Consider the following 47,551-nt stretch of genomic DNA (forward strand, 5'->3'; position numbering starts at 1 on the left):
ACCCATTGTATTTTACACCCAATGGAGATGGATTTAATGAAACTTGGAACATCGCAGGTATTGGAAGTAATGCAAAAATTTATATATTTGACAGATACGGAAAGTTGTTAAAACAATTAAGTCCAGAAGGAAGTGGTTGGGATGGCACGTTTAATGGTAATAAAATGCCAACGAGCGACTACTGGTTTACAGTAGAGTATGACGAGCCAGGCACTGATATCCGTAAAGAATTTAAAGCCCATTTTACCTTGAAACGATAAGGTGAAATCTAAATCATAAGCACCAAAAAAAAGCCTGAGTATTAATTTACTCAGGCTTTTTATTGATATATGGTTGCAGTATGTAATCGTATAAATTACAGCTTAATGGCGATTTATTAAGGTATCTGTCTGATTAATTAATATCAATAAGATGTCATATCTAATTGCAACTTATATTTAATCTTAGGAAATAAAAAACCAGAGTATTCATTATACTCTGGTTTAGTGTATTTAGTACGTCTATTCTTAGATATCAAAACCTAAGGTTAAAATGAAATCTGAGTATTTAGTCTGTAAAGCAGCAGCATCTGTAAGTCCTACATTGTATAATTGCTGATTATAATCTCTTTCAGATTGACTATAAGCAAAATCTAAATTGAAATTACCAAAGTTATAGCCTAAACCTAATGAGTACCCATTTAAATCACCATAAAAATTAGTGTCTTTGTATGGGCTCTCTTCAATATGGTACCCAGCTCTAAAGCTAATCTGTTTGTAGCGGTATTCTCCACCAATTTTATATGATGCAGAAGTAGTTAATTCGTTACTTATTTCATTGTTTAAACTTGAGAAAAGTATATCATTTGTAGGTTTAAATTTTGAGTTTGAGTAATCTTTTACGGCGTAATCAAAACTAATTAAACCAGTTTTTCCAAAAACATATGCTAAACTACCTGTTAGTTTAGCAGGACTTTGTAATTTATATTCTTCATATATATTGATAACATTACCTATATAATTAATTTCAGAATCGGCATTGTCAGAGTCTATTCGTTGTGTTAGTTCATCACTAATTCTATACCAAGTTGGAGAATTATAGGCTAAACCTACTCGTAAGTCCTTTGTGATTTTGGCTATGGTACCCAATTGAAATGAAAAACCACTACCAGTTGTATGTAATAAATTTTCAAAAGCAATGTTGTTAACTAAAGATCCACTATTCGAATTTGTTTCTCTAAGACGTGTTAATTTTTCATAGTTAATAAAATGACTATTTAAATTTAAACCGAAATATATTTTTTCGTCATAATCAGTGGCAAAATTAAACGCAAGTTTGCCATTGTATCCAGTAGATGCATACAAGTAATTTTGATTAAATGAACCTGGTGCAACGTTTGATATGTAATTAGTTTCATCATCGTTAGTGTCATCATCTAAATTTTCAGGATCTAATATTCCTGACCAATACCCTAAAAACGCTTGTTGAATTGAATAGCCATTTTGCAATGTTCCAATATCGGCATAGGCGTCTTCAATAAATTCACCAGGTAAAAGTTTTAAGATGCCAAAAGGAATGCTATTGTTATTAGTATATGATAAAAAATAACTATCAATAGAATTTGAATTTGTGCCACTAGCAATCCATTCGTCATCGAAATCTGATGAACGATCGTATGCAATACTTAAGCTGAATTTTTTCCAGTTAGAATTTGTATTTGCATTTTTAAAAACAAATACAGCTCCCAATTGATTTAAATCAACAGTAGCATTTGAAACTGCATTTGCATTATTGAAGTAATTGATGTCATTAGATGTATTGAAAAGTCCTAAGGACAAAGAAACTTCACTATTGTTAAAAATAGCAGAACCAGCAGGATTAATATTTACGCTAGAAAGATCTCCTCCTAATGCGCCAAATGCACCACTCATAGCTCTAAACCTTGCAGTCCCTTGAATCTCGTCTTGAGAAAATCGAACTGCATCTGAAATATCTTGCGCTAAAATATAGGACGAGCTTAACAAGCCTATGCCTAACATAAGTAACTTTTTCATAATATATTTTTAAAATTTGGAATTAACTTTAGTCTATCCTCTTCTGCTACTAGATGAACTACTACCTCTACTGCTGCCACTAGATCTAGAACTAGAAGATGATGATCTTACGCTTCCTGAAGAGGAACTTCTAGATGATCGAGTTGATCTCGTTGTAGTTGATCTTGAGTTACTTCTAGACGGAGTCGTTGATCTAATTGTTCTGCTAGACGTAGATGATCTTGAAGATCTCGTACTTGGTCTAGTCCTTCTTATTGTAGTACTAGATCTCGACGATGGATTAGAAACCCTTATACCTGTTCTTCTAGTACCGCTACTTCTAGTTGTTGTTGCATTAGAATTTGACAATCTCCTAGAAGTGGAGTATCTATTTGACAGTGCATAATTACTTCTTCTCGATAATGCTGCATTACTACTACGACTTAAATTTCTGTTATATAACAATCCTCTTCTAGAATTAATGTAAGTATATCTGTTTCTATACAAGTCTCTAAGATATCCGCCATACCAATAGTTGTAACCAAAAGCAGGTATTCCCCAACTGTTGTAACCCCAGCCAAATCCGCCGTTCCAAACCCAAAAGTTATTATAGCCAGACCAACTATAGTCTATATAATTCACAACCACAGTATTGCTGTTCTGTCCCCAACCACCGTAAGGTGTTTCTTGTTCTAAAGTATTATCAGTCGTTTCAATATAATTACCTTCATAAGAATCTATATCTGTGAAAATTTCACTTTCTTCACTAATAGCATCTAGTTCAGCTACATTTTCAGCAAAGTAATTTTTATAATAATTAGAATTGTTAGTTGACGTTGTGACAACTGGTTCTTCAGTTTCATTTGCCTCAGTAGAATAAATACCGTCATTATCGTATCCTGCGTATTGAAATGAGCCACATGATGTCATAAAGGAAGCTAATCCAAGTACAACAACTAATGGTAATTTTTTGAATGTCGTAGTTTTAGTTTGCATATCTTTTTTATTTAATTGTTGAACAGTGTAAAAATAGTTAGTTTTGCTGAACTATTTTATTATTTAACATAAGCACAATTTTTGTGCCAAAACATAAAAAATGAGTAAAAATCTTACTAGTAGAGCCGAAGATTATTCAAAATGGTATAATGAATTGGTCGTAAAAGCTGATTTAGCAGAAAATTCTGCCGTTAGAGGGTGTATGGTAATTAAACCATATGGATACGCTATATGGGAAAAAATGCAGGCGGAATTAGATCGCATGTTCAAGGAGACAGGGCATCAAAATGCTTATTTTCCATTATTTGTGCCAAAAAGTTTATTTGAAGCAGAAGAGAAGAATGCAGAGGGTTTTGCTAAAGAATGTGCGGTTGTTACGCATTATAGATTACAAAATGATCCAGATAATGAAGGGAAATTAAGAGTTGATCCTGAAGCAAAATTAGAGGAAGAGCTTGTGGTAAGACCTACTAGTGAAGCCATAATTTGGAATACCTATAAGGGCTGGATTCAAAGTTATAGAGATTTACCTATTTTAATAAATCAATGGGCAAATGTGGTACGTTGGGAAATGCGTACACGTTTATTTTTACGTACAGCAGAATTTTTATGGCAAGAAGGTCATACGGCTCATGCTACAAAAGCAGAGGCTCTTATCGAGGCAGAACAAATGAATGATGTCTATGCAAAATTTGCAGAAGGGTTTATGGCCATACCTGTAATTAAAGGTGTAAAAACAGAAAGCGAACGTTTTGCAGGTGCAGTAGAAACCTATTGTATTGAAGCTTTAATGCAAGACGGTAAAGCACTTCAGGCTGGAACTTCTCACTTTTTAGGTCAAAATTTTGCGAAAGCGTTCGATGTTAAGTTTACTAATAATGAAGGAAAATTAGATCATGTTTGGGCAACATCTTGGGGTGTTTCAACACGATTGATGGGAGCATTAATAATGACGCATAGTGATGATAAAGGTTTGGTTTTACCACCAAATTTGGCACCATCTCAAGTTGTTATTGTACCAATATATAAGAATGACGAGCAATTGAGTCTGATCACTGAGAAGGCAGAAAGTATAATTAATGACCTTAGAGCATTAGGTGTGAGTTGTAAATTTGATAAAAGAACAACGCATAGACCAGGTGCTAAATTTGCACAACATGAATTACAAGGTGTACCATTGAGAATTGCAATCGGTCCTAAAGATTTAGAAAATAATACGATTGAGTTGGCAAGACGTGATACATTAACAAAGGAGATTGTTCCAATGGATGGTTTAGCGACTACGATAAAGGATCTTCTTGAAATAATTCAAAATGAATTATTTAATAAGGCATTGACTTATAGAGATGAACATATAACAGAGGTAGATGATTTTGAGACCTTTAAAAAGGTCTTAGAAACGAAAACTGGATTTATATCAGCGCATTGGGATGGCACGGCTGAGTCTGAGCAGAAGATAAAGGAGATAACAAAAGCAACTATACGTTGTATACCAATGAATAATAAAAAGGAGGAAGGAGCCTGTATTTACAGTGGAAAACCATCAATACAGCGTGTACTTTTTGCAAAGGCTTATTAATTTTTTTAAAAAAATTTGATAAGGTGTTGCAGAATTTAAAAATAGTTGTATTTTTGCATCCGCAATGGAAACGTTGTAGGTTCATTTAAATAATAAAATAACCAAAATGGCCCGTTCGTCTATCGGCTAGGACGCATGGTTTTCATCCATGTAAGAGGGGTTCGATTCCCCTACGGGCTACAATTTTAATAAGAAGAAATACAATGGCAAATCATAAGTCAGCATTAAAAAGAATCAGAAGTAACGAAAAAAAACGTGTGCTTAATAAGTATCATCATAAAACAACTCGTAATGCTATAAAGAAGTTACGTGAGGTTACTGATGCTGCTGAAGCTCAGAAAATGTTACCTTCTGTAATTAGTATGATTGATAAGTTAGCTAAAAAGAATATTATTCATTCTAATAAAGCTGGTAACTTAAAGTCTAAATTGACTAAACACGTTGCTGCGATATAATTGTAGTTTCTACTAGAAAAATAAAAAAAGTCTTTCCTTATAGGAAAGACTTTTTTGTTTTATAACAGTTAGATAATATCTAACGTATATGGTGTTTAATTTTATGGTTTTGAATTTTTAGTAGCGATTATCTGATTATTAGGTTTTAGTGAGCCTGAAATTGGTTATTAATCTAATGAAGTACATTTTATTGTTGAACAGGAGAAAGAGCTTTTAGACCACCACGGTGTTACAGTCCATTTTGTTGATGCAGGCATAGATACAGGTAATATTTTATATCAAGATACTATTGTGGATGTTATCACTAAAAAAGATAATTTTATGACATATACGTATCTTCAGTTAGCAAAAGCATTGCCTTTACTAAACAAAGCCATAAAGGATATAGAATTAAATAGGGTTAAGTCTATTGCAAATTCAGAAGAACAAATTAATAATGCGCTATACTACCACCCAACGCTATGGTTTTATCTATATAATAGATGGTTTAGAGGAGTAAAGTAGTATATTGTTTCGGCTTCAAAGAAAACGGATTATATAGAAAATATCTAAATAGGTATATTACTTTAAAGATTGTAACTTTGTTGCAAATTTTTAAAGATGCACAAAGCTGGTTTTGTAAATATTATAGGTAATCCAAATGTTGGGAAGTCTACATTAATGAATGCATTTATTGGTGAGAAATTGTCAATAATTACATCAAAAGCTCAAACAACAAGACATCGAATTTTAGGGATTGTGAATGGCGAAGACTTTCAAGTAGTATTAAGTGATACACCTGGAATTATAAAACCTGCATATGAGTTACAAACTTCAATGATGGATTTTGTAAAATCTGCTTTTGATGACGCAGATGTGCTTATTTACATGGTAGAAATTGGTGAGAAAGCATTAAAAGATGAAGCTTTTTTTAAGAAAATTACAAATTCAAAAATTCCTGTTTTATTATTACTCAACAAGATAGATACATCTAACCAAGAACAGTTAGAAGAACAATCAGAGTTATGGCAGAGTAAGGTGCCTAATGCTGAGTTTTTTCCTATTTCTGCTACAGAGGGTTTTAATGTTCAGAATGTATTTAATAGAATTATAGAGTTATTACCAGAGTCGCCAGCCTTTTACCCTAAAGATCAATTAACAGATAAACCAGAACGTTTTTTTGTGAATGAAGCCATTAGAGAAAAAATACTAATGCATTACAAAAAAGAGATTCCGTACGCTGTAGAAGTAGATACGGAAGAGTTTTTTGAAGAGGAAAATATTATAAGAATGCGCTCTGTAATCATGGTTGAGAGAGAAACGCAAAAAGGTATTATTATAGGCCATAAAGGATCAGCTCTAAAAAGAGTAGGTGTAGAGGCGCGTAAAGATTTAGAAAAGTTCTTTGGTAAGCAAGTACATTTAGAACTCTATGTAAAAGTGAATAAAAACTGGAGAAGCAACCAGAACCAGTTGAGGCGTTTTGGCTATAATCAAAAGTAAGATTATTTAAGCTTCATTTTATGAAAACTTATCGATAAGGGTTAATGATGTTATTCATAAAATTATGCAGTTGCTGCATTTCTGACTTGCCTTTAGCTCTTCCTAGTCTTCCAAATAGGTATAATACAAACCATAAGACCACCATTAATAGTGTAAAGGCTAATTGAATTGAATAGGTGTTGTTTAATGAGATATTTGTATATGTCCAAATACCGAATGCTAAAAATAGGCATGCTACAATAAAATGGAAAAACATAAATAGAGTCCAAACCGTTGGATTTGGACCAAAAAGTCCTAGAATAATGGATTTGTCTTTTTCTTCTTGTGTAATTTCAAGATGCAGTTGAGGCGACCAAAAATGCTGTTTAATTTTTGGATATTTTATAAATACGTGATCATCTATTCTACTGACGATAAATTCTGATTGTGTGGTCTTTGTGTATTCAAATGCCTTCAAGACGACTTCATTATCTGTTGAGAGTTCAATTTTAAATCGTGGTCTTAAAACAATATCATTTGATAATGTCATAGCATAGAGACTAAAGTTTTATTTTAAGATTAGGAATTCTACACGTCTATTTATAGAATGCTCTGTTTCTGTACAATTATCACCACAAGGTACTAATGGCTTAGTTTCACCGTATCCTACAGAGGTAAGTCGGTCTCGCGATATGCCATTTTGCACTAAATATTCTAATGCAGATTTTGCACGTTTATCAGATAATTCTAAATTAAATTGAAATCCTGCTCTAGAATCCGTATGTGCACCGAGTTGAATTTCCATTCTAGGATACTTAACTAAAAGCGCAACTAAGACATCTAGTGTACTTGCAGCTTGAGGTTTTATATCCCATTTTGCAAAGTCGAAATAAATGTTTTCTAACTGAATAAAAGTGTTCCCGAAATCATCATCTGTTACAATTTCTTCGGCATCTTTGTAAGATTCAATTTCAAGTTCAATATTAAATTCTATATTGCCCTTATCATTAGTATCAAAATATTCTAACTGTGGTATATATTTTGGTTGAAATCCTTCAACTGAGTATTGCTGATTTGGTAAGGTTGATAATTTGTATTTTCCATCTTCTCCTACAATTTGTTCTGCTACGACATTACCATCTTTATCAAATAATGTTACGGTAGTGTTTGGTAATATGTCTCCAGTAACTTTATCAGTCACTAAACCTTCTATAAAATAGGTTCGCTCTGTATCAATTCTCTTAAAGGTGTAGATATTATCTAATCCAGATCTATTAGAGGATAAATAACCTGTATTTAATGAATCAACTACAACGAAGGCAAAATCATCTTTTTCACTATTAATAGTTTCACCTAAATTAAGTGCGTCTAAGAATTTGTTGTTTCTAACAGAACTAGAAAACAAATCTAAGCCACCAAAACCATGTTTACCATTAGAAGCAAAATACAACGTACTATCTTTGGCAACAAAAGGATATTGTTCTCGTCTTATCGTGTTTATGTTATTTCCTAAATTAACTGGCTCTCCAAATGTATTATCGCCTAAAATGTCTACATAATATATGTCAAACGAACCAATTGAACCTGGCATATCACTAGAGAAATATAATTTAGTCTCGTCTTTATTTAATGCAGGATGCATTGTTGAGAATTGATTGCTAGAAAATGAAACAGGTTCTATGTTTTTCCATTCATCATCTACTAATTCTGCTTTAAAAATACTAACAACAGCTATTTTAGTAGAATCTAAATCAATTCTGTTTTTAAGATTTCTTGAGAAATACATGGTTTTACCATCTTTAGTAAATACGGCATTGCTCTCATGTTGTTTTATTGTATTTATTTTCTTGCTTAGTGGTACAATACTATCTAATGTAATCGTGTCTCCTGTTGTAACTTTAGCTTCATAGAGATCTAAATATGGTTTTCCATTCCATTGGTAGTTAGGATTCTTAATATTTTTTGTTGAAGCAAATACAATTTTATCACCATTTAATCCCACACCAAAACTTGATCCGCCAACATCTGCAGTAAGATTCACTAATTCGTATTCATAAGGAATAATACGCTTTAATAATGATTTAAAACTTTTAGTATTAAAAGGGTTATTTAAATGGTTAGTGGTAATCTCATCGGCTTCATCATATTTTTTAATGCCTTTTAGAACATCAAAATATTTAAAATAGAAATCCTCGGATAACTCTGCACTATCTTTTAAGTCATATACTTGTTTATAGGCTTTGTATGCGTTTTCAAATTCAGAATTATAATAGTAACAGTCTCCGAGCTTCTCTAAGTTAGATGCTGTTTTTGGTAAACTTGTATAGATTTCAGCAGCGTCAACATAGGCTCTGTTTTCGTATAAAATATCTGCCTTACTCTTTGATTGGGAGAAAGAAAGTGCACTAGTTGCTAGTAGCGCTAATAGAATATAGTGTTTAATCGTTTTCATTTGCTTTCAATTAGAAAAATCTTGGGGATTTATCGTAACCTTTTCCGAGCTTACCAATATTAAATAATAGAAATATTTCGTGAGATCCGGAATTAAAACGACCTAAGTTAGATAACGTATGGTCATAGGCATATCCTATTCTAACAGCATCAGTCATGGTAAAATTCATCATGCCACTAACCGAGTCCTCAAAGCGGTAACCTACTCCAAATTCTACTTTATTATGAATTAAAACATTAGCTGTTAAATCAACCGATAGACGTGCGCCATCGACGTGTTTTGCCATAAAAGCATGCTTAAATTTATAATTTTCCCCAAAATCAATTACATAGCCACCTGTAAAAAAAACGTGAACTTTATCGACGCCTTGAGTTACGATACCACTGTCTTCCTGCAGATATTTAGTTTCTAATAAATTCGGTGCAGAAAGGCCTAAATAATAATGTTCTGTGAACAAAAATAGACCTGCTCCTATATTAGGAAATATATGATTTATATTTTCAGCATAAGCCGGATCAGGCAATGGATCTGAGTATACAAAACCGTCAAAATTGGTACTAAAAAAAGTGGCACCAGCCTTTATTCCAAACGATAGTTTTGTCATCTGACCAATTGGAAGCACATAAGCAAGATCTGCATAGGCATTGGTTTGTTTTACAGCATCTCCAATTTCATCATGTACAAAGGAAATTCCTCCTTCCATTCGATCCGTAATGGTTGAATGTGCAAAAAGTGTACCTGTGGTAGGACCTCCAATGGATTGTGCCCATTGCGATCTATAAAGTAAACCCAAATTCATTTTAGAATTATCATCTGTAGCGTAAGCAGGATTTATTACACTCATATTATACATGTATTGTGTATACTGAGCATCTTGCTGAGCATGAGAATATAATCCTATCACTAAAATTATAATTACACTGCTATATGTTTTTATTTTATTAATCATTTTAATATTTCATAATTATCTATTTAAATAGACTCTTCCTTGAATAGCTTCTGTTAGGCCATCATTAAATTCAAGTATATAAAAATAAACACCTACAGGTAAAACAGTATTGTTGTTTTTCCAAGTCCCGTCCCATTTTGGTGAATTAATATCGCCTTCATAAAGTATGTTACCATATCTATTATAAATACTTAGTTTAAAATTTGGATATAAATCATCTAAATATAGAATTTCAAATACATCGTTAATGTTATCGCCATTTGGAGAAAAACCGTCTGGGATTAATAAATCACCAATACATTCTATAAAATTAATACTGACCTCTAATCGTATGTTACTTTCGCAACCGTTAGTGGATCTTAAAGCAGCATAATATATAACGCCTTCTTGCAATAATGTACTTGTAGAGTATAAGGTTCCGTTGATAGGTTCATCGTACCATACTATATTTCCACCTTGGATAATTCTATCTGATAAATCTGCTATAGTGGATTCTTCTTCTGAACAAAATTCGGTTCCATTTTCAATAAGTTCTGGAGTTTCAACGTCTTCAACAAATAATTTAATAGGTTCAACAAGACTTGTATCCGCATTACAAGATTGACCTAGTAAAAATAATTGTAATAATGCCACTTCCGTTTCTCCAGGATTTGGCAGTAAGGATTGAGGAATTGTAAAAGTAGCATTTCCATTAGATACGGAAATAAGAACAGTATTTGTAGATGAATTTGCTAAACTTAATTGATAAACGATGGCATAATTTCCATCTGCTAATAGCGAAGCTCCTGTAATATTAATAACAGCATCTTCTTCTCCAAAGCAAACCACATTACCACCATCTGCTTCCATGGTAAGACCTGTCACATCTGGAAAATCAACAATGTTTACTTCTACAGTTGCGATACTTGTAATGCTACATTCTACGGTTGTAATTGAATAGGTATAAACACCAGTAGGGTCTACAAGCGGATCAAAGACACCAGTGCCACTTGCTAATGTCGGTGACCATGTACCTCCAAGGTCTGGTGCACCGCCCAAATTATCAAATAAGTCTATCTGGTTAGTATTATCAATACAAATATTAAGAATGGCATCAGTCCCTGCATTAGGTATAGTAATAATTGAAACTACAACTTCTGCACTAGCCGCAGGACAAGATGAAGTGCTGTCGGAAACGGTGTATGTGTAAGTTCCTGGAGTATCAATTGCTGGGTCAAAAACGCCAGTGCCACTTGCCAACGTAGGTGACCATGTTCCTCCAGCAGTAGGAGTTCCGCCCAAACTGTTGAATAAATCACTAGCTACATCATTTGCACAAAGGGCTATAGATCCATCAGCTCCGGCATCATTTACTGAAGAAAAAGCAATATCAACTGTAGCCGAACTTGTACCACACGATGTGGTAATTGTATAAGTATATGTCCCTTCTAGGTCTGTATTTGGATCAAATATTCCGGTTCCACTTGTAAGTGTTGGCGACCATGTTCCACCTGTTTCCGGTGTTCCTAAAAGGCTATCAAACAAATCAACAGAACTGACATATAAACATAAATTAAGTGTGCCATTACTACCTGCATCCGGACCTTCAGTAAAAGTCACAACCACAGTAGCTGAAGCTGGAGGACAACTAGATGAATTACCTGTAATAGTATAGGTATATGTGCCAGCAGGATCTATTGAAGGATCAAATTCACCTGTGCCACTCGCTAGGGCAGGAGACCATGTTCCTCCTACTTGTGGCGTGCCGCCTAAACTATCAAATAAATCCGTTAAAGGATCTGTGTTACAAAATTCAATCGCACCATTTGTACCTGCATCATTTAAGGCAGAGAAATTTACCGTTACTGTTGCAGAACTGCTGCCACATGAATTTGATATTTCGTAAGTATAGGTACCTTCTAAATCCGAGTTAGGATCAAAAATTCCTGTACCACTGACTAGAGCAGGTGACCATGTTCCTCCTAAGTCTGGGTTCCCTGCAAGACTATCAAATAAATCTACGGTTGCGGTACTGTTACATAAATTAAGAGTGCCGTTATTTCCTGCATTTGCGATTTGATCTATTGTTACAGTTACTTCTGCCGAAACTGTTGGACAATTAGAAGCACTGTTAGTGATTGAATAGGTATACGTACCGGCCATATCAACTAAGGGGTGAAAAACGCCTGTACCACTATTAAGTGCAGGAGTCCATGTACCACCAACATCTGGTGTGCCTCCTAAACTATTGAATAAATCAACTGGTGCATCTGTGTTACAAAGTTGAATACTTCCATTTGTTCCTGCGTCATTTAATTCTGAAAAAGTAACTGTTACTGTAGCAGAATTTGTACCACAAGAATTACTCAAGGTATATGTATAGGTGCCTTCAGCATCTAGATTAGGATCAAAAACTCCTGTACCACTGGTTAGTGTTGGCGACCATGTTCCACCTGTTTCTGGCGTTCCAGATAGGCTATCAAATAAATCAACGATGGCTGTACTATTGCAAAGGTTTAAAGTGCCATTATTTCCAGCATTTGGACTTTCAGTTATCATTACTTCAACTGTTGCGGATACACTAGGACAGTTTGAAGCATTATTCGATATTGTATAAGTATAAATACCTGGATTGTCAAATGCAGGATCAAATATTCCGGTTCCACTAGCAAGTGCAGGCGACCATGTTCCTCCCAAGTCAGGTGTTCCACCTAAACTATTGAATAAATCTATTGGTGCATCTAGGTCACATAATGCAACAGAACCATTTGTTCCTGCATCGTTTAAATTAGAAAATGAAACTGTAACTGTAGCAGAATTAGTACCACAAGAATTACTTAAAGTATATGTGTAGGTGCCTTCAGGATCTATATTAGGATTAAATATTCCGGTACCACTTGTTAATGAAGGCGACCATGTTCCACCTGTTTCTGGTGTTCCAGATAGGCTATCAAATAAATCTGATGTTGCTGTGCTATTACATAAGTTTAATGTGCCATTATTACCTGCATCTGGGTTTTGTAAAACACTAACGGTAACATTTGCAGAAGTACTTGGACATAATGAATCTGTACTTGAAACGGTGTATGTATACACACCTGCAGTATCAATACTTGGGTCAAAAATACCAGAGCCACTATTTAAGGATGGTGTCCAAACACCACCTGGATCTGGAGTACCACCTAAACTATTATATAAATTAATACTCGCATCTCCTGCACATAATTCTACGGTTCCATTAGTACCAGCATCATTTAAATTTGTAAATGATACAGTGACCTCTGCTGAACTCGTGCCACACGAATTTGATATTGTATATGTATAAACACCTTCTGGATCTATATTTGGGTTAAATATACCTGTTCCACTAGCCAATGTTGGAGACCAAACACCATTAGTTTGCGTTACGTTTGTTAAACTATCAAACAAATCTACTGTTGCAGTATTGTTACATAAATTTAATGTTCCATCATTACTGTTGTCAAGTTCTTCAGGGAAAATTACGGTAACGTTTGCACTGTCATCAGGACAAATTGAAGCACTATTAGAAACGGTATATGTATAGACTCCGGCTAGGTCAAAAGCGGGATCAAAAACACCTGAGCCACTATTAAGAGAAGGCGACCAAGAACCGCCAGAATCTGGTGTTCCTCCTAAACTATCAAATAGATTTATTGCACTATCATCAGCGCATACTTCTACGATGCCATTGGTTCCGGCTTGATTAGCATCATCTACATTAACGGTAACGGACGCTGTACTATTTCCACAATTGGCTGTAGTTATGGTGTAGGTATATATTCCTGCGGCATCAATATTTGGATTAAAAACGCCTGTTCCACTATCTAATGTTGGCGACCATGTTCCACCTAATTGTGGTGTGCCATCTAAACTATCAAATAGGTCAACCGTAAAATCTAAACTACATAGTAATATACTTCCGTTGAGACCAGCATCTGGAGATACTTCAATAGTCACATTTACGGTGGCGGAATCGTCAGAACAAGGACCTGTGCCAGAAGTCGTATAGGTATAAATGCCTGCCGTGTCTATTAAAGGGTCAAAAATTCCTGTTCCACTATTTAATGTTGGTGTCCATACGCCACCTGCAGTTGGTGTGCCTCCTAAGCTATTAAATAAGTCTATAGGTCCATTTTCAGTACATGCGGTTACGTTAGCATCTAAGCCTGCATTTGAAAAAGGGGTAACGGATATCGTTACCGTTGAGGATGCATCTTCACAAGGTAATGTGCCTGATACTATATAGGTATAGGTGCCAACAGGATCTATTAGAGGGTCAAAAATACTAGTACCACTGTTTAATGTTGGAGACCAAGTTCCTCCAGTATCTGGTGTTCCATTTAAGGTCGTAAATAAATCAATAGTACCATTGTTATCACAAAGGTTGACTGTTGCATTAAGACCAGCATCAGGTTCTTCGATAATAATAATTTCAACCTGAGCTGAAACATCTGGACATGGCGCAATCCCAGATATTGTGTAGGTGTAGATACCAGGAGCATCAACTGAAGGATCAAAAATACCAGTGCCACTTGACAGCATTGGCAACCATGAGCCTCCTGTTTCAGGAGTACCGTCTAAAACAGTAAAGAGGTCAACAGTGGCTAAATCATTGCTACATATCTCTAGCATACTGTCAATACCAGGATCGGACAAAGGGTTAATGGTTACAGTTACTGTAGCTGAATCACCAGGACAAGGTCCGTTATCTGAAAAGGCATACGTATAAACACCAGGCGCATCCAAAGAAGGATCAAATACACCTGAACCGCTACTAAGAGTAGGAGTCCAAGTACCTCCAATAGCAGGTGTTCCGTTAAGACTATCAAATAAATCTATACTGGTAATATTATCACAAATTTCAATAGTTCCATTCTCTCCAGCATCATTGTATTCTATAACAGTAACGTTAACTGTCGCATTAGCATCCATACAAGGCAATGTTCCACTAACGGTATATGTATATATACCAGAGATGTCAACAGCTGGGTCAAAAATATTTGTGCCACTTGCCAATGTTGGTGACCAAACGCCTCCTGTTTCAGGGTTGCCACCTAGGCTTGAAAATAAATCAATGGGATCATCAATGTTACATAATGTTTCTGATGCGTTTGTTCCTGCATTAGGTGCATCAATAAATGTTACTGTTACAATAGCAGAATCATCAGGACAACTATTGTTAGATGGAACGGTGTATGTATAATCACCTGGTAAATCAATATTTGGGTCAAAAATCCCTGAGCCACTAGCTAAAGCAGGAGACCAACTACCACCCGTATCAGGAGTGCCTCCAAGTGAAGCAAATAAATCAAAAGTTGAACCTGTTTCGGTTTCACAAATATCTAAAATTTCATTTTCACCTGCATCTGGTCCTGTGTCTAAAATGACTAAAACACCTAATCTACCTGGACTTTCACAAGGCGGATCGATTGTGGTCGCATAATAGGTTTGACCATTTATTAAGGGCGTTGTAGGTGGTAAAGGAAACGATGAGAACAACGAAATATACCAATTATTTGTACCACTGGCTTCTAAATTTCCGACAGTAGGAGTGGAACCAGATGACACACAGAATTCTTGAATCATATCACCAGTTGGTGTAGGGTTTAAACCTACATTAACCAAAACTGCCAACCTCGATGTTCTACAGCTTCCGTCAGGACTTGCTTGATCTGCATAATAAATGGCATTATCAATTAAAATATCGGTATCATTTAAAGGCACGCCACCAGTAGAAGATAAATACCATTGTACGTCATTACCAACCGCTACAAGGTCTGCAACAGTAGCTAAATCGGCAGATTCAACACAAAAGCCTTGAAAGTTATCACCAGCGGGTTGTATGTAGATGGTAATATCCACTCGAGCACGAGAACCACATGTACCTGTATTATCATCTGCATAATAGTCCTCACCATTAATAAGATTGTCTGAGTTTGATAAAGGCACCGTAGAACTTGCAGTATCATACCATACGACGCCTCCTCCGTTATCTGTTGCGATTAAATCGCCAACTAAAACAGAATCTGTATTACATAAAAACTGATTGCTATTTGTAACTGTAGGACATTGTGCGTTAACAGTAGTTAATGAACTGAAGATTGAAATAAGAAGAAACGCTAATAGTATAGAATAACTTTTAATACTGTACTTTTTGGCTTTCATTAAAAAAATTTAAAATAATTACTTTTTGTTGAAATCGATGCCATGGATTAAGAACAGCAAGTTCAAAATAAAATCGTTGTCTTGCTAATTTGTCAGATAAGGGGGAAACAAATATATGTAAATAGCATTTACATAGCAAAATAATAACAAGTCAGTTTTGAAGTATTTTAATATTTTTTTAATTTTTATGTTAATCTACTTCAATTAATCCTTCATTTGAATTGTATTGTAACAAATGTAAACCAGTGTTTGAATAGGTAGAATCATTTGATTTCTTGTATTCAAATCGTAAGTGAGGGTGTTCCGAAACAATGGTGTTTATCGTGTTTTCAAAAGAACTGTTTTGAGCTAATCTTAATAAGACATCTAATGTAATGTCAAATCCTAATTTAGCATGTCTTGAAGGGCTAATATCAAATACATCTTTATAACTACGATCAAAATCTTTAATATCTTTTTTGTTTTGAGGATCTAAAACAGACGGAAAGATTAATTTAAGCACACGAAATCTCATATCCGAAACCTGTCCTTGTTTTGGTATTAATGCAGATTCAAGTATCGCTAATTGTATATTGTAATTGGATAGTTTGCTCATTAATGCCGTAGTTGAATTAAGAAAAACACTTGTTTTGTCACTATCTAGAATCACGTAATTGAGTTTGCTTGTGCTTAACGCATTCTCTAGTACATTTGGACTAAAATTACCAGAATTGTCAACTTTTAAAAATTTAGCGTTAGGAATAATACTTTGTACTAATGACTTGTTTTTAGATTCTTCCTCCTCACTGACTACTATGACGCGAGCATTTTGAATTGCTAAATAATTTAAGGTCTTAATTTTTTGGTATTCATCACTAGGTAAAGTTTTATAGATTTTACTACTATCCTTTGACACTAAATTAGATTCTATATCAATTAACGCTAATTCTTCGTTTGAATTTATACTCGGAAAATGTGAGGCATTATCTAAAAAAGGGATGAGTACTGCATTTTTTTTATGACTACTATTTACGTCTATTTTTGTTTTTGCGATGTTTTTCTTTATTAAGGTCACATCGAAATCGATATTTAATGCTTTAGCAGAATCAATGGCAATCTGTGCACCTTGGAAAAAATCAATATAAAATTGTTTATCAGGATCTGCATTAACCATATTTTGACGTTCCGTAGGAGAACTTAGTTCTTGACTAGAAAATGGTGTGTAAAAATACAGGCCAGTTGCAGTTTCTGTATTTAAATTTGAGAGTAGTTGTGTATTTCTATTGCTCGTATTAACCAAGATTTCATTTGTAGTATTATCTAAATTAATATCATTAGTTGTGCTGTTTTCATTTAAGTTTCGAGGCATTTTAATAATATCTCCTTTGTTAACAGCAACTCTTAAGCTTGGGTTTAGAGTCATTAAATCCTCCATAGACATACCTGCTTTTCGTGATAAACCGTAAAGTGTTTCTTGCGGTTGTATCGTGTAGTCTACGTAATCCCCTTCATTAATAGTATTATTTATTTCTGTAATTGTATTTGTCTCGGCTACATTAGAGTTTTCATCAGTACTCGTAATGCTATTCGACTTATTAGTACTGATACGATGACCAGCCATTAGCATTTCTACAATATGTGGATTGTTAGCCTCGAGTTCAGCAATAGTCATATTAAATCGTCTTGCTAATTCATATTTGGTGTCGCCTTTTTGAACTAAATATTCTCCATTTGTTGAGGTAACGGCGTTTTTGTCTGGTATGATTAACGTTTGCCCTATTTGTAAAAATTCTGAAAGCTGATTAGAATTGGCAGCTTCTAATTGCGCAACAGTGATACCATTATTTCTCGCTATTCCCCATAAAGTTTCGCCTTTTACAACAATATGTTCTCCAGGTCTTGCAACAGGTGCTTGTTCAGCAATAGAGGTATCAACATTAATCACATGTCCTGCTTGTAACATCCTTACAATATGAGGGTTTTGTTGTTCTAGCATGGCAATGCTTACGCCAAATCTTCGCGATAACCCAGATTTAGTTTCGCCGCGTTGCACCACATAATTTGAAACACCATTTGAGGTAACCTGAGTATTAGATGCTGTTGTCGTGTTATTATTTGAAGAATTAGGAATCAATAAGGTTCTACCAGCATATATGACATCTCTAGAACCAGGATTAAGATCAAAAATGGCATTTATACTTACGCCATATTGTCTAGAAATTTGATAAACACTTTCTCCTTTTTGAATAGAATGGACAATATTATCTTGTTGAGCAGTTGCAAGTTTAGATCCTAAAATTAAAACTATGATCACCGTAAAATATTTCCCCATTCTAATTTAATTTTTAATAGTTTATAGTACTTGAAGCAAGTAAACAAGTACAATGTGGCTAATATGTCATCTCAATAAGACTGCAAGAAAAGGGGCTGATTCTTGACCAATATTGGTCGTAATTACCTTATGTTTGATGTTGTAAAAACCATATTTTATACAAACATTAAAATTACTAAAAATATAGGTGATATAGTTTTATTTAAGACTTGTTATCAACAGGATATTAACAATGTTTGCTGTCGTGATTTTTGTCTTATATAATGGTCTCGAAATTATAGAGAAGAGAGTTAAAAGGTATTAATAGTTGATAAATACTAAGCTTATATACTATCTTTGTCATCTTAAATAAAAAATATGAGTAATATAGTAGCTGTTGTAGGTCGTCCTAATGTAGGAAAGTCTACATTTTTTAATCGTCTTATTAAAAGACGTGAGGCTATAGTTGATGCCGTTAGTGGTGTAACTAGAGATAGGCATTATGGTAAAACGGATTGGAACGGTAAAGAATTTTCTTTAATCGATACTGGAGGATATGTTGTTGGAAGTGATGATATATTTGAAGCCGAAATCGATAAGCAAGTAGAACTGGCTATTGATGAAGCTGATGCCATTATTTTTATGGTTGATGTAGAATCTGGAGTTACAGGAATGGATGAGGATGTTGCTCAATTATTAAGAAAAATAAAAAAGCCCGTCTTTTTAGTCGTCAATAAAGTTGATAATAATAAGCGTTTAGAAGATGCTGTAGAATTTTACGCTCTTGGTTTAGGTGAGTATTACGCTATAGCAAGTATAAATGGAAGTGGTACAGGAGATCTATTAGATGCTGTTGTAGCTGCTTTGCCAGAAAAAGAAGAGGAAGAGCAAGACGAGTTGCCGCGATTTGCGGTAGTAGGACGTCCAAATGCAGGAAAGTCTTCTTTTATTAACGCTTTAATTGGCGAAGAGCGCTATATCGTAACCGATATTGCAGGTACTACTAGAGATGCTATTGATACAAAATATAATCGTTTTGGTTTTGAGTTTAACTTAGTTGATACAGCCGGCATACGACGTAAATCTAAAGTAAAAGAAGATTTAGAATTTTACTCCGTAATGCGAAGTGTTAGAGCAATTGAACATTGTGATGTATGTTTAGTTGTTGTCGATGCTACACGTGGTTTTGATGGTCAGGTTCAAAATATTTTTTGGTTAGCTGAAAGAAATAGAAAAGGGGTTGTTATTCTTGTTAATAAATGGGATTTAATTGAAAAAGATACCAAAACCGCTAAGGATTTTGAAAAACACATAAGAGAACAAATAGCACCATTTACAGATGTGCCCATTGTTTTTATTTCTGTACTCAATAAACAACGTATCTTTAAAGCTATTGAAACGGCTGTTGAGGTTTATCAAAATAGGGCTAAGCGCATTAAAACGAGTGTGCTTAATGAGACCTTGTTACCAATAATAGAACACCAACCACCACCAGCTTATAAAGGTAAGTTTGTGAAAATAAAATATATTATGCAGCTACCAACACCACAACCTCAGTTTGCATTTTTTTGTAATTTACCTCAATATGTTAAGGAGCCTTATAAACGCTTTTTGGAAAATAAATTACGTGATCAGTTTGATTTTAATGGTGTGCCTGTAAGTGTTTATATGAGAAAAAAATAGGAATAATTATGCAATCAAGGTTTTTCATTTTCATTTTTCTCTTGTTGCATGGTTTTGTTTATTCGCAAAACTTTCCTCCAGAGATTAGTGTTACTGGTGGCCAAACGTATTGCCCAAATGTTCCGGTTTCAATAGTAACTTCTGTAACAATTACAGATCAAAACCCAGAAGACACTAACTTGGCTCAAGTTTTTATACAAATTTCTGAAGGCTATGAAATCGGTCAAGATACTCTAGAATTATTAGGAAGTCATCCTAATATTACTTCGGCATGGAATGCTGCTGAAGGTCGATTAACACTTATTGGTCCTGCCTCATTTGATGCATTTACAACGGCTATAGAAAATGTAGTGTTTAATACAAGTCAAGTGAGTTTTTCGCAGAATCGTGAATTTTCAATAAACTTAGGTGAAGCAAATTATCTGCCTAGTACAGGTCATTATTATTTTTATGTTGCCCAAACTAGCATTACATGGTCAGAGGCAAGAGACGCAGCTGCCGCACAAAGTTATTTTGGGTTGCAAGGCTATTTGGCTACGATAACTACGGAGGAAGAATCTCAGTTAGCAGGAGCACAAAGTGCAGGTACTGGTTGGATAGGCGGATCTGATGAGGAAAATGAAGGCACATGGAAATGGGTTACAGGACCAGAAGCTGGACAAGTATTTTGGCAAGGTGTTTCTAATGGATTTGCACCAGATGGTATGTTTGCATTTTGGAATTCTAACGAGCCTAATGATTTTAATAACGAGAATTATGCGCACATAACAGATCCTTCTATTGGTGTTTTAGGGTCTTGGAATGATTTAGGAAATTCTGGCGATGTAGATGTTAATAGTCCATATCATCCAAAAGGTTATATAGTAGAGTTTGGTGGCATGCCAAATGAACCCGAAATTAATCTCTCAGTAAGTAGCACTTTAGTGATGCCAAGGGTAAATAGCGAAGCAGTGACCTTTTGTGGTTCAGGACAATACACGTTGAGTGTAGAATCCTCTACTAACGACGTTTGGTGGTTTGATAACGAAAGCGCAATAACACCTATTCATTCTGGCTTAGAGTACAGTCCTAACCTTAATGAAACAACCACATTTTGGCTGTTACCTGTAGTTCAAGGCTGTCTCACAAATTCGGAAAAAGTACCATTTACAGTAACCATACAGCCCAATCCGATTGTTTCAGATATTGTCATTACCCAATGCGAAGATCATGTAATGGATGGTGTTTCAAACTTTAATTTAAGTGATTATTTAGAGGAAATAGTTACAGGAAATTTAGCCGATTTTGATGTTGAATTTTTCGACACTGCTGATTTGTCGACCGCCATTGATGATCAAGTGTATACCAATTTAATGAACAATCAAATTGTATATGCCTTAGTGACTCATACATTAACGGGTTGCCAAAGTAGTGCTGAGGTGGTACTCAACGTAAGTTCGGCAGTAGTAAGTGGTGCTAATTTAAAGGTGTGTGATAGTTTTGACGAAACAGGTTTTGCTGATTTTGATTTGAGTTTAGCAGAAGCTCAAATTTTAGATGCATTGGCTTCAGATATTTCAATATTAGGTTATTTTGAAACTTATGAGGATGCCTTGTTAGAAGTCAATAGCATAAATAGTATGTATACAAATACAGAAGCTTATAGTCAAACCGTATTTGCAAGACTAGAGCAAAATGGAAGTTGTTATAGTATCGCAGAAATTAATTTATTGGTAGAAATGCTACCTAATTTGCGCGCAGATGAAGTCGTTTATTATTGTTCAAATAGTTTCCCGGAACCTATTGTTTTAGAAGGTGGTATTCTTGAGGACATCCCAAATAATTATTATTACAACTGGTCAACGGGTGAAACCACAATTGCTATTGAGGTGAATGAACCAGGGACTTATACAGTGCAAGTAACAAAACCATTTGGCTGTACGAACGAAAGAGTTATAACAGTATTACCTTCAAGTACGGCAGAGGTTGAAGCCATTGAAATTTTAGATTTATCCGATAATAATACGATTTCGGTTTTGGTTTCTGGTGATGGTGAATACCTCTATAGTTTAGATGATGAAAATGGGTTTTATCAAGACATCAATACTTTCATAAACGTATCTGCAGGCACGCACACAGTTTATGTTAAAGATATAAAAGCCGATTGTGGTAGTATAGCTGCGGAAATTTCGGTGTTAGGATTTCCAAAATTCTTTACGCCCAATGGAGATACTATTAACGATGTTTGGGAAATAAAAGGTGTAGCCTTTGAAGAGCACGTCATTGATCGTATTTCTATATTTAATCGTTATGGAAAACTAATAGCTCAATTAAATGCCGATAGACTGTATTGGGATGGAACTTTTAATGGTGAATTATTACCAACAGATGATTATTGGTTCATTGCAGAATTGTTAGATGGAAGAAAAAGTAATGGTCATTTTACCTTAAAACGATAAAAGTTTTAATACCATTTCATATCTTATTACGTTTTACCTCTTAATCATCAATCAATTCATATGAAGAAACTAATTTTAGTTTTTACATTTTTATTTTCATTGCTGTCATTTGCTCAAGAAAAATCATTTGAAATTGTAGGTTCACTAAAAACGGAAGATTCTAATTCTCCTATAGAATCAGCCACGGTTTTTTTACAGCGAATAAAGGATAGTACAGTGGTGTCTTATACCATTTCGGATAAGGATGGTAAATTTAAACTAGAGAGTTCTACTTATGATAAGGCATTAAATTTTTATGTGTCTTATGTTGGTTATGGTACCTATTTTAAAAAAATAGTAATTGATAAAGATAAAATTGATCTTAAACTAATTACCTTAAAATTAGAAAATCAGCTCGAGGAAGTTTTAGTAAAATCCACAGCGCCAATTACAATTAAGAAGGATACGTTAGAGTTTAATGTAAAGTCTTTTAAAACAAAAAAGGATGCCAATGTCGAAGATTTATTAAAACAATTGCCTGGTGTAGAAGTTGATGATGCCGGAAATATAAAAGTTAATGGTAAGCCAGTAAATAAGATTTTAGTGAATGGTAAACCTTTTTTTGGTAATGATCCTACCATTACCACAAAGAACTTAACTAAGGATATCATTGAGAAAATTCAAGTGGTAGATACAAAAACGAAGTCAGAAGCTTTTACAGGAGAAGAAGGTGATAAAGACAGTAAAACTATCAATCTCACTATAAAAGAGGAGAATAATAAAGGTGTCTTTGGACGTGTGTCTGCAGGAGGAGGTACAGATGAGCGATATGAGTTTGCAGGCATGGTAAATCTGTTTAATAATGATAGAAGAATTAGCGTATTAGCAGGAGGGAATAATACGAATTCTCCTGGGTTTAGTTTTGGCGAAATTCACAAAATATTTGGAAGTGGTGGTGGAATCTCATTTAACAGCAACGGTTCTTTTTCATTAGGAGGGCGATCATTTGGTGGAGGTCAAGGCATTGTGACATCGCAAAATGTTGGTGTCAATTATGCAGATATTATTGGAGAGCATACAGATATATCTTCTGATTATTTTTATGCGTCAAGTCGATCAAAAAATGAAACGTCATTAGAGCGAGAAACCATTTTATCAGATTCTAGATTTTTTACGAATTCCGATACCAATTCAGATAATGATTCACATAACCATTCTGTAAATCTTGAATTTGAAATTGAAACGGATTCTACATTTCAAATCAGTTTTGAACCTTCCTTTAGTTTTTCAAAATCACAAACACGTTACTTTAGTAATGAAGAAACTTTAGATGAAAACTTTGATTTAACCAATCAATCAGAGGTTAATTCCTTTGTTGAAAGTTATGCGAACACATTTTCTAATACGTTTTCAATGACTAAGAAAGTAGGTCATAAAGGTTCTTATTTTAAGTTTGAGTTAGAAACAGATGTTAATGATCAAGATAGTGATGATTTCATAAATTCTGATACAGAAGTTTTTGGGAGTGCTCCAGAAATTATTGAACGCAATCAGTTTACACTTGGCGACGATCATAGTTATGGCGTGTCTGCAGCGTTGTCTTACAGAATCGCATTAATTGCTAAAAAATTATTTTTAAATTTTGAATATGAGTATGCAAAAGACATCGATAATAATTTAAAAAGTACTTTTGATTATAATGATTCTACACAAGATTTTTCAGATTTTAATACAGACTTAAGTACTGATTTTAAATATTCAGATGTGCGTAGTATACCAACTATAGGTTCGAACTTTAGAGGAGAAAAGTTATCTCTTTACTTTAAAATGAGCTACAATAAGAGATCACTTAAAAATGAAGATCAGCTTAGGCCACAATTCAACGTAGAAAGAGCATTTGAGGCTATTGAGGCGAACTACAGAGTGAATTATAGGTTTAGTCCAAAATCTTCAATTTATGCGAATTACAGATTAAGTAATCGGCCTCCAGCACTGAGGCAGTTGCAAGCGTTTGAAGATGTTTCTAATCCGTTGGTTACTATTATAGGAAATCCAAATTTAGAACCTTCAAATAGACATAGTGTATATGGTGGTTATAATGGTTTTGATTGGCAAAAACGAACAGGGTTTTATGCAAATTTTAATGCCAATGTTAGTAATAATCAAGTCGTTTCTAAATCCGTAGTCGATCCAGAAACATTAAAACGAACAACCACCTTTGAAAACGTTGATGGCAATTATAATTATGGTGTATCTGGGAACTTTACTAAGGATTTTAAAATAGACACAGTACGAACCATTAAGTTGGCTATAAGAACGCATTATAATTTTAATAAGCGTATCAATTTTAATAACGATATAAAATATTCTAGTGAGGTGCAAACTATTTCTCCGCGCTTAGGTGTGGATTTTATTTGGGCTAAAGTCATGGAATTTAAACCCTATTATCAACTCAGTTTCACTAATAATACGTATGATATCACATCGTTTGAGGATATTGAATTTACAACCCATCATGCAGGTTTACGAACGGCAACTTTTTTACCTAAAAATTTAGAATGGCGGAATGATATTAATTTTAATTATAACCCAAATGTAGCCGATGGATTTCAGAAAAGTGCTTGGTTTTGGAATTCTACTTTGGCGTACAGTATCTTTAATGAAAAAGCAATCATCACCTTAAAAGTGTACGATTTATTAAATCAAAATACGAATGCGAGACGAATTGCTACACAAGATTATATAGAAGATAGTCAGAGTACAGTATTACAACAATATGTGATGTTGAGTCTCAGTTACAAGTTTAACAGTCTTGGAAGTAAAGGAAACACCACTGATGGTGATATTATTTTTATAGACTAATATCTAGGACGTATTACCAACTGCCACCAGCACCTCCTCCAGAGAAGCCTCCACCGCCTCCGAAGCCACCACCAAAGCTGCCGCCACCTGAACTTCCGCCAAAACCACCTCCAAAACCACCTGAAGATGAGCCTCTAGAATAGCTGCCACGACCCATATTACTAAGAATAATAGCTTCTAAGATACTTCTACTGTCTGTTCTGTTGCCGCGATTTCCACCGTTTCGGCCACCACGAGATTTAGAAATGGCAATAACAAAAATTATAAATATTATAACTAAGAACAAAATCACTTCAAACGGAATGCCAGTTGTAGCTTGCCTGTTATTTTTATATGCACCACTCAAGATGTCGATTATAACGTCTGTTCCTTTGTCTAAACCGCTGTAATAATCATCTTTTTTAAATTCAGGAATAATAACGTTACGTGTAAGTTCTCCCACAATACCAGCTGTAAGACGATCCTCTACGCCGTATCCTGGTGAAATCCATATTTTTCTGTCTTGTCTTGCCAACAGAATAAAAACAGCATTGTCTTTTTCGGCCTGTCCAATTCCCCATTTTTGTCCCCATCTTGGCGTCAATAAACCTATGTTTTCGCCTTTTGTTGTAGGAATAATAACTACAATTATTTCTGTTGAAGTACTGTCACTATAACGTTGAAGTTTTTGAGTTAAAGCAGAAAATTGATGTTGTTTTAAAACTTTGGTACTATCTATGACAGGAGGAATAAATTTTGGTTTATCAGGTACATTATATTGTGCATGGACAGTATAAAAGAACCCTCCTAATAGGCTCAGTAGCAATGTAAATACTAAAGTTCTAATTTTAATCATTAGTGTTTTGAAATTGTATTATCAAGTTCATTAGTATCGCCATGTACCCAAGGAAAATGTTTAGATAATTCCTTTCCGGCATTATCTATTCCATTTATAAGTCCTTCGACAAAGTTACCTTCTTTAAAGTGTTTAGAAATAATATCTCTTGTTGTATTCCAAAACTCTTGATTTACCTTAGCATCAATACCTTTGTCTCCGTAAATCATAAACGTTCTGTCTTCAACGGCGACATAAATAAGCACACCATTTTGCGCTTTCGTATTGTCCATTTTTAAATAATGGAAAACCTCTAAAGTATGCTCAAAAATATCCTGTTTACATTGTTTTTCTATGTGTACGCGGATTTCTCCAGATGTGTGTTGTTCTGCTTTTCGAATTGCTTCTACGATTCTCTCTTCGTCTTGTGCACTTAGAAAATCTTCAAGATTAGACATTTTAATTGCTTATTAAAGGTCAAATTCTACTTCAACAGGTTTTTCAGCACCAAGTTCAGCATCAAAATAAGGTTTCTCGTCAAAATTTAAAAAGCCTGCTAAAATGCTATTTGGAAACGTATTAACATGAATGTTATATGGCTTTATCTTTTCATTATAACGAGTTCTCGCTGTCTGAATTGTATTTTCTGTACTTGTTAATTCATCCTGTAGTTTTAAGAAATTTTGGTTGGTTTTTAAATCAGGATATTTTTCTACAGTCACTAATAAACGGGATAATGCACTACTCAAACCACCTTGTGCTTGGTTAAATGCTTTTAACTGTTCTGGTGTTATATTAGAAGGGTCTATTGTTGTTTTTGTAGCTTCAGATCTTGCTTTAATAACAGCTTCTAAGGTCCCTCTTTCAAAATCAGCGGCACCTTGTACTGTTTTAACTAAATTACCAATAAGGTCATTTCTTCTTTGGTAAGAAGTTTGCACATTTCCCCAAGATTCTTTTACATTTTCGTTAAGTGTTACTGCTGTGTTATTAAAATTCTTACCCCAAGAATATAATCCAAATCCAATGATTGCAATTACGATAACAGGAATTAGCCATTTTTTCATAATAGTTTAGTTTTAAAGTTGTGTTTTTATTTTAGTAAGTTGTGCTTTTATGCTTTCTAGTTTTTCAATGATTTCAAATTTGTCTAAAGCCTGTTTTTTCTCTTCTTTTAGATGTGTTTTTGCACCTTCGAGGGTAAATCCTCTTTCTTTAACGAGATGGTATATAAATTTTAAATTCTTTATATCCTCTGGTGTAAATTTACGGTTGCCTTTGGCATTTTTTTTAGGTTTTAAAATGTCAAATTCTTTCTCCCAAAACCGAATTAAGGAAGCGTTTACTTTAAATGCTTTGGCAACTTCTCCAATGCCATAATAACGTTTTTCTGCTAAATCTATGTGCATCTTAATCGAGAGATTGGTTTTCTAATGACGCTTTTTTGAGTAATATATCGTATTCTTCTGCAGATAAATTGCCATAGTAAAAGTTAATTGGATTGATGCGCTCGCCATCTTTAAATACTTCGTAATGCAAATGTGGCGCTTCTGATCTACCTGTACTTCCTACGTAGCCTATTAAATCGCCTCGTTTTACACGTTGATTTACTTTAACGTTGTATTTGTATAAATGCGCATACAACGAAATGTAGCCATAACCATGATCTATTCTAATATGGTTACCATAGCCTGTAGAACCATTGTCTGCTCGTTTAATAACGCCATCGCCAGAGGCATAAATTGGTGTGCCTCTTGGTGCAGTGAAGTCCATACCAAAATGAAATTTTCTAACCTTTGTAAACGGATCTGTTCTATAGCCATAACCAGATGCCATACGTGTTAAATTCACATTATTAATAGGTTGAATGGCTGGTATAGCTTCTAAAAATTTTTCCTTGTCTTCTGCGAGTTTCGCGATTTCATCTAAGGATTTAGATTGTACCACTACGGCTTTTTCTAATATGTCAATGCGTTTAAAACTTTCGGCAATTAACTCAGAGTTATTATAGCCTTCATATTTTTTATATCTATTTATACCTCCAAATCCAGCTCTACGTTGCTCTGTTGGGATTGGGTTGGCTTCAAAGTAAAGTCTGTAGATGGCGTTATCACGCTCTTCAACATTTTCAAGAGCAGCAAAAGCATCATCGGTTCTTTTATTTAATATTTCGTATTGCAATTGCATATTTTCTAATTCTCTTGCCATTTGTCGTTCCTTAGGAGATTCAACATATTGACTGACAATGAAAAAAGATAAAAAACCAAATAGAGCTGCTGCAGTTAAAAATAAAGCAGCATACTTAAACGTTGTTCTTTTCTTCCGCTTTATTTTGCGGTAAGACAGCGTTTCAGAATCATAATAATATTTTACTTTAGCCATGTTTGAATTTATGCTATTTTTGCAGCTTATAAGTCCACAAAGTCATGGTCTTAATATTAGCGTAACGACCAAAGATAAAAAAATGTTTTGCATTTACGTAAATTTATTAAAAACAAGCTCTAATTTCAGAATATGAAGTCTCAAGACATACGATCTAAATTTTTAAATTTCTTTGAAGGTAAGCAACACCTTATAGTGCCTTCAGCGCCAATGGTATTGAAGGATGATCCAACATTAATGTTTGTAAATTCTGGTATGGCACCATTTAAAGAATATTTTTTAGGAAATGCTGCTCCCAAGAAAAACAGAATTGCAGATTCTCAAAAATGTTTGCGCGTTTCTGGTAAACACAACGATTTAGAAGAAGTAGGGTATGATACATATCATCATACACTTTTTGAAATGCTAGGGAATTGGAGTTTTGGAGATTATTTTAAAAAAGAAGCGATTGCTTGGGCTTGGGAATTGTTAACAGAAGTATATGGCATAGATAAAGATATTTTATATGTTACTGTTTTTGAGGGTAGTGATGACGATGATAATCTAGATATGGATACTGAAGCCTATGATATCTGGAAACAATTTATTTCTGAAGACCGCATATTAAAAGGTAATAAAAAAGACAATTTCTGGGAAATGGGTGACCAAGGTCCTTGTGGTCCTTGTAGTGAAATTCATGTAGATATCCGATCCGCTGAAGAAAAAGCTAAAGTAGATGGAAAATCTTTAGTAAATATGGATCATCCTCATGTGGTTGAAGTATGGAATTTGGTCTTTATGCAGTATAACCGTAAAGCCAATAAATCATTAGAACCATTACCAAATAAGCATATTGATACTGGTATGGGATTTGAGCGCTTATGTATGGTTTTACAAAACGTGCAATCTAACTATGATACTGATGTATTTACGCCAATAATTAGAGAAATTGAAACCATTACAGATAAACACTATGGGAAGGTTGAAAAGGTAGATATTGCAATACGTGTTATTGCAGATCACGTAAGAGCGGTTGCTTTTTCTATTGCAGATGGACAATTACCTAGTAATACAGGTGCAGGTTATGTGATTCGAAGAATTTTACGAAGAGCAATTAGATATGGATTTACATTTTTAGATAAAAAGGAACCGTTTATATTTCGCTTAGTTGAGGTATTGAGTAAAAAAATGGGAGAGGCTTTTCCCGAGTTGAGGACTCAAAAAACTTTGATTGAAAATGTGATTAAAGAAGAAGAAGCTTCATTTTTGAGAACCTTAGATCAAGGTTTAGTCTTGTTAAATCGTATTGTTGAAGAAACAAAAGGAGATACCATTTCTGGAGAGAAAGCATTTGAGTTATACGACACATATGGATTTCCTATAGACTTAACGGCTCTAATTTTATCTGAAAAGAATTTAAAATTAGACGAAAAAGGATTTAAAGAAGAATTACAAAAGCAAAAAAATAGATCGCGTTCTGCAAGTGAAACTTCTACTGAAGATTGGATTGTTTTGTTTGAAGATGATGTACAAGAATTTATTGGTTACGATACCGAAGAAGCCACGGTAAAAATTGCAAAGTACAGAAAAGTAACCTCTAAAAAAGATGGCGAAATGTATCAGTTAGTCTTTAATCTAACCCCTTTTTATCCTGAAGGAGGAGGACAAGTAGGTGACAAAGGTTTTTTAGAAGATAAATATGGCGATGTGGTTTATATCTTAGATACAAAAAAGGAGAATAACGTCGTATATCATCTCACAAAAGAGTTGCCAGATCATTTAAATGAGAGTTTTAAGGCAGTTGTGAGTAATGAGCATAGAACGTTATCCTCTAGTAACCATACAGCAACCCATTTATTGCATCAAGCATTACGAACCATTTTAGGAACGCACGTTGAGCAAAAAGGATCTTTAGTAAAACCTAAATCATTACGTTTTGATTTTTCTCATTTTTCTAAAGTAACACCAGAACAGCTTCAAGAAATAGAAGATTTTGTTAATGCAAGAATTGAAGGGAAATTACCTTTAGAAGAAGGCCGAAACATCCCAATGGAAAAAGCAATTGAAGATGGTGCAATGGCTTTATTTGGTGAAAAGTATGGCGATACAGTAAGAACAATACGATTCGGGAATTCTATAGAGCTTTGTGGAGGAATCCATGTAAAAAACACAGCAGACATTTGGCACTTTAAAATAATATCTGAAGGTGCAGTTGCAGCAGGAATACGCAGAATTGAGGCTATAACTAATAAATCGGTTAGAGATTATTTTTCGGAAAATAATGAAACCTATGTAGAAATGAAAAGTCTGCTCAATAACCCAAAAGAGCCAGTGAAAGCTTTAGTAAGCTTACAAGATGAAAATGCAGATTTAAAGAAGCAAATAGAAGGCTTATTAAAAGACAAGGCAAAACATATTAAGGCCGACTTAAAAAATGAAATTACCGAAATTAATGGTGTTCAATTTTTGGCTAAGAAATTAGATTTAGATGCAGCCGGAATTAAAGATGTTTGTTTTGAATTAGGTAGCCAGTTTGATAATTTAATGCTCTTATTTGGCGCAGAGAATAATGGTAAAGCAATCTTATCTTGTTATATCTCTAAGGAGTTAGTGGCAAGTAAAGATTTAAATGCTGGTACTATTGTGAGAGAACTCGGTAAGCACATCCAAGGTGGAGGAGGAGGTCAGCCTTTCTTTGCTACAGCTGGTGGAAAGCTTCCTGCAGGTATTGAAGCTGCTTTGGAGGCTGGGAAGAATTATCTTTAAGCTAGATAGTTTATCTCGCTAAGATGCAAAGTCGCAAAGAAAAAAAGAGTAAACATATCGTCACTTAAAGACGCTAAGTCGAAAAGAAAAAAATTAGTTTATTAATTTGAGAGTATGCCTTTGCGACTTAGCGGCTTAGCGTGATTAAAAGATGGCATTTTTTTTATTCAGAAATTATAGATGTAAAAAAGATTTTTATTTTTAAACAAATAAACCTTTCAACCTCTACGTCTTTGCGTGAAAATATGAATTATGACTGAAAACCAAATTTCTAGAATTATAGTCGATTTATGTTATCACATTCATGTAGAACTCGGACCAGGATTGCTAGAATCAGTTTACGAAGAAATCTTATACACAGAGTTAAAAAATGAAGGATTAATTGTTGAAAGACAAAAGCCTTTGCCTGTTATTTGGAGAGGAAAGCAATTAGATTTAAACTTCAGAACAGATTTAATTGTAGAAAATAAAGTAATTATTGAGGTAAAGTCAGTTCAAGAGATTCATCCTGTACATCCAAAACAGTTATTGACCTACCTAAAGCTTTCAGGCTTAAAATTAGGATTACTAATTAATTTTAATAGTCCATTAATAAAAACTGGAATTACAAGAATAGTAAACAATTTATAACCTTTAATATAATTGAGTAGGCCTCTGAGTCTTTGGGATAAAAAATGAAGCTAGTAACAGAATTACCATTAAAACCACAACAGCATAATCAAATAGATTATAGCTCTAATTTGCTTTTATTTGGTTCTTGTTTTTCAGAAAATATAGGTAAGCAGTTTGACTTTTTTAAGTTTCAAAATACTGTAAATCCATTTGGTATATTATTTCATCCATTAGCGATTGAAAATTTAGTGACACGATCTATTAATAAAGATTATTATTCTGAAGATGAATTACAATTTCAAAACGAGCAATGGAGTTGTTTAGATACACATTCAAAATTAAACACAACTTCAAAAGAAGAATTATTAGATAGTTTGAATACTCAAATTAATGAAACTTATAATTATCTTCAAAGTGCAAGTCATGTTATAATTACATTAGGTACAAGTTGGGTTTATAGACATATTGCTTCAGATAAAATTGTTGCTAATTGTCATAAGTTACCTCAGAAGCAATTTTTAAAAGAATTACTTTCAGTTGAACAAATTACAGAATCATTAGAGGCAATTGTCAGCTTAATAAAGAGTATAAATCCTAAAGTTTCGTTTTTGTTTACAGTATCGCCTGTAAGACATATTAAAGATGGCTTTGTAGAGAACACCCAAAGTAAATCACATTTATTAACCGCAATTCATCAGATTGTAGAGCCTAGAGCACAGCTTTATTATTTTCCGTCGTATGAAATTATGATGGATGAATTAAGAGATTACCGCTTCTACAATGAAGACATGCTGCATCCTAATACTACAGCTGTAAATTATATTTGGGAAAAATTCACTACAGTTTGGTTATCTAAAGATGCTTTAGAAACACTAGAAAAAGTTAGTTCAATTCAGTCTAGAAAAGCACATCGACCGTTTAATTCATATTCTGAAGCGCATCAAAAATTTCTTTTAAAACTTCAATCAGATATTGAAAGTTTAGCATCGGAATTCCCATTTATGAAATTCCATTAAGTTAAAGCTCATTGTAAAATAGAGATTAACATATCGGTTTTTTAAGCCGTTCTTTTACACGATCAAAATATTGCTTACTCGCGCGTTTCCAGCGGTAAATAGTATGTTTTTTAGTCTGTCTATTAGGTGTTTTTATTTGGTCACTCTAACACTCTCAGGAACTAAAACGGTATAATCTCCATTGTTTCTGAGTACATCTCTTACAATAGAAGATGAGATAAAGGACGTTTTTGCAGCAGTTAGTAAAAAGACTGTTTCAATTTTAGAAAGTCTTCTGTTGGTGTGAGCAATAGCTTTTTCAAATTCAAAATCGGCAGGATTTCTTAAACCTCTAAGTATAAATTTGGCATCAATTTCCTCACAAAAATCAATAGTTAAACCTGTGTAAGTCACTACTTTTACTTTTGGTTCGTTCTTAAACGCGTCTTCAATAAATTTTTTACGTTCTTCTAATGAGAACATGTATTTTTTTTCGGCATTAATACCAATAGCAACTACTACTTCATCAAATAATTTAATACCACGTTTTATAATATCGAAGTGTCCGTTTGTAATAGGATCAAAAGATCCAGGAAAAAGTGCTCGTTTCATTGGTAGAGTTTTACTGCTGATAAAATGTTGTCTTAATTAAATCAAATATAACTATTAATTTTTGATGGTTTCTTCAATAGCATTTTCAAATAAAGCTTCCATACTAATACCAGCCTTGGCAGCTTGTTGTGGCAAAATACTTTCGTTAGTTAAACCAGGTACTGTATTCACTTCTAGCAAATAAGGTTCATCGTTTTTAAAGATAAATTCACTTCTAGAGAAGCCTTTCATTTTAAGAATTTCATAAATACGTTTAGCTTCAATATTTACTTTGTTGGCATAATCATCAGAAATACGAGCAGGTGTGATTTCTTGAGATTTCCCTTCGTATTTGGCTTGGTAATCAAAGAAATCATTCTCTGAAACGATCTCTGTAATTGGTAAAACTAAAGTTTCGCCTTTATAAGAAATAACACCAACTGAGACTTCAACACCATCTAAAAATTGTTCAATAATAATTTCGTTATCTTCTTTAAAGGAGTTGTCTATCGCTGTTTGTAATTCTTCCTTTTTATACACTTTAGAAACACCAAAACTACTACCAGCTTTATTTGCTTTTACAAAACAAGGCAAACCGACTTTGGCAATTATCGCATCTTCATCTATGGTGTCTCCAAGGTTAAGCGGATAACTTTCAGCTGTTTTAATACCATAAGGTTTTAGGGTTGCTAACAAATCGCGCTTATTATAGGTTAATGCAGCTTGGTACATGTTGCAACTGGTTTGCGGAATGTTTAACAATTCAAAATAAGCTTGCATAAAACCATCTTCGCCTGGCGAACCATGTATGGCGTTAAACACACAATCGAAAGTGATTTTTGTGCCATCTACTACCACCGAAAAATCATTTTTATCAATCGGAAGTTCTTCATCTAATTCATTAACAAAAACCCATTTCTCTTTAAAAATATGAATACGAAATGCATTATATTTAGTCTTATCTAAGGTATTGTAAACCACATTACCACTTTTTAGGGAAATTTGGTATTCGCTAGAATAGCCACCCATTATTATTGCAATATTTTTTTTCATCTTTAATGGCCCAAATAAATGGGTTTATATTAGTTTAAATAAGTGATAGTGTAAATGTATAATTTATTTTTAATAAACTAAATCTGTTATTGATACGTATTTTATTTGAGAGACGTTAAAATAACGTTAGAATTTCTTAGTTTTGTCTACAATTATATAGCTTATGAGTTTAGTTAAGTTTCTTACCAGTAAAGTATTTTTTAAGCAAATAGCTTTGGCTGTAGTTGCGTTAGTTGTTTTATGTTTTGTTGTTTTAAAATGGTTAAATATTTCTACCAATCACGGTGAATTTGTAATTGTACCAGATTTAAAAGGTAAATCTTTAGAAACTGTTGGTATAGAATTAAAGGATTTAGACTTAACGCTAAAAATTCAAGATTCAGCTAATTATAATCCAAAATACCCAAAGTATTCTGTAATTGAGCAAAAGCCAGCAGCAGGTTCTCAAGTCAAGGAAAACAGAAAGATTTATTTAATCTTAAACCCTTCTGGTTACCAAAAAGTAGAAGTGCCAAATATTTTGAAATTTACCTTTAGACAAGCAAAGCCACAATTAGAAGCACTTGGCTTTAAGGTAGGAGAAATTACCTATAAAGATGCCATTGGAGAAGGTGTAATGTCTATGTCTTACCAAGGTAAGCCTCTAAAAGCAGGTACATTATTGCCACTAACATCTAAGATAGACTTGGTGTTAGGAAACGGTAAATTATAAAACAAATCAATGCCAAATATTCCTGATATTTCAGACGACCAAGAAAACGAACTTTACGAGCATCATGCTTTTAGAGTAGTCGCTGGTCAGCAGCCACTTCGTATCGATAAATACTTAATGAATTTTATAGAAAACGCGACGCGTAATAAAATTCAAGCTGCAGCAAAAGACGGAAGTATTTTTGTGAACGATGTGCCTGTAAAATCTAATTACAAGGTAAAACCTAACGATTATATTACGGTAAAATTTGAGTATCCACCACACGAAAATCTTTTAATAGCAGAAGATATTCCTATAGCAATTGTCTACGAAGATGATGATTTACTGGTGGTAAACAAACCAGCAGGTATGGTGGTGCATCCAGGACACGGCAATTATTCTGGTACGTTGATAAATGGATTAATTTTTCATTTCGAAAATTTACCAAACAACTCAAGTGAACGACCAGGTTTGGTGCATAGAATAGATAAGGATACTAGCGGATTGTTAGTAGTTGCCAAAACTGAAAAAGCCATGGCGCATCTCTCAAATCAGTTCGCAAAAAAGACAAGTGAGCGCGAATATATTGCACTTGTTTGGGGCACTATTGAAGAGGACGAAGGCACTATTGAAGGTAATATTGGTCGACATCCAAAAAACAGATTGCAGAACACGGTGTTCTTAGAAGACGAAGAAGAAAAAGGCAAGCCAGCCGTAACACACTTTAAAGTTTTAGAACGTTTGGGTTATGTAACATTGGTGAGTTGTAAGCTCGAAACAGGACGTACACACCAAATCCGTGTACACATGAAACATATTGGCCACACCCTTTTTAATGACGAACGTTATGGAGGCGAACGCATTTTAAAAGGCACTACATTTACAAAATATAAGCAGTTTGTAGAAAACTGTTTTAAGATTTTACCAAGACAAGCCTTACACGCTAAAACGCTTGGTTTTGTGCATCCAACCACAGGAGAATTTATGAAATTCGAATCTGAAATTCCTGAGGATATCGCGCAATGTGTGGAGAAGTGGAGACAATATGCAAAGCATGTCTAAATTGCTGCAATAGCAGGAATCTCTAAGTGCAAATCAAAAAGCAATAGTCTAACCAGAATTTTTTTTGGCGTTTTATTTTTTTAAACCTTGCAGGAAAAAATAACCAGGCTGTCCACTATATCTTTTTTTCGTGCCTCAAAAAAGGATGCCGTTTCCATCCTTAACGCGCTTTCCCAGTGTAAGTGAATTTAATCTGTCGTGTCGAATAGAATTGCTATTTATTTTTTATATTAAAAATAAAATCCATATAGATATTTCTTATAGTGATATCGATTTTAGTATTCGCAATAATTAGAAAATCTTTCAGATACATTGTATTTTTACTACTGAAAAAGAAAAAGTGTTTAACCAAAAATGAAAGGCCTGCAGTAGCAGTAAATACATATGAAATTAGTACTATCACCAGCAAAATCCTTAGATTACGAAACAAAACTGCCAACGACTAAAACGACAGAAGGTCAATTTTTAGCAGAATCAGAACGTTTAAATAAATTACTGAAAAAGAAGTCGGCCAAAAGTTTATCTAAGCTAATGCATATTTCAGATAATTTAGGGCAATTAAATTATGAGCGCAATCAAGACTGGGTATTACCATTTACAGCAGACAATGCAAGGCAAGCCATATATGCATTCAGTGGTGATGTTTACAGAGGATTAGATGCCTATACAATTGATACGGATAAATTAGATAAAGTAGAAAATACAGTTAGAATATTATCTGGTTTATATGGTGTTTTAAAACCATTAGATTTAATTCAGCCTTACCGCTTAGAAATGGGAACTAAAATGCCAGTTGGTAAAAACAAAAACTTATACGAATTCTGGAAAAAGAAAGTCACTAAAGCGCTAAATGATGATTTAGACGATAACGAACTTTTTCTTAACCTAGCGAGTAACGAATATTTTAAAGCCATAGATACAAAAGCCTTAAAAGTGCCTGTTGTAAATGTTGCGTTTAAAGAATTTAAAAACGGACAGTATAAAATTGTTGCCATTTTTGCCAAATTAGCCAGAGGATTAATGGCAAGATATATCATAGACACAGATGCAAAAACTTTAGAGGATGTTAAAGGATTTAATTTAGAAAACTACGGATTTAGTGAAGAATTATCTTCCGAAAATGAATTGGTGTTTACAAGATAGTTGTTATCTTTAGATACCTAATTCTAAACCATGTATTACTATTTAATTGTTGCGCTTCAGGCATTTTGTATTTATCATGTTTATAAACATCAAAAACCTTATTATTGGTTTTTTCTTATCTTTTTTATTCCTGTTGTTGGTTCAATAATTTATATCATTACGCAAGTCTATAACAAAAATGATGCAGATAAAATTCAAAGTGAATTAACGAATATTATCAACCCAACTAAGAAAATAAAAGATTTAGAAAAGAAGTTAGAATTTTCAGACACGTACACGAACAGAATTGATTTAGCAGATGCTTATTTTGCTAATAATGACATGGCTAATGCTATTAATCAGTATAAACAGACCTTAGAAGATACGTCTCAAAATAACTTATATGCACATCAAGAACTTATTTTGTGCTATTTTAAACTTCAAGATTACGCAGGCGTATTAGATAGTGTAGAAGTCATAAAAAACAAACCAGAATTTAAAGGGTCTAAACAACAATTTTGTTATGGTTTAGCTTTAAAAGAATTAGGTCAATTAGAAAAAGCTGAAGCACAATTAAGACAAATTGATAGACCATATTCTAATTATTCTGAACGTTTAGAGTTAGCCAAATTCTATTTAGAAAATGATAGAATTGCAGAAGGAAAGGATTTATTAAATGAAATCTCGGAAGAATCTAAGCATATGACCAAGCCCAATCGACGTCTATATAGAGGTACAATTGCTGAGGTGGAGCGTTTGTTGAAATCTTTGTGATTAATAGTGTTATATTGATTAAGGCATTTAAGTCCATTGTTAATAAAAAGTACTAGAGCTTATAGTAATACAATTACAGGTTTTATTTTTTGTAAATGCGTTATTTTTTAAGAATTTAACTAAGCAAATGAGGAACCTAATGATATTTAGACTGTATTAAAGTTAATTATGCTCTAAGTTGATTTAAATTTTAAGAAAGTACACGAGAAAAGGATTATCGGGTAAATTAAGTGTAACTTCGCGCTCAATTAAAGGAGTGACCTAAAAAAGATATAGAGTTTGCTTCATAAACACTATATATGTCATTTAAAGCATTGGGCTTATCTGAGCCCTTATTAAAAGCAATCCGTAAAAAAGGATACGAAACACCATCTCCAATACAAGCAAAAGCCATTCCTTCAGTTTTAGAAGGAAAAGACGTTTTAGCTTCAGCGCAAACCGGAACAGGTAAAACAGCAGGTTTTACATTACCATTATTACATCTGTTATCGGAGAATCCTAAACAGAAGTTTAGACCAATTAGAGCATTAATTCTAACACCAACACGAGAATTAGCAGCTCAGGTGTTTGCTAATGTAAAAGAATATAGCGAATTTCTTAATCTAAGAAGTGCTGTGATTTTTGGTGGTGTAAATCAAAAACCGCAAATCGCAACCATAAGAAAGGGTGTTGATGTCTTAGTAGCAACACCAGGACGATTATTAGATTTACAAAATCAAGGTGCATTATCTTTAAAACGTGTTGAAATATTTGTTTTAGACGAAGCAGATAGAATGCTAGATATGGGATTTTTACGTGATATTGAACGCGTCATGAAATTGATGCCAGACAAGCGACAAAATCTTTTGTTCTCGGCAACATTCTCTAAAGACATCAAGAAATTAGCCTATTCTATTTTAAATAATCCGGTTCAGGTTGAAACAGCAAGACAAAATACTGCTGTAGAAGTTATAGACCAAAAAGTTTATAGAGTTGCAAAAGGCAAAAAGACAGGTTTAATCATTAAATTGATTTCTGAAGGCAATTGGAAACAAGTTTTAGTTTTTACAAGAACCAAACATGGTGCTAATAAACTTTGTAAAAAGATGATTAGTGCTGGTATTACAGCAGCAGCCATTCATGGAAATAAAAGTCAAGGCGCCAGAACAAAAGCCTTAGCAGGTTTTAAAAATGGGTCTGTTAGAGTTTTAGTAGCTACAGATATTGCCGCAAGAGGAATTGATATTCCGTTATTACCACATGTTATCAATTTTGAATTGCCTAATATTTCTGAAGACTACGTGCATAGAATTGGTAGAACAGGAAGAGCAGGAGCAGAAGGTCAAGCATTATCTTTAGTCAGTGCAGATGAAACGAGTTATCTAAAAGGTATTGAAAAGTTAATTGGAGAATCTATAGAAGTAGAAATTGTAGAAGGTTTTGAACCAGACCCAAATGCGTCTACAGAACCTATAAAGCCTGGTCAAAATAGAAATCAAAATAAAGGAAGAAGAACTAATAGCAGAAACTCTAATTCTAAAGGTTCTGGAAATAGCAGAAATTCTAATAGAAATAAAAGCCGTAACCGAAACCGAAATACTGATAGTAAACGTAATTAAATTATAATGACTGATCGTTTAAAACAAAAGATATTAGAGGTCTGCGATAAGAAAATTGCACAAAAAGGAACTAACGTTGGCATTTCGTTTTATGCCTTTTTTAAGAATAAAAATGATACTCCAGAACTGTTAATGGAAGCTGCTACGTGGTGGATAAAAACACATCAGCTAGACCATTTTGAAAAAGCCGTTAAGATTAAAGCTTTAGTAAATAGCATATAATATGTCTACACAACCCAATAACCCATTGCATGGTAAAAAGTTGGCTGAAATAGTTACAGAACTACAAGCCCATTATGGTTGGGAATATATGGGTTACCAGATTAATATTCGATGTTTTACACATGATCCTTCAGTGAAATCGAGTTTAAAATTTTTAAGACGAACGCCATGGGCTAGGACTAAAGTAGAGCAAATGTATTTATCCTATTTAGAAAAGAATCCAAATTTAAAATAAAACGAATTAGCATAAAAAAATCCTCATTTAGAAATGAGGATTTTATTTATGTTTCAAGCAATAATTAAGACTTACTCTTTTTTTAGTGTTGCATTAATGTCTTTTTCAGTCTTCTTAATTCTCTCTTTTTTACAGATTTCTTTTTCATTTCGAAGGCTACAGTATATTCTTTCATGCTTATTGATCCATTTTTATCTGTATCCATTTCAGAAAAGCTTTCTTTCGTGACAGATTCATTATAAGCTTTATCTTTCATTTTTACAGCTTTAAATTCCTTTAAAGAGATAGCTTCATTAAAATCGGCATCAAAAGTTTTAAAACTTTTAATTGCTTTTTCATTCTGAACTTCTTGTTTTTCAATTTTCTGTTGAGCATTTGTAAATGAGAAAGATGCTATAGCTATGAAAAATATTCAGGTCTTTATTGTTTTTGTAATCATGATATTTAATTTTAATTATCCATTAATAAGATCAATATATGGTAAAAAGCTTTAAAATTTAGTTAATTTAATAAGTTGTTACATTATGTCTTTAATTGCCTTAAACCTTCATACACTATTATACTTACAGCATTTGCTAGGTTTAGACTCCTAATAGAATCGCTATAAAGCGGAATTTTAAATAATTTCGATTTATGTTCTTCTAATAAGGATTTTGGTAAACCTACAGACTCTTTTCCAAAAACTAGAAATAAATTATCTTCAAATTGAATGTCCCAATGGCTTTGCGTACCATGACTAGATAAGAATACCATTTTTGCTTTAGTATTCTTTTTGAAAAAATCATTTATATTCTCATAATATATAACGTCTAAATGTTGCCAATAATCCAATCCTGCACGTTTAAGACGTTTATCATCTATTTCAAAACCAAATGGTTTTACTAAATGTAATGTGGAACCTGAAGCTAAAGCCAAGCGACCAATGTTGCCAGTATTGTTTGGGATTTCGGGTTCAATGAGGACTATATTTAGTGCCATTATAAAATTTAATTGAGAATAAAAAAATGCCTATTCAATTTATAAGAATAGGCATTAAATATAAGTTTTTAATTGTTTTGTTTAAAGTATAAAACTTAAACAGTAACATTAGAATCTGTTTCTTTTGGGTCAGGTCCATAAGCATTTGGTCCTTTATCACCTTCTGTTGCGAATAATACAATGAGCCAAATTCCACCAATAAGTGGTATTAAACCAACAAGGTAGAACCAACCACTCTTTCCTATGTCGTGTAAACGTCTAACAGCTACAGCTAAACTAGGAATAATTACACCAAGTATGTAAATAAAATATATACCTGCAAATGCTCCGATTTCTGTCATAGCTACTAATGCTCCAGCTACAAGGACAGTTGCAAAAGCAAAAAGTATATTAAATAATACAAACATCCAATATTCTTGACGTCTTGCTCTACCTGTAAAATTTGCGTAATTATCTCTTACGACTTTTAAATACCATTCCATAAATTTTGATTTTAGTTGGTTAATGTGACTCAAATATAAACTTTAATTTAAAATAGAAGAATTGAAGTTTAATATTCTCGATAAACGTTGGGTTTTATAAATAATCTAATAATTAAAATTCGAATTAATAGAATAAATGGAAATCCATGCAAGAGGACATCAAACCAATCATTTACAGTCATGCCATTTGCACCTCCTGCAATCCATTTTATTTTTCCAAGGATATGAGGTTCTGGCAAGAATGGCGCTAAACCTAAGGTTAAGCATAGAAGGATGATTAGTTTCCAGTCGTTTAAGAATTTCATATTATAAAATAGTAGCTACAAAATCGTCGATATTATCGATACCAGAATTCGTTAAGTGTTTTACAAAAGCACTACCAATAATGGCGCCTTTAGCGTATTTAGTGGCTTGTGTAAATGTTTCGTTATTAGAAATTCCGAATCCAACAATTTGCGGGTTTTTAAGATTCAGGTCTGCAATGCGTTTAAAATATTTGGTTTGAATATCTCCAAAACCAGATTGACTACCTGTAACACTTGCAGAACTTACCATATAAATAAATCCGTTTGAAATAGAGTCGATATAGCGAATACGTTCTTCTGAAGTTTGTGGTGTAATTAAGAAGACGTTAATTAAGCCATATTTTTCGAATATAGATTTATAATTATCATGATACACATCTACTGGTAAATCTGGAATTATAAGCCCATCTATACCAACTTCTTGGCATTTTTTACAAAATGCTTCGACACCATATTGTAACATTGGGTTAAAATAGCCCATTATTATTAACGGAATAGAAACTGTATTACGAATGTCTTTTAATTGTTCAAAAAGTCGTTCGCTAGTCATGCCATTATGTAAGGCTTTGGTAGAACTAGCTTGAATTGTTGGTCCATCAGCTAAAGGGTCACTGAATGGTAGTCCTATTTCAATCATATCTATACCAGATTTTTCAAGATTTTCAATGACTGAAACTGTATCGTTGATGTTTGGATATCCTGCTGTGAAGTATATGGATAATAGCTTTTTATCTTCTTCTAGTTTTTGGTTTATTCTATTCAAAATATTATAGTTTTTTTATTCCTGAATTAGCAGGAATTCATTTTATTTAATTTGTTCATTTTGTCTTGAAACAAAACGAACCAAAAGTTCAAAGCGATTCGCTTTCAGGATTTCATGCTTAAAACTACGCTTTGCAGTTTCATCCTTTCGCTCATTATTTCTGAAAATCGTTGCTTCCGACTTCGTCGGAATTTGGGACATTAATTTTTGCTGATTTTTATTTTAATCCCAGTTTTATTAATTTTTGCTAACTGCTAACTGCTAACTGCTAACTGCTAACTGCTAACTGCTAATTTACAACTTAAAATAGTCAATATAATTTTGTAAATCTTTATCGCCTCGTCCTGATAAATTTAGAACTACAATATCATCTGGTTTAAACGTTTTGTGTTCAAAAACAGCTAAAGCATGAGAACTTTCAATCGCAGGAATAATACCTTCTAATTTACATAAATCTAGTCCTGCTTTCATAGCATCATCATCAGTAATGGCAATAAATTCTGCGCGTCCTGTTTTATATAAATTGGCATGCATTGGTCCAACACCAGGATAATCTAAACCTGCTGAGATAGAGTATGGCTCTGTAATTTGTCCGTCTTTGGTTTGCATCAATAAGGTTTTACTACCATGAATAATCCCTTCTTTACCTAATACAGATGTTGCTGCACTTTCTCCTGAGTCTATACCATGTCCTGCGGCTTCAATGGCAATAATATTTACAGCTTCATTATCTAAATAATGGTAATATGTGCCTGCTGCATTACTTCCTCCACCAACACAAGCCACTAAATAATTTGGGTTTTCAGTGCCTTCTTTTTCTAAAAGCTGACGTTTTATTTCTTCTGAAACCACAGCTTGAAATTTAGCAACCATATCTGGATACGGATGAGGTCCAACCACACTACCAATAATATAATGTGTGTCTACAGGATTGTTTATCCAATCTCTAATAGCTTCGTTGGTGGCATCTTTTAAAGTACGACTACCAGATAAAGCCGGAACAACAGTTGCGCCTAACATTTTCATTCTCGCAACATTTGGTGCTTGGCGCGCAATATCAATTTCTCCCATGTAAACGATGCATTCAATTCCCATAAGCGCACAAACGGTTGCTGTTGCGACACCATGCTGACCTGCTCCAGTTTCTGCAATAATTCTGTTTTTGCCTAGACGTTTTGCCATAAGGATTTGACCAATAGTATTATTGATTTTGTGTGCTCCTGTATGGTTGAGATCTTCACGCTTTAGATAAATTTTAGTATTGTATTTTTCTGAAAGGCGTTTGGCGAAATAAAGTGGCGAAGGGCGACCAACATAGTCTTTTAATAAGGCATTAAACTCTTCTTGAAACGAAGGTTCTGCCATTATTTTAAGGTAATTTTGTCGTAATTCTTCTACGTTTGGGTAAAGCATTTCTGGAATGTATGCACCTCCAAATTCTCCGTAATAGCCTTTTTCGTTGATGTTGTAACTCATTTTATTTGTTTCTTTATTGCGAAATTGAATTGTTATTCAGTGTTGCAATTTGTTTTCTTTTTTATTTTGTTCATTTGCCTTGATGCAAACGAACCAAAAATCACAATCAAAATATAGGAAATTCCTTCGGAACACTCGCTCTCGTAATTTCGTGCTTGAAGCTTCGCTTCGCATCTTCATTCCTTCGCTCATTATTTCTGAATTTTGATGTTCAATTCTCTGAATTGATTTGGGACATTAATTTTTACTAATTTTTGTTCTTTCCCAAGTTTTTTTTAATTTTTGCTTACTGCTTACTGCTTACTGCTTACTGCTTACTGCTTACTGCTTACTGCTTACTGCTTACTGCTTACTGCTTACTGCTTTTTTAAACTTTTCTAATTCTTCAATATTCTTCAATCCTGGTTCTATTTCAAATTTACTATTAATATCGATGGCGTAACAATATTGAGATTCCTGCCTTTGCAAGAATGACTGAACGCTTTCAATTTCATTTAATCCAATACCTCCACTTAAAAAATACGGTTTAGTGGAGGGATAGTGGCTGAGTACATTCCAATTGAAGGTGTAACCATTGCCTCCTGGTAATTTGCCTTTGGTATCGAATAAATAATAATCGCATACTTCTTCGTAAGGCTGAAGCACATCAAAGTTAAATTCGTCTTTGATGCTGAATACTTTTATCACTTCAACATTAGAAATTTGCGCGCAATATTCTGGTGTTTCATGGCCATGAAGTTGCACAGCTTGTAAATTATATTGTTCTATGGTTTCTTTTACTGTTTCTAGTTTTTCATCTACAAAAACTCCAACTTTTTTAATCGATTTTGAAATGTTAGGCATTATTGAATCGAAATTTCGAGCGGATTTATCGTAAAAAATAAAGCCTAAGAAGTCGGGTTGCAAATTTGCAACAGCTTCTATATTGTCTTTATATTTCATTCCGCAGATTTTTAACAAAAGCCCCTTTTGCCTGTCGGCATTTTCCCCAAAAGGGGAAAGGTGTTCGTTAATATTTTTAAGTTCGTTTTTCATAACAGTGAGAGTTCTCCTCCTAATGGAGGAGTTAGAGGAGGCTTTTAATGAATTGTTTTGCACTCTCTCCAGGATTATCGGTTTTCATAAAATTTTCGCCTATTAAAAAGCCTTTGTAACCAAATGGTTGTAATTCTTTTATAGCTTCAACTGAACTTATTCCGCTTTCGGACACCTTTACAAATTCATCAGGAATTAATTGACTCAATTGTTTTGATGTTTCTAAACTGACTTCAAAAGTTTTTAAATTTCTATTGTTTACACCTAACATATCTAATGAAGGCATTATGGATTTGTGTAACTCTTCTTCATTATGAACTTCTAATAAAACATCTAGATTTAAACGTTTTGCAAACTCCGAAAATTGCTTAATTTCTTCTCTTGTTAGTATTGCTGCTATTAATAAAATAACATCAGCTCCATATGCTTTGGCTTCGAGAATTTGATAGGTATCAATGATAAACTCTTTTCTCAAAAGTGGTACATTAGAACTGGCTCTGGCCAAGATTAAATCATCTAATGAACCACCAAAATATTTACCGTCAGTTAAAACAGACATACCACAAACACCTGCAGTTTCGTACCCACTTGCCACATCTTGCACATTTAAATTGTGATTAATTACAGATTTAGATGGCGAACGTCTTTTATGTTCTGCTATGATTCCTGATGTACTATGTCTTAAATTTTGAGCTAGGGAAATAGTGTTGCGTTCAAATAGAATGGATTGTTCTAATTGACTTACAGGAATTAGAGATTTGCGTAAATTAACTTCTTTACGTTTGTCTATTACTATTTTGTCTAATATGTTCATATTAATGCCTGTGAAAGGCGGTTTCTTTTTAATTCATTTTCTTATTTATTCATTTGCCTTGATGCAATCTTTTCCATCAACCATCAACCATCAACCATCAACTACTTATCTCAATCAACTTATCTAATGCTTGTTTTCCTTTACCATTCATTAGTGATTCTTTTGCTAGTTCAAACCCTTCTTTGTGCGAAATTTGTTTTGCGGTTGCAATAGCTAAACCTGCATTGGCACAAATAACATTATTTTGTGCTTTAGAACCTTTACCACTTATAATTTTGGTAAATAATTTAGCGGCTTCTTCAACCGTGTTTCCTCCGAATATAGCCGATTGCTCTACAGTGTCTACACCTAATTCATAAGGCTCAAATAAGGTTTCGGTTGTATTGGTAATAACTTTAGTTTTTCCGGTTAATGAAATTTCATCATAACCATCTAAAGCATGGACTACAGCATAATTTTTATCGGTTTCTTGATATAAATAACCGTATAGTCTTAACAATTCAAGATTAAAAACACCTACCATTTGATTTTTTGGAAATGCAGGATTTACCATTGGTCCTAACATGTTGAAAAAGGTTTTTACACCCAATTCTTTTCTTATAGGTGCTACGTTTTTCATAGCTGGATGAAACAATGGTGCGTGCAATACGCAAATGCCGGCTTCGTCTATACTTCGTTTTAAAAAGTCGATATCATTTGTGAACTTAATACCTAAATTTTCCATGACGTTAGATGAACCACAAGCCGAAGAAACGCCGTAATTACCGTGTTTGGTAACTTGAACTCCTGCACCTGCTGTAACAAATGACGATAAGGTAGAAATATTAAAAGTGTCTTTGCCATCGCCTCCAGTTCCGCATAAATCGATGGTATGATAACCATCCAATTCAACAGGAATACATAATTCTAATAGGGCATCTCTAAAGCCTCTAAGTTCGTCTAAAGTGATACTTCGCATCATGTAGACGGTTAAGAATGATGCGATTTGACTTTGATTGTATTGACCTGCTGAAATATTAACCAAGACGTTTTTTGCTTCTTCTGTAGAGATGCTTTCTTGATTGATTAGTCTGTTTAGTAGTTGTTTCATATTTAAGGTCTGCTAATGCAGGTTTCTATTATTTTTCTTATTTATCTGTTTATTTGCCTTGATGCAAACGACCCAAAAATCACAATCAAAATAAGGAAATCGCTAAAGCGACAATCGCTTTCAGAACTTCGTGCTTGAGGCTGCGCCTCGCATCTTCGTTCCTTCGCTCATTATTTCTAAATTTTGATGTGTCCGACTATGTCGAAATTTGGGACATTAATATTTACTCATTTTTTGTTCTTTCCCAAATTATATTTTATTTTTTGCTAACTGCTAACTGCTAACTGCTAACTGCTAACTGCTAACTGCTAACTGCTAACTGCTAACTGCTAACTGCTAACTGCTAACTGCTAACTGCTAACTGCTAACTGCTAACTGCTAACTGCTAACT

Annotated in this window: 41 protein-coding genes and 1 tRNA gene; 19 read left to right on the forward strand and 23 right to left on the reverse strand. The window is 33.7% G+C overall.

The window, feature by feature from the left end; all coding sequences use genetic code 11:
* Positions 1–260 (forward strand): T9SS type B sorting domain-containing protein (locus tag HNV08_RS15885; RefSeq protein ID WP_173282350.1); only part of this gene is annotated, 260 nt, incomplete at its 5' end.
* Between the two features lie 246 nt (positions 261–506).
* On the opposite strand, the gene HNV08_RS15890 is transcribed toward HNV08_RS15885, so the two are convergent.
* Both HNV08_RS15890 and HNV08_RS15895 read right to left on the reverse strand, forming a co-directional pair.
* Positions 507–2,033 carry an OmpP1/FadL family transporter gene (locus HNV08_RS15890; protein WP_173282351.1) on the reverse strand — a complete coding sequence of 509 codons (1,527 nt, stop codon included), beginning with the start codon at positions 2,031–2,033 and terminating at the stop codon, positions 507–509.
* 33 nt (positions 2,034–2,066) lie between these two features.
* Complete coding sequence (locus HNV08_RS15895; RefSeq protein ID WP_173282352.1) at positions 2,067–3,008, reverse strand: hypothetical protein; 942 nt, start codon at positions 3,006–3,008, stop codon at positions 2,067–2,069.
* A gap of 100 nt (positions 3,009–3,108) precedes the next feature.
* On the opposite strand from HNV08_RS15895, the gene proS reads away from it, so the two are divergent.
* The 5 genes from proS (at position 3,109) to era (ending at position 6,524) form a co-directional block, all read left to right on the forward strand.
* Positions 3,109–4,587 (forward strand): proline--tRNA ligase, encoded by a 1,479-nt coding sequence (gene proS / locus HNV08_RS15900; RefSeq protein WP_173282353.1) that lies wholly within the window; start codon positions 3,109–3,111, stop codon positions 4,585–4,587.
* A gap of 108 nt (positions 4,588–4,695) precedes the next feature.
* Positions 4,696–4,767 (forward strand) — tRNA-Glu (locus tag HNV08_RS15905).
* Positions 4,768–4,790: 23 nt separating this feature from the next.
* On the forward strand, positions 4,791–5,042 hold the full coding sequence (gene rpsT, locus HNV08_RS15910; protein ID WP_173282354.1) for a 30S ribosomal protein S20: 252 nt from the start codon (positions 4,791–4,793) through the stop codon (positions 5,040–5,042).
* A 321-nt stretch (positions 5,043–5,363) separates the two neighbouring features.
* A complete protein-coding gene (locus HNV08_RS16375; RefSeq protein WP_241697246.1) occupies positions 5,364–5,546 on the forward strand; it encodes a hypothetical protein in 183 nt (60 codons plus the stop codon).
* Between the two features lie 96 nt (positions 5,547–5,642).
* Complete coding sequence (gene era / locus HNV08_RS15920; protein WP_173282355.1) at positions 5,643–6,524, forward strand: GTPase Era; 882 nt, start codon at positions 5,643–5,645, stop codon at positions 6,522–6,524.
* A gap of 28 nt (positions 6,525–6,552) precedes the next feature.
* Here era and HNV08_RS15925 read toward each other — a convergent pair whose 3' ends face one another.
* The 5 genes from HNV08_RS15925 to HNV08_RS15945 all read right to left on the reverse strand — a co-directional run bounded on the left by HNV08_RS15925 (position 6,553) and on the right by HNV08_RS15945 (position 18,380).
* Complete coding sequence (locus HNV08_RS15925) at positions 6,553–7,053, reverse strand: GTP-binding protein (protein WP_173282356.1); 501 nt, start codon at positions 7,051–7,053, stop codon at positions 6,553–6,555.
* A gap of 18 nt (positions 7,054–7,071) precedes the next feature.
* Entirely contained in the window at positions 7,072–8,955 is a 1,884-nt protein-coding gene (locus HNV08_RS15930) for an OmpA family protein (protein ID WP_173282357.1), read from the reverse strand.
* 10 nt (positions 8,956–8,965) lie between these two features.
* Entirely contained in the window at positions 8,966–9,904 is a 939-nt protein-coding gene (locus tag HNV08_RS15935) for a PorP/SprF family type IX secretion system membrane protein (protein WP_173282358.1), read from the reverse strand.
* Between the two features lie 15 nt (positions 9,905–9,919).
* Complete coding sequence (locus tag HNV08_RS15940; RefSeq protein ID WP_173282359.1) at positions 9,920–16,069, reverse strand: gliding motility-associated C-terminal domain-containing protein; 6,150 nt, start codon at positions 16,067–16,069, stop codon at positions 9,920–9,922.
* 190 nt (positions 16,070–16,259) lie between these two features.
* Positions 16,260–18,380, reverse strand: a complete 2,121-nt coding sequence (locus HNV08_RS15945; protein WP_173282360.1) for a LysM peptidoglycan-binding domain-containing protein — start codon at positions 18,378–18,380, stop codon at positions 16,260–16,262.
* Positions 18,381–18,737: 357 nt separating this feature from the next.
* Between HNV08_RS15945 and der the strand changes: the two genes are divergently transcribed.
* The 3 genes from der to HNV08_RS15960 are packed head-to-tail and all read left to right on the forward strand — an operon-like array spanning position 18,738 to position 25,321.
* Positions 18,738–20,042: a ribosome biogenesis GTPase Der gene (der, locus tag HNV08_RS15950; protein WP_173282361.1), complete on the forward strand. Its 1,305-nt coding sequence runs from the start codon at positions 18,738–18,740 to the stop codon at positions 20,040–20,042.
* An 8-nt stretch (positions 20,043–20,050) separates the two neighbouring features.
* On the forward strand, positions 20,051–22,480 hold the full coding sequence (locus HNV08_RS15955) for a T9SS type B sorting domain-containing protein (protein ID WP_173282362.1): 2,430 nt from the start codon (positions 20,051–20,053) through the stop codon (positions 22,478–22,480).
* Between the two features lie 60 nt (positions 22,481–22,540).
* Positions 22,541–25,321 (forward strand): outer membrane beta-barrel protein, encoded by a 2,781-nt coding sequence (locus tag HNV08_RS15960; protein WP_173282363.1) that lies wholly within the window; start codon positions 22,541–22,543, stop codon positions 25,319–25,321.
* A 13-nt stretch (positions 25,322–25,334) separates the two neighbouring features.
* Here HNV08_RS15960 and HNV08_RS15965 read toward each other — a convergent pair whose 3' ends face one another.
* Genes HNV08_RS15965 through HNV08_RS15985 form a run of 5 tightly spaced genes read right to left on the reverse strand, consistent with a single transcriptional unit; the run spans position 25,335 to position 28,517 of the window.
* Positions 25,335–26,156, reverse strand: coding sequence for a TPM domain-containing protein (locus tag HNV08_RS15965; RefSeq protein ID WP_173282364.1), 822 nt, complete (start codon positions 26,154–26,156; stop codon positions 25,335–25,337).
* The gene (locus HNV08_RS15970; protein ID WP_173282365.1) at positions 26,156–26,593 is read right to left on the reverse strand and encodes a TPM domain-containing protein; all 438 of its coding nucleotides are present in this window, start codon (positions 26,591–26,593) and stop codon (positions 26,156–26,158) included. The genes HNV08_RS15965 and HNV08_RS15970 overlap by 1 nt, the downstream gene beginning before the upstream one ends.
* A 12-nt stretch (positions 26,594–26,605) precedes the next feature.
* A complete protein-coding gene (locus tag HNV08_RS15975) occupies positions 26,606–27,202 on the reverse strand; it encodes a LemA family protein (RefSeq protein WP_173282366.1) in 597 nt (198 codons plus the stop codon).
* A 12-nt stretch (positions 27,203–27,214) separates the two neighbouring features.
* Positions 27,215–27,544 (reverse strand): MerR family transcriptional regulator, encoded by a 330-nt coding sequence (locus HNV08_RS15980; RefSeq protein WP_173282367.1) that lies wholly within the window; start codon positions 27,542–27,544, stop codon positions 27,215–27,217.
* A 1-nt stretch (position 27,545) separates the two neighbouring features.
* Complete coding sequence (locus tag HNV08_RS15985) at positions 27,546–28,517, reverse strand: M23 family metallopeptidase (protein WP_173282368.1); 972 nt, start codon at positions 28,515–28,517, stop codon at positions 27,546–27,548.
* 132 nt (positions 28,518–28,649) lie between these two features.
* Here HNV08_RS15985 and alaS point away from each other — a divergent pair, with 132 nt between their 5' ends.
* From alaS to HNV08_RS16000, 3 genes are all read left to right on the forward strand, one after another.
* The gene (gene alaS / locus HNV08_RS15990; protein WP_173282369.1) at positions 28,650–31,262 is read left to right on the forward strand and encodes an alanine--tRNA ligase; all 2,613 of its coding nucleotides are present in this window, start codon (positions 28,650–28,652) and stop codon (positions 31,260–31,262) included.
* 252 nt (positions 31,263–31,514) lie between these two features.
* Positions 31,515–31,892: a GxxExxY protein gene (locus tag HNV08_RS15995; RefSeq protein WP_173282370.1), complete on the forward strand. Its 378-nt coding sequence runs from the start codon at positions 31,515–31,517 to the stop codon at positions 31,890–31,892.
* A 44-nt stretch (positions 31,893–31,936) separates the two neighbouring features.
* On the forward strand, positions 31,937–32,890 hold the full coding sequence (locus HNV08_RS16000) for a GSCFA domain-containing protein (protein ID WP_173282371.1): 954 nt from the start codon (positions 31,937–31,939) through the stop codon (positions 32,888–32,890).
* 132 nt (positions 32,891–33,022) lie between these two features.
* Here HNV08_RS16000 and coaD read toward each other — a convergent pair whose 3' ends face one another.
* Complete coding sequence (gene coaD, locus HNV08_RS16005; RefSeq protein ID WP_173282372.1) at positions 33,023–33,481, reverse strand: pantetheine-phosphate adenylyltransferase; 459 nt, start codon at positions 33,479–33,481, stop codon at positions 33,023–33,025.
* Positions 33,482–33,535: 54 nt separating this feature from the next.
* Positions 33,536–34,513 carry a D-alanine--D-alanine ligase gene (locus HNV08_RS16010; protein WP_173282373.1) on the reverse strand — a complete coding sequence of 326 codons (978 nt, stop codon included), beginning with the start codon at positions 34,511–34,513 and terminating at the stop codon, positions 33,536–33,538.
* 163 nt (positions 34,514–34,676) lie between these two features.
* On the opposite strand from HNV08_RS16010, the gene HNV08_RS16015 reads away from it, so the two are divergent.
* The 7 genes from HNV08_RS16015 to HNV08_RS16045 all read left to right on the forward strand — a co-directional run bounded on the left by HNV08_RS16015 (position 34,677) and on the right by HNV08_RS16045 (position 40,217).
* Complete coding sequence (locus HNV08_RS16015) at positions 34,677–35,225, forward strand: PASTA domain-containing protein (RefSeq protein ID WP_173282374.1); 549 nt, start codon at positions 34,677–34,679, stop codon at positions 35,223–35,225.
* A gap of 9 nt (positions 35,226–35,234) precedes the next feature.
* Entirely contained in the window at positions 35,235–36,266 is a 1,032-nt protein-coding gene (locus HNV08_RS16020; RefSeq protein ID WP_173282375.1) for an RluA family pseudouridine synthase, read from the forward strand.
* A gap of 384 nt (positions 36,267–36,650) precedes the next feature.
* Complete coding sequence (yaaA, locus tag HNV08_RS16025) at positions 36,651–37,409, forward strand: peroxide stress protein YaaA (protein WP_173282376.1); 759 nt, start codon at positions 36,651–36,653, stop codon at positions 37,407–37,409.
* Positions 37,410–37,439: 30 nt separating this feature from the next.
* Positions 37,440–38,162: a hypothetical protein gene (locus HNV08_RS16030; protein WP_173282377.1), complete on the forward strand. Its 723-nt coding sequence runs from the start codon at positions 37,440–37,442 to the stop codon at positions 38,160–38,162.
* A gap of 299 nt (positions 38,163–38,461) precedes the next feature.
* Positions 38,462–39,760 carry a DEAD/DEAH box helicase gene (locus tag HNV08_RS16035; protein WP_173282378.1) on the forward strand — a complete coding sequence of 433 codons (1,299 nt, stop codon included), beginning with the start codon at positions 38,462–38,464 and terminating at the stop codon, positions 39,758–39,760.
* A 6-nt stretch (positions 39,761–39,766) separates the two neighbouring features.
* The gene (locus tag HNV08_RS16040; protein WP_173282379.1) at positions 39,767–39,982 is read left to right on the forward strand and encodes a DUF6500 family protein; all 216 of its coding nucleotides are present in this window, start codon (positions 39,767–39,769) and stop codon (positions 39,980–39,982) included.
* Between the two features lies 1 nt (position 39,983).
* Positions 39,984–40,217 carry a VF530 family protein gene (locus HNV08_RS16045; RefSeq protein ID WP_173282380.1) on the forward strand — a complete coding sequence of 78 codons (234 nt, stop codon included), beginning with the start codon at positions 39,984–39,986 and terminating at the stop codon, positions 40,215–40,217.
* Between the two features lie 82 nt (positions 40,218–40,299).
* Here the strand turns inward: HNV08_RS16045 and HNV08_RS16460 are convergent, their stop codons facing one another.
* The 9 genes from HNV08_RS16460 to trpD form a co-directional block, all read right to left on the reverse strand.
* Positions 40,300–40,629: an EF-hand domain-containing protein gene (locus HNV08_RS16460; protein WP_173282389.1), complete on the reverse strand. Its 330-nt coding sequence runs from the start codon at positions 40,627–40,629 to the stop codon at positions 40,300–40,302.
* A gap of 110 nt (positions 40,630–40,739) precedes the next feature.
* The gene (locus HNV08_RS16055; protein ID WP_173282381.1) at positions 40,740–41,195 is read right to left on the reverse strand and encodes a tRNA (cytidine(34)-2'-O)-methyltransferase; all 456 of its coding nucleotides are present in this window, start codon (positions 41,193–41,195) and stop codon (positions 40,740–40,742) included.
* A gap of 95 nt (positions 41,196–41,290) precedes the next feature.
* Entirely contained in the window at positions 41,291–41,677 is a 387-nt protein-coding gene (locus HNV08_RS16060) for a DUF805 domain-containing protein (RefSeq protein ID WP_173282382.1), read from the reverse strand.
* Between the two features lie 68 nt (positions 41,678–41,745).
* On the reverse strand, positions 41,746–41,982 hold the full coding sequence (locus HNV08_RS16065) for a hypothetical protein (protein ID WP_173282383.1): 237 nt from the start codon (positions 41,980–41,982) through the stop codon (positions 41,746–41,748).
* 1 nt (position 41,983) lies between these two features.
* Complete coding sequence (trpA, locus tag HNV08_RS16070; protein WP_173282384.1) at positions 41,984–42,745, reverse strand: tryptophan synthase subunit alpha; 762 nt, start codon at positions 42,743–42,745, stop codon at positions 41,984–41,986.
* A 294-nt stretch (positions 42,746–43,039) separates the two neighbouring features.
* On the reverse strand, positions 43,040–44,221 hold the full coding sequence (gene trpB, locus HNV08_RS16075; RefSeq protein ID WP_173282385.1) for a tryptophan synthase subunit beta: 1,182 nt from the start codon (positions 44,219–44,221) through the stop codon (positions 43,040–43,042).
* A 342-nt stretch (positions 44,222–44,563) separates the two neighbouring features.
* Positions 44,564–45,163 (reverse strand): phosphoribosylanthranilate isomerase, encoded by a 600-nt coding sequence (locus tag HNV08_RS16080; protein ID WP_173282390.1) that lies wholly within the window; start codon positions 45,161–45,163, stop codon positions 44,564–44,566.
* Between the two features lie 124 nt (positions 45,164–45,287).
* Complete coding sequence (gene trpC / locus HNV08_RS16085; RefSeq protein ID WP_173282386.1) at positions 45,288–46,070, reverse strand: indole-3-glycerol phosphate synthase TrpC; 783 nt, start codon at positions 46,068–46,070, stop codon at positions 45,288–45,290.
* Positions 46,071–46,167: 97 nt separating this feature from the next.
* A complete protein-coding gene (gene trpD / locus HNV08_RS16090; RefSeq protein ID WP_173282387.1) occupies positions 46,168–47,160 on the reverse strand; it encodes an anthranilate phosphoribosyltransferase in 993 nt (330 codons plus the stop codon).
* Between the last annotated feature and the right edge of the window lie 391 nt (positions 47,161–47,551).

Origin of the sequence: Winogradskyella eckloniae, from assembly GCF_013249045.1 — a bacterium.
Lineage (GTDB): Bacteria > Bacteroidota > Bacteroidia > Flavobacteriales > Flavobacteriaceae > Winogradskyella > Winogradskyella eckloniae.

Excerpts from the sequence above, each read along its gene's own strand:
- HNV08_RS15890 (WP_173282351.1), bottom strand. The coding sequence starts at position 2,033 with ATGAAAAAGTTACTTATGTTAGGCATAGGCTTGTTAAGCTCGTCCTAT.
- HNV08_RS15895 (WP_173282352.1), bottom strand. The coding sequence starts at position 3,008 with ATGCAAACTAAAACTACGACATTCAAAAAATTACCATTAGTTGTTGTA.
- proS (WP_173282353.1), top strand. The coding sequence starts at position 3,109 with ATGAGTAAAAATCTTACTAGTAGAGCCGAAGATTATTCAAAATGGTAT.
- rpsT (WP_173282354.1), top strand. The coding sequence starts at position 4,791 with ATGGCAAATCATAAGTCAGCATTAAAAAGAATCAGAAGTAACGAAAAA.
- HNV08_RS16375 (WP_241697246.1), top strand. The coding sequence starts at position 5,364 with ATGACATATACGTATCTTCAGTTAGCAAAAGCATTGCCTTTACTAAAC.
- era (WP_173282355.1), top strand. The coding sequence starts at position 5,643 with ATGCACAAAGCTGGTTTTGTAAATATTATAGGTAATCCAAATGTTGGG.
- HNV08_RS15925 (WP_173282356.1), bottom strand. The coding sequence starts at position 7,053 with ATGACATTATCAAATGATATTGTTTTAAGACCACGATTTAAAATTGAA.
- HNV08_RS15930 (WP_173282357.1), bottom strand. The coding sequence starts at position 8,955 with ATGAAAACGATTAAACACTATATTCTATTAGCGCTACTAGCAACTAGT.
- HNV08_RS15935 (WP_173282358.1), bottom strand. The coding sequence starts at position 9,904 with ATGATTAATAAAATAAAAACATATAGCAGTGTAATTATAATTTTAGTG.
- HNV08_RS15940 (WP_173282359.1), bottom strand. The coding sequence starts at position 16,069 with ATGAAAGCCAAAAAGTACAGTATTAAAAGTTATTCTATACTATTAGCG.
- HNV08_RS15945 (WP_173282360.1), bottom strand. The coding sequence starts at position 18,380 with ATGGGGAAATATTTTACGGTGATCATAGTTTTAATTTTAGGATCTAAA.
- der (WP_173282361.1), top strand. The coding sequence starts at position 18,738 with ATGAGTAATATAGTAGCTGTTGTAGGTCGTCCTAATGTAGGAAAGTCT.
- HNV08_RS15955 (WP_173282362.1), top strand. The coding sequence starts at position 20,051 with ATGCAATCAAGGTTTTTCATTTTCATTTTTCTCTTGTTGCATGGTTTT.
- HNV08_RS15960 (WP_173282363.1), top strand. The coding sequence starts at position 22,541 with ATGAAGAAACTAATTTTAGTTTTTACATTTTTATTTTCATTGCTGTCA.
- HNV08_RS15965 (WP_173282364.1), bottom strand. The coding sequence starts at position 26,156 with ATGATTAAAATTAGAACTTTAGTATTTACATTGCTACTGAGCCTATTA.
- HNV08_RS15970 (WP_173282365.1), bottom strand. The coding sequence starts at position 26,593 with ATGTCTAATCTTGAAGATTTTCTAAGTGCACAAGACGAAGAGAGAATC.
- HNV08_RS15975 (WP_173282366.1), bottom strand. The coding sequence starts at position 27,202 with ATGAAAAAATGGCTAATTCCTGTTATCGTAATTGCAATCATTGGATTT.
- HNV08_RS15980 (WP_173282367.1), bottom strand. The coding sequence starts at position 27,544 with ATGCACATAGATTTAGCAGAAAAACGTTATTATGGCATTGGAGAAGTT.
- HNV08_RS15985 (WP_173282368.1), bottom strand. The coding sequence starts at position 28,517 with ATGGCTAAAGTAAAATATTATTATGATTCTGAAACGCTGTCTTACCGC.
- alaS (WP_173282369.1), top strand. The coding sequence starts at position 28,650 with ATGAAGTCTCAAGACATACGATCTAAATTTTTAAATTTCTTTGAAGGT.
- HNV08_RS15995 (WP_173282370.1), top strand. The coding sequence starts at position 31,515 with ATGACTGAAAACCAAATTTCTAGAATTATAGTCGATTTATGTTATCAC.
- HNV08_RS16000 (WP_173282371.1), top strand. The coding sequence starts at position 31,937 with ATGAAGCTAGTAACAGAATTACCATTAAAACCACAACAGCATAATCAA.
- coaD (WP_173282372.1), bottom strand. The coding sequence starts at position 33,481 with ATGAAACGAGCACTTTTTCCTGGATCTTTTGATCCTATTACAAACGGA.
- HNV08_RS16010 (WP_173282373.1), bottom strand. The coding sequence starts at position 34,513 with ATGAAAAAAAATATTGCAATAATAATGGGTGGCTATTCTAGCGAATAC.
- HNV08_RS16015 (WP_173282374.1), top strand. The coding sequence starts at position 34,677 with ATGAGTTTAGTTAAGTTTCTTACCAGTAAAGTATTTTTTAAGCAAATA.
- HNV08_RS16020 (WP_173282375.1), top strand. The coding sequence starts at position 35,235 with ATGCCAAATATTCCTGATATTTCAGACGACCAAGAAAACGAACTTTAC.
- yaaA (WP_173282376.1), top strand. The coding sequence starts at position 36,651 with ATGAAATTAGTACTATCACCAGCAAAATCCTTAGATTACGAAACAAAA.
- HNV08_RS16030 (WP_173282377.1), top strand. The coding sequence starts at position 37,440 with ATGTATTACTATTTAATTGTTGCGCTTCAGGCATTTTGTATTTATCAT.
- HNV08_RS16035 (WP_173282378.1), top strand. The coding sequence starts at position 38,462 with ATGTCATTTAAAGCATTGGGCTTATCTGAGCCCTTATTAAAAGCAATC.
- HNV08_RS16040 (WP_173282379.1), top strand. The coding sequence starts at position 39,767 with ATGACTGATCGTTTAAAACAAAAGATATTAGAGGTCTGCGATAAGAAA.
- HNV08_RS16045 (WP_173282380.1), top strand. The coding sequence starts at position 39,984 with ATGTCTACACAACCCAATAACCCATTGCATGGTAAAAAGTTGGCTGAA.
- HNV08_RS16055 (WP_173282381.1), bottom strand. The coding sequence starts at position 41,195 with ATGGCACTAAATATAGTCCTCATTGAACCCGAAATCCCAAACAATACT.
- HNV08_RS16060 (WP_173282382.1), bottom strand. The coding sequence starts at position 41,677 with ATGGAATGGTATTTAAAAGTCGTAAGAGATAATTACGCAAATTTTACA.
- HNV08_RS16065 (WP_173282383.1), bottom strand. The coding sequence starts at position 41,982 with ATGAAATTCTTAAACGACTGGAAACTAATCATCCTTCTATGCTTAACC.
- trpB (WP_173282385.1), bottom strand. The coding sequence starts at position 44,221 with ATGAGTTACAACATCAACGAAAAAGGCTATTACGGAGAATTTGGAGGT.
- HNV08_RS16080 (WP_173282390.1), bottom strand. The coding sequence starts at position 45,163 with ATGAAATATAAAGACAATATAGAAGCTGTTGCAAATTTGCAACCCGAC.
- trpC (WP_173282386.1), bottom strand. The coding sequence starts at position 46,070 with ATGAACATATTAGACAAAATAGTAATAGACAAACGTAAAGAAGTTAAT.
- trpD (WP_173282387.1), bottom strand. The coding sequence starts at position 47,160 with ATGAAACAACTACTAAACAGACTAATCAATCAAGAAAGCATCTCTACA.